This window comes from Bacteroides caecimuris (assembly GCF_001688725.2).
Taxonomy (GTDB): domain Bacteria; phylum Bacteroidota; class Bacteroidia; order Bacteroidales; family Bacteroidaceae; genus Bacteroides; species Bacteroides caecimuris.
Map to the genome: position 1 here is coordinate 4,249,070 of NZ_CP015401.2, position 57,671 is coordinate 4,306,740.

34 protein-coding genes (1 of these 34 cut by a window edge) are annotated in these 57,671 nt (G+C 42.7%); 17 read left to right on the forward strand and 17 right to left on the reverse strand.

The genetic code is table 11. The annotated features are described in order from the left end of the window. Positions 1-102: 102 nt before the first annotated feature. A complete protein-coding gene (locus A4V03_RS18430) occupies positions 103-4,113 on the forward strand; it encodes a hybrid sensor histidine kinase/response regulator transcription factor (RefSeq protein ID WP_065539870.1) in 4,011 nt (1,336 codons plus the stop codon). A 393-nt stretch (positions 4,114-4,506) separates the two neighbouring features. Continuing rightward, a complete protein-coding gene (locus A4V03_RS18435) occupies positions 4,507-5,658 on the forward strand; it encodes an ISAs1 family transposase (protein ID WP_024988584.1) in 1,152 nt (383 codons plus the stop codon). A 226-nt stretch (positions 5,659-5,884) separates the two neighbouring features. Here A4V03_RS18435 and A4V03_RS18440 read toward each other — a convergent pair whose 3' ends face one another. The 10 genes from A4V03_RS18440 to A4V03_RS18485 all read right to left on the reverse strand — a co-directional run bounded on the left by A4V03_RS18440 (position 5,885) and on the right by A4V03_RS18485 (position 23,378). Next, positions 5,885-6,787, reverse strand: coding sequence for a BT_3987 domain-containing protein (locus tag A4V03_RS18440; RefSeq protein ID WP_065539871.1), 903 nt, complete (start codon positions 6,785-6,787; stop codon positions 5,885-5,887). Positions 6,788-6,816: 29 nt separating this feature from the next. Next, positions 6,817-8,613 (reverse strand): RagB/SusD family nutrient uptake outer membrane protein, encoded by a 1,797-nt coding sequence (locus A4V03_RS18445; RefSeq protein WP_065539872.1) that lies wholly within the window; start codon positions 8,611-8,613, stop codon positions 6,817-6,819. Positions 8,614-8,638: 25 nt separating this feature from the next. After that, positions 8,639-11,722 (reverse strand): SusC/RagA family TonB-linked outer membrane protein, encoded by a 3,084-nt coding sequence (locus A4V03_RS18450; protein ID WP_065539873.1) that lies wholly within the window; start codon positions 11,720-11,722, stop codon positions 8,639-8,641. Between the two features lie 22 nt (positions 11,723-11,744). Further along, positions 11,745-13,631: a RagB/SusD family nutrient uptake outer membrane protein gene (locus tag A4V03_RS18455; protein WP_065539874.1), complete on the reverse strand. Its 1,887-nt coding sequence runs from the start codon at positions 13,629-13,631 to the stop codon at positions 11,745-11,747. 20 nt (positions 13,632-13,651) lie between these two features. Further along, positions 13,652-16,840: a SusC/RagA family TonB-linked outer membrane protein gene (locus A4V03_RS18460; RefSeq protein ID WP_065539875.1), complete on the reverse strand. Its 3,189-nt coding sequence runs from the start codon at positions 16,838-16,840 to the stop codon at positions 13,652-13,654. 140 nt (positions 16,841-16,980) lie between these two features. Next, on the reverse strand, positions 16,981-17,967 hold the full coding sequence (locus tag A4V03_RS18465; protein ID WP_065539876.1) for a glycoside hydrolase family 43 protein: 987 nt from the start codon (positions 17,965-17,967) through the stop codon (positions 16,981-16,983). 35 nt (positions 17,968-18,002) lie between these two features. Beyond that, entirely contained in the window at positions 18,003-19,634 is a 1,632-nt protein-coding gene (locus tag A4V03_RS18470; protein WP_065539877.1) for a DUF1735 domain-containing protein, read from the reverse strand. A 19-nt stretch (positions 19,635-19,653) separates the two neighbouring features. After that, positions 19,654-20,058 carry a hypothetical protein gene (locus A4V03_RS18475; RefSeq protein WP_065539878.1) on the reverse strand — a complete coding sequence of 135 codons (405 nt, stop codon included), beginning with the start codon at positions 20,056-20,058 and terminating at the stop codon, positions 19,654-19,656. A 21-nt stretch (positions 20,059-20,079) separates the two neighbouring features. Then, a complete protein-coding gene (locus A4V03_RS18480; protein ID WP_065539879.1) occupies positions 20,080-21,738 on the reverse strand; it encodes a hypothetical protein in 1,659 nt (552 codons plus the stop codon). A 113-nt stretch (positions 21,739-21,851) separates the two neighbouring features. Next, positions 21,852-23,378 carry a sulfatase-like hydrolase/transferase gene (locus A4V03_RS18485; protein WP_065539880.1) on the reverse strand — a complete coding sequence of 509 codons (1,527 nt, stop codon included), beginning with the start codon at positions 23,376-23,378 and terminating at the stop codon, positions 21,852-21,854. Between the two features lie 618 nt (positions 23,379-23,996). Between A4V03_RS18485 and araJ the strand changes: the two genes are divergently transcribed. The 4 genes from araJ (at position 23,997) to lgt (ending at position 28,158) form a co-directional block, all read left to right on the forward strand. After that, positions 23,997-25,139: an MFS transporter AraJ gene (gene araJ, locus A4V03_RS18490; protein WP_024987750.1), complete on the forward strand. Its 1,143-nt coding sequence runs from the start codon at positions 23,997-23,999 to the stop codon at positions 25,137-25,139. Positions 25,140-25,205: 66 nt separating this feature from the next. Beyond that, a complete protein-coding gene (ychF, locus tag A4V03_RS18495) occupies positions 25,206-26,309 on the forward strand; it encodes a redox-regulated ATPase YchF (protein ID WP_065539881.1) in 1,104 nt (367 codons plus the stop codon). 47 nt (positions 26,310-26,356) lie between these two features. Then, positions 26,357-27,274 (forward strand): ketopantoate reductase family protein, encoded by a 918-nt coding sequence (locus tag A4V03_RS18500; protein ID WP_065539882.1) that lies wholly within the window; start codon positions 26,357-26,359, stop codon positions 27,272-27,274. Between the two features lie 17 nt (positions 27,275-27,291). Next, complete coding sequence (gene lgt / locus A4V03_RS18505) at positions 27,292-28,158, forward strand: prolipoprotein diacylglyceryl transferase (RefSeq protein WP_065539883.1); 867 nt, start codon at positions 27,292-27,294, stop codon at positions 28,156-28,158. Positions 28,159-28,300: 142 nt separating this feature from the next. Here lgt and mutS read toward each other — a convergent pair whose 3' ends face one another. Beyond that, on the reverse strand, positions 28,301-30,889 hold the full coding sequence (mutS, locus tag A4V03_RS18510) for a DNA mismatch repair protein MutS (RefSeq protein WP_065540504.1): 2,589 nt from the start codon (positions 30,887-30,889) through the stop codon (positions 28,301-28,303). Positions 30,890-32,131: 1,242 nt separating this feature from the next. Between mutS and A4V03_RS18520 the strand changes: the two genes are divergently transcribed. From A4V03_RS18520 to A4V03_RS18535, 4 genes are read left to right on the forward strand one after another with little or no spacing between them, the layout of a single operon-like run. Beyond that, complete coding sequence (locus A4V03_RS18520; protein ID WP_236588601.1) at positions 32,132-35,371, forward strand: SusC/RagA family TonB-linked outer membrane protein; 3,240 nt, start codon at positions 32,132-32,134, stop codon at positions 35,369-35,371. A gap of 13 nt (positions 35,372-35,384) precedes the next feature. Next, positions 35,385-36,770 (forward strand): RagB/SusD family nutrient uptake outer membrane protein, encoded by a 1,386-nt coding sequence (locus tag A4V03_RS18525; protein WP_065539885.1) that lies wholly within the window; start codon positions 35,385-35,387, stop codon positions 36,768-36,770. Positions 36,771-36,796: 26 nt separating this feature from the next. Continuing rightward, on the forward strand, positions 36,797-37,003 hold the full coding sequence (locus A4V03_RS18530; protein WP_008646870.1) for a hypothetical protein: 207 nt from the start codon (positions 36,797-36,799) through the stop codon (positions 37,001-37,003). Positions 37,004-37,015: 12 nt separating this feature from the next. Beyond that, positions 37,016-38,302, forward strand: a complete 1,287-nt coding sequence (locus A4V03_RS18535; RefSeq protein WP_065539886.1) for a hypothetical protein — start codon at positions 37,016-37,018, stop codon at positions 38,300-38,302. 100 nt (positions 38,303-38,402) lie between these two features. Here A4V03_RS18535 and A4V03_RS18540 read toward each other — a convergent pair whose 3' ends face one another. From A4V03_RS18540 to A4V03_RS18550, 3 genes are all read right to left on the reverse strand, one after another. Next, positions 38,403-40,901: a zinc-dependent metalloprotease gene (locus A4V03_RS18540; RefSeq protein WP_065539887.1), complete on the reverse strand. Its 2,499-nt coding sequence runs from the start codon at positions 40,899-40,901 to the stop codon at positions 38,403-38,405. Then, the gene (locus A4V03_RS18545; RefSeq protein ID WP_065539888.1) at positions 40,898-43,489 is read right to left on the reverse strand and encodes a zinc-dependent metalloprotease; all 2,592 of its coding nucleotides are present in this window, start codon (positions 43,487-43,489) and stop codon (positions 40,898-40,900) included. The genes A4V03_RS18540 and A4V03_RS18545 overlap by 4 nt, the downstream gene beginning before the upstream one ends. Positions 43,490-43,622: 133 nt before the next feature. Further along, the gene (locus A4V03_RS18550) at positions 43,623-44,018 is read right to left on the reverse strand and encodes a hypothetical protein (RefSeq protein ID WP_065539889.1); all 396 of its coding nucleotides are present in this window, start codon (positions 44,016-44,018) and stop codon (positions 43,623-43,625) included. A 14-nt stretch (positions 44,019-44,032) separates the two neighbouring features. On the opposite strand from A4V03_RS18550, the gene A4V03_RS18555 reads away from it, so the two are divergent. Then, positions 44,033-44,290, forward strand: a complete 258-nt coding sequence (locus tag A4V03_RS18555; RefSeq protein WP_065539890.1) for a hypothetical protein — start codon at positions 44,033-44,035, stop codon at positions 44,288-44,290. A gap of 73 nt (positions 44,291-44,363) precedes the next feature. Here A4V03_RS18555 and A4V03_RS18560 read toward each other — a convergent pair whose 3' ends face one another. Further along, positions 44,364-45,239: a DMT family transporter gene (locus A4V03_RS18560; protein ID WP_065539891.1), complete on the reverse strand. Its 876-nt coding sequence runs from the start codon at positions 45,237-45,239 to the stop codon at positions 44,364-44,366. Positions 45,240-45,369: 130 nt separating this feature from the next. Between A4V03_RS18560 and A4V03_RS18565 the strand changes: the two genes are divergently transcribed. Beyond that, complete coding sequence (locus A4V03_RS18565) at positions 45,370-47,121, forward strand: AAA family ATPase (RefSeq protein ID WP_065539892.1); 1,752 nt, start codon at positions 45,370-45,372, stop codon at positions 47,119-47,121. A gap of 154 nt (positions 47,122-47,275) precedes the next feature. Here the strand turns inward: A4V03_RS18565 and A4V03_RS18570 are convergent, their stop codons facing one another. Further along, positions 47,276-49,846, reverse strand: coding sequence for a family 78 glycoside hydrolase catalytic domain (locus A4V03_RS18570; protein WP_065539893.1), 2,571 nt, complete (start codon positions 49,844-49,846; stop codon positions 47,276-47,278). A gap of 631 nt (positions 49,847-50,477) precedes the next feature. Between A4V03_RS18570 and leuS the strand changes: the two genes are divergently transcribed. The 4 genes from leuS to A4V03_RS18590 all read left to right on the forward strand — a co-directional run bounded on the left by leuS (position 50,478) and on the right by A4V03_RS18590 (position 55,868). After that, positions 50,478-53,312: a leucine--tRNA ligase gene (gene leuS / locus A4V03_RS18575; RefSeq protein ID WP_065539894.1), complete on the forward strand. Its 2,835-nt coding sequence runs from the start codon at positions 50,478-50,480 to the stop codon at positions 53,310-53,312. 130 nt (positions 53,313-53,442) lie between these two features. Further along, positions 53,443-54,360 (forward strand): YitT family protein, encoded by a 918-nt coding sequence (locus A4V03_RS18580; protein ID WP_065539895.1) that lies wholly within the window; start codon positions 53,443-53,445, stop codon positions 54,358-54,360. A 50-nt stretch (positions 54,361-54,410) separates the two neighbouring features. Continuing rightward, a complete protein-coding gene (locus A4V03_RS18585) occupies positions 54,411-54,992 on the forward strand; it encodes a non-canonical purine NTP diphosphatase (protein ID WP_065540505.1) in 582 nt (193 codons plus the stop codon). Between the two features lie 33 nt (positions 54,993-55,025). Further along, a complete protein-coding gene (locus A4V03_RS18590) occupies positions 55,026-55,868 on the forward strand; it encodes an OmpA family protein (protein WP_065539896.1) in 843 nt (280 codons plus the stop codon). 192 nt (positions 55,869-56,060) lie between these two features. On the opposite strand, the gene nadA is transcribed toward A4V03_RS18590, so the two are convergent. Beyond that, a complete protein-coding gene (gene nadA, locus A4V03_RS18595) occupies positions 56,061-56,999 on the reverse strand; it encodes a quinolinate synthase NadA (RefSeq protein ID WP_065539897.1) in 939 nt (312 codons plus the stop codon). Between the two features lie 501 nt (positions 57,000-57,500). Between nadA and A4V03_RS18605 the strand changes: the two genes are divergently transcribed. Next, on the forward strand, positions 57,501-57,671 hold the start of the coding sequence (locus A4V03_RS18605; RefSeq protein WP_024987760.1) for an RNA methyltransferase. 360 nt of this gene lie beyond the right edge of the window; 171 of the gene's 531 nt are visible here — the first part of the coding sequence; it begins with the start codon at positions 57,501-57,503; the stop codon falls past the right edge of the window.

Here is a 57,671-nt window from a genome sequence, read left to right on the forward strand (position 1 = left end):
AGCGGCAAACTGAACATAAGTGCTGCCCGTTTGAACAATTCTACGACTGTTCAAAACAAAAAAAGACGTATCTTTAGGTCGTGAAAATCAATCAGAAAAGCCATGAGAACCACCTTACTTAAATTCGTACTCTTATTTAGTCTCGTGCTCTTAAATATTAGCTTGTCGACGGGACAAATTCAATATAATAACATACGCTTCAAACAGCTAAGTATAGCTGAAGGACTCCCGCATAATACGATCAATGCAATCACCCAGGACAACCACGGGTTCATCTGGTTTGGTACACGCAACGGATTGTGCCGATATGACGGTTATAATATCAACCTATTCGCACATAATGAGGCCGACAGCACCTCACTCCGCCACAATTTCATCACACGCTTATATAACGATTCGCTCCGTAACATTCTATGGATCTCTACCGATCAGGGCATCTGCAGCTATAACTACGAGACAGAAGATTTCAGCCGTTACCAGATTAAAGGGAACACTAAGGATGATGTTTGTTTCCTGAACACCAGCGATGGTATGCTTCTGGCAGCTTGTAGCAACGGACTCTATCGCTACAATGAACAAGACAGCTTGTTCGTCCCTTTTCTTCCCGATAAAGAAAAACCTCATGTGAGATACTTTGCGGAGGACGGAGACAAAACCTTATGGATAGATACCAACAAAGGACTGATGCGATACAGTCTGGAAAAGAAACAGTTCGTTTCCCTCCCGACTCTCATCCAGCCTTTTACACAGCAATGCAACAATGCCGTCCTGATCTCGTCCAACCAGCTTTTATTTAATACTAACAACGATTTTTTCGTCTATCATATACAGAGCAATACCCTGTGTAATCTCTCGAAAGATCTTGAGGTGAAAGACTTCCGGTGTGCGGCAACCGACCATACGGGGAATATATGGGTAGGCACGGAGTATGGCATCTTTGTCTTCAACAAACTCTATCAACTGATTGCACATTACGAACAATCGGAACGGGATTTAAGTGCACTGAACGATTCTCCCATTTACAGCCTTTATCAGGACAAGGCTCATAATATGTGGGTGGGAACCTATTTCGGAGGAGTCAATTATTATATATTCGGTTCCGACCAGTTTCAGATATATCCATACGGAGCCAGTTTCAATCATTTGAGCGGAAAGGCTGTCCGCCAGATTATCAATGCTCCGGACAACGGTCTGTACATCGCCACCGAAGATGGCGGATTGAACTACCTGAACAATAAGAAAGAAATCACCCGTGCCGAACGGCTGCACAAGCAGATGCAAATCTACGCCAAGAACATACATTCCTTATGGCTCGACAAAGATAACAGTCTGTGGCTCGGACTATTCCTGAAAGGAACTCTTCACTATATACCGCATCTAAACCGCACGGTGGACTATAATCTACTGTCGGATGAAGTTTCTTCCGGCTTCTGCATCATCGAAGACAAGAACGATCATATCTGGTACGGAGGCCCTTCCGGCTTATTCCTGATCGACAAGAAGAAAGCGAACTCCCGCCCGGAGAAGATTTCATCTCTCCGTGTCTTTAACCTGATACAGTTTAATGACAGTATACTTTGGGCAGGAACCCGAAAAGGCAGTATATTTCAGATCAATACCCATACACTGAAAGTAACCTCGCTCCCCATCCTGCCGCATACCGATCTCTACATCACCTATATCTACCCCGATTCACATCAACGGATATGGATAGGTACAGACAACAACGGGCTTTATGTATCGGACCGCAACGGTAGCATTATCGCCTTTTACAGTAAAGAACAGTTGGGATCCAACGCCATCAAAGGTATCATTGAAGATGAGATGAGTAATGTTTGGGTAGGTACCGGAAACGGACTTTGTTGTATCAATTCCCAAACAGGAAGCATTGACCGATATACCACGGCCGACGGATTGCCCATCAACCAGTTCAACTACTCCTCCGCCTGCAAGAAGCCTGACGGAGAATTGTATTTCGGAACTATCAACGGTATGATTTCTTTCTACCCGGAACAGGTACGCTCCGTCAATCCCCGTTTCAACATTGCACTGACTTCCATTTGGAGCAACAGCGAATATATGTCGCCCAACAATGAGAAAGCATTCATCCCTTCCTCTATCTCCGAACTGACAGAGATCACCCTGACGCACGAACAAGCCCAATCCCTGCGTCTCGAATACTCCGGCCTGAATTATCAATATACTGACAACACTCAATATGCGATGAAAATGGAAGGTATCGACAAGGACTGGCAGTTTGTAGGCAACCAGCATCAGGTACGCTTCTCCAATCTGCCTTCAGGAAGATATATCTTAAAGATCAAAGCCAGCAAAGATGGTATCCACTGGGACGAAACGGGCCAAAAGGACCTTGCTATCAGAGTCCTTCCTCCCTGGTGGCTCTCGCCGGAAGCATATTTAGTTTATGCATTACTCTTCCTATTAATCATTTACGCCGCATACAGATATACCAAAACGCGTATCATCCTGCTCATGCGACTGAAAACGGAGCATGAACAACGCGTCAACATAGAGAATATGAATCAACAGAAGATCAATTTCTTCACTTACATCTCCCATGACCTGAAAACACCGCTGACTCTGATTCTATCGCCTCTGCAACGATTGATCCAGCAGCCACAAATCAGCAACAACGATAAAGAGAAACTGGAAGTCATCTACCGAAACGCCAACCGGATGAATTATCTGATTAATGAACTATTGACGTTCAGTAAAATCGAGATGAAACAGATGCGTATCAGCGTCCGGAAGGGAGACATCATGCACTTTCTGGAAGAACTGTCGCACATCTTCGACATCGTAGCCGGGGAACGGGAAATTGACTTCATCGTCAATCTGGAAGACACCGAAGAGGAAGTCTGGTTCTCGCCTTCCAAGCTGGAACGGATTCTTTATAACCTGCTCTCAAACGCATTTAAATATACCCAGCCCGGCGGATACGTCAAGTTGCGTGCCAAACTAATAAAAGAAGAGAAAGAAACATTTGTGCAAATCTCCGTCAAAGACAATGGCAGGGGGATTCCTAAAGAAGCTCAAGAACAAATATTTGAAAGTTATTACCAGGTTGAGAAGCGCGACCATCGCGAGGGATTCGGACTGGGATTATCGCTTACGCGTTCGCTCATACACATGCACAAAGGTGAAATCCGGGTAGAAAGCGAAATCAACAAAGGTTCGGACTTTATCGTTACCCTGAATGTATCGGAGGATGCTTACAACCCCGATGAACGCTCGTCCGAGAACATCACGACCGAAGAAATACAGAAATATAACCAGCGAATCAAGGAAACCATCGAACTCATTCCCGAAAAGCTGACCAACAAAGAAAAAGATCCTGCCCGGGAATCTATTATGATTGTAGAGGACAATAAAGAAATGAATGATTACCTCGCCAGTATATTCAGCGAGAAATATGATATTATACGGGCGTATAACGGTGCGGAAGCCTGCAAGAAGATAGCCAAACAGCTGCCCAACCTCATTATATCAGATTTAATGATGCCGGTGATGGACGGATTGGAATTTACGGAACGTGTCAAACAAAACGTAACGACCAGCCATATCCCCGTTATCCTCCTGACTGCAAAGACTGATGAAAACGACCATACGGAAGGTTATCTGCGGGGAGCCGATGCGTATATCACTAAACCTTTTAACGCCAAGAATCTGGAACTGCTGGTACAGAATATCCAAAAGAGCCGGAAACAGAGCATTGAACACTTCAAACAGGCAGAAGAACTGAACATCAAGCAAATAACCAACAACCCGCGGGATGAAATATTCATGAAAGAACTGATGGAACTGATTATGGCGAACCTCAGCAAGGAAGACTTCGGAGTAACGGAAATCACAGCCCATCTCCGCATCAGCCGCAGCCTGTTGCACATGAAGCTGAAATCACTCACTGGATGCTCCATCACTCAATTCATACGGACCATCAAGATGAAAGAGGCTAAAATTCATTTACTGAATGGTATGAATGTCTCCGAAGCATCATTTGCCGTCGGCATATCAGATCCGAACTACTTTACAAAGTGTTTCAAGAAAGAATTTAATATCACTCCGACAGAGTTTCTCAAGCAGTTGAAATAGAAAGCAAAAACAACTGCTTCAGAAATTCAACCTACCCTTAGACAACGTGTCAACTATTAATAGAAAAGTTCTTTTGCTCCCTTTGCAAAGATCTCTTCTCTTCATAGTAAAGTTGTCTTTGCCCTATTTCAAACTATAAACGCAAGTTCCGTTTATATAATTGCAAGCTTTGTTTTTATAATTGCAGGTTGCATTTATAAAAACAAAGCTTGCAATTATAGTTTGGAACGAAGGAAGCAGGGCAGACGCATTATATTTTGTCTATCAATTAGTCAACTATTATCTATATTTCATTTTTATTATTTGTCTTATTATTAATCTATTAATATTTTGTATATTAATTATTTATTTGTATTTTTGTTGTATTGAATTTAAACAAAAATAAACCCTAAAATGAGCTTAATTAGTCTTTGTAAACAACTTGAAGATCCTCGTATTGACCGAAAAAAAGAACACTCTTTGGAAGTCATCGTTTATATAGCCTTGTGTGCTGTAATCTGTGGAAGTGAAAGCTGGAATGAAATAGAACGGTTCGGTATTTGTAAGTTTGACTTCTTTAAACGTCGTTTTCCTGATTTAGTAAAGATCCCAAGTCATGACACTTTCAATCGTTTTTTCAGTTTACTCAAACCCGGTTATTTTGAATTGGTCTTTCGTGATTGGGTATCTGAGCTTTGTGGTAAGTATGAAGGGGTTGTTGCTATAGACGGTAAAATGCTTCGTGGAGCAAGTAAGTGCAGCAAAGACAATCCCTTTGGCAAAAAAGGATTCAAGCTTCATATGGTTAGTGCCTGGGCTGTTTCCAATGGAATCAGTATGGGTCAGGTAAAAGTAGATGATAAAAGCAATGAAATCACCGCTATTCCTTCTCTTATAAAATCTCTGGATTTGCAGGATTGCATAGTGACAATTGATGCTATTGCATGCCAAACAGATATTGCCGAAGTAATAATAGAAAATAATGCAGACTATATTCTGGCATTAAAGGCCAATCAAAAAAACAGGTTAATGGATGTGGAACGCTGGCTAGACGAGATGGATGGTGTTGATATTGATCGGCCGGTATACCGTTCACACTATGGAAAATATGTCACAGAGGAGGTTTCTCATGGGAGAATTGAGACTCGTGAATGTCTGGTTTATAGCCCGGGAAAGATTATGGAATCAATGCTGAAAGATAAATTTGAGGGGGTCAAGTCCATCGTAAGAATTAGTACCGAAAGACTGGAGGTAGCCACTAAAAAACTTTCCGTAGAAAAAAGATATTACATTACTTCACTAGGGCTAAAACCGAAAGAAATTTCAGAGGCTATAAGATCGCATTGGGATATAGAAAACAGGCTACATTGGCAGTTAGACGTATCGTTTAGAGAAGACGCAGGAAGGAAAGTAGGTAATGCTGCGCAAAATTTTTCTTTAATTAATAAGATAGCCCTTTATATCATCAAACAAGATGAAACAAAGGGCAGTGTAGCAGCCAAAAGAAAAAACGCAGGATGGAATGATGAATATTTGTTCAAACTATTAAATAAGATAAAAATATAATGCGTTTGCCCTGACGAAGGAAGAGAAAGTTATCTAACCGGAGAAAGGAAGTTTGGTCTATAGCAAAAGGAAATTATCTATTAATAGTCAACAGGTCAAGTAGGTATATCTTGTAAATCAACTACGCCCAACAGAAAAAGATATCGCCGGTAATTAATCTGCAACATTCACTGATGCAGCTAATTACCGGCGAGCAATAGAAATCTATAATCGACTAATACCTATTCTACCATTCCTGGAAGCGTAAATCGGCTTCCGGATTCTGACGTCGGATCAGTTCCTCGTCAACCTGATAAGTGATGCCACCTTTCGTGTACTTATAAGAAAGCGTAAACTTAGGCTGTTTCCCTACAAACTCCAATGATTCGGCTGCAGGATCTAATGTGGCAGATGCATCTGTGATAGCGACGCTTCCTCCGGCTTCAATATTGACGCTTCCATCCGGATTGACTGTCAGATTCACCGATTCATTGTTTTCCAATGTGTTTCCGAAACCCGGTCTGCGTACTTTGTTTCTACCTAACGAAACAAAGTCGCGGGTCATATTCTGACTCAAATCCTTGTTACTGTATTCAGTAACCTGTTGGGTGGACAAATTGGTAACTTTTCCTTTCACAAAGTAGGTACCATGATACTGGCTGACAAATTTGACAACCACAATACTGTAATCCTTCAAATTGCCATTCACATCAGTACTTATTTCATCCTGATTATGATCGACCAACCGGAAAGGGATTGCATAGTGCTTGTTCAAGGCAGCATTGTCATTATAGAAAGCATCGGAGAAAGTCACTTTCACATCTGCTATTGCCAAATTCGGATTGCTGATCGTCATCTTGTTCGGATTAGCCAACTGATAATAGTTTTCCGGCATCAGTGTCAAGCCCGTACCCTCCAGTAAAGACGGATCGATCTCAAACGTAGCCCAATCATCGGTATGCACCTCTCTTTTACCGCCAATAGCCACTCCCACCTTTATCGACATATCTGTGTCGGCTACCAGTGTCCGCAAAGGTTTTTGCGAAGCAAAGTACACAGAACTCTTATCGTAGTCCTTTTCATAATCGTCATAACAAGCAGTCATCAGAACGCTTATCAGCCCTATCCATAATATATTTAGTCTTTTCATTGTAAATAAGTATTTATATCAACAGCACGTTATTCCCAACCCTGATTATTCATTAGATTCTTATTCTTTTCCAGCTCTGCATACGGTAGCGGCATGAAATAGTTTTTCACTTCATATTTCCGTTGTTCCACTTTCTGTACTTTGAAGCTGAATGTACCATCTTCCTTGCGGGTAACGGCAACACCCTCCACCTCTTCGTTCAACGGCAATACCCAACGACGCATATCAAAATAACGATGATTCTCGAAAGTAAATTCCAAGCGACGTTCGTTCTGAATCAGCTTTCTGAACGAGTCCTTACTTTGAGCCATTTCATCCAGATAAAGATCAAAATTGATACCCCCGGCTTGCGAACGGATTGTTTTCAATATTTCGTATGCAGAATACAGGCATCCTTCGGCTTTCACCGTCGGGTTGCCCCAAGCCTCATTGGCAGCTTCGGCAAAGTTAAGAAGAACTTCCGATTTTCGTAACAAAGGATTGTAATGAACCGAGTTTAAGGTCTGAATCGGATTCAGCATAGCCGATTTCTTGGAAACGAATTTAGCCAGATAATAACCCGTACGTGTAGCATTCTCACTAAACGAAGGAGAATCTTTTCCACCCTCGGACATATCCAACGGCTGGCCGGAATCGCCAAATGTAGCACTATGATAGTAGACATTCAGTGCAAAGCGATTATCCAGTACGGCATAAAGCTGCGTCAGATCGAAATCTGGATCAGACAGATCGACACCGGAACGAACATCGGTTGCCGGATAACCATTCTTCGCATAAAAAGCCTTTACCAGATTATGAGAAGGAGTGGCACGGGCACTTCCGTAGTAGAATGGCGGGAAATGAAGGCCTTCCAGTAGATTACTATTAAAATATTTGCGGAAAGCATAATCGGAACTTTCGGTCTGCACATCGGCAATGGAGGAAGCCGTAACAGGAACATAAGTTCCGAAACCTTCCATGCCCAGAATCTTATTGATCTCTTTGGCCACCGCTTCCCATTTTGCCTGGTAAACCGTAGGGTTCAGTATTTCGAATTGTCCCATGCCGGTAATCTTCGTCACGTCATCATCCTGCATGGCAGGGCTTGCGCTATATAAAAGCGCACGACTTTTCAGAACAGCTGCCGCCGCTTTCGTGGCACGGCCGATTTGTGTATTACCAAACTCCAGGTCATCTCCCTGATACACATTCGGTAATAACTCGATGGCATTATCCAAATCGTTGACGATAAAATCGACTGTTGCCTGATAAGTAGGACGAAGAAATTCACCATTCTGCGCGGCCTCATCCTGCGAAATAAAATGATCTGCCAACGGAATACCCAACGCTTTTCCATTCTTCGCCTTTCCGCCGTACATCTTCAATAGCTCAAAATGCCACCATGCACGCAAGAAATACGATTCACCTTCCAAACGCAGCTTGATTTGCTTGTCCACTTCCGGGTCGGTGCGGTTGTACTGCACCTGGTCGGTCAAGCCGTTTTCGAGGAAAGAGTTTACATAGTTCAACATGTTGTACGCATTACTCCAGTTCCCGATCGGGTTGTTAAACGCCGTCATCCCACCCATATTTAATTTATAGACAGAAGAGCTGCGCAGATTAGTCACTGCATTATCGGTAGCACAATCCAGAAAGTTATTGTCAAAACAATCCGGACGGTTGGCTATGCCATTATAAGCTTTATATAGTACGCCTTGAGCAAGTTCCGGCACTCTCCAGGTATCAGAGTCTCCGATCTGCCATGTCACCTTTGTATCCAATGTGTCGTCACAAGCACAAAAGAGAAACAGACCTGCTAAAACGCAACTTCCTAATATATGTTTCATATTGCCATCTATTAATTGTTCAAAATTAAAATACAAAAGAGACTCCGCCTGTAAAAGTACGTGTCACCGGGTAGTTTGTCACACCGGCATTCAGCAGTTCAGGATCCAAATCTTTCACGGAAGAAAGCACAAACAAGTTTGCACCACGAGCGAAAACCTTCATCTTCTTCACTACCGAACTTGGGGAGAACTGATTGAACGTGTAGCTCAATTCAACATTCTTCATACGGAAGAAGCTTGTATTCTTCAACCAGAAAGAAGAATTGCGGAAGTTGTTCTCACCGGCAGTAGTTGTCAGGCGCGGATAACTTCCGGTCGGATTGTTTGCCGGATGATAACGGTCTAATGCCAGTTTGGAGTATTTACCTTCTCCATTATTCCAGTAATAAGCATTCGTTGCCCAAGTGTGAACGCCCAGTTCGGAATATCCCTGAAGATACAATCCCCAGCCTTTGTAGCTTACATTGAAATCGATGCCCAATGTAGTACGTGGGAATGAGTTTCCGAGTTCCTTTACGTCACGACCGTCAATGATCTTATCACCGTTCAGGTCTTTGTAGGCGATGTCGCCTTCCTGATAATCGGCAAACGTCTGGGTTGCATGTCCGTTGATGACTACATCTTTGCCAAATAATCCTTCAGCAACCAGTTCCATCATAGCATCGGTAGAACGCCCCACTGTGTAGCGGTATTCTTCACCATGTTTCACCTGGTTCCATTTCAATACTTTATTCTTAGACCATACGAAATTGGCTCCTACCGAATAAGCCCAGTCGTTGATGCGGTCGCTCCAGGTGAACATTCCTTCTATACCATGATTCAAGACGGAGCCCATGTTATCCTGGTAGGTAAAGTTGCCAGTATAATCCCCGTAAGAGGCATCGACAGAACCAATGATGTCCGTATGTTTCTCACGGAAATAGTTCATCTCGGTATATAAGCGGTTGTTCAGGAACAGGCCTTCCACACCGATGTTCCATTCTGCTGCCTTTTCCCATTTCAGGTTCGGATTACCCGCACGGACAAAAGTGGAATAGTAAGCCGTAGCACCGTTGTTCGTTGTTCCGAACCGGAAGCTGCCGTCTTGCGACCAGGCACGTTCATACAATAAATGTTCCGTGCTTCTATCATAGCCCAATATACCGGCACTGGTTTTCAGTTTCAGGAAGTTCACGTATTCATTGTCTTTCAGGAAATCTTCATTGCTTAGAATCCAGGCAAGGCCGCCTGCTGCCGAGAAGAAGTATTTATCTCCCGATTTGAAACGGTTGCTTCCCATCAATGCCATATCCGCTTCCACAGCATAGCGGTGGTCATACATATAGTTCAAACGCAATGCGTAGTTTGCATTGATGATGTCCTGGGTCACTCCCTGATTCGTTGTTTTCGAGTACATATAAGTCAGCCGTGCCGATACATCATGCTTTTGGTTGAATGTATTCTCGTATGCGGCAAAGGCATTCCAACCCAATGTCTGTTGTAAGGTAGTCGACTTCCGACTCTGTGAAGTGGCTACATCTGTTTTCTTCATCTGGGTGTACATGATCTGTTCCTCACCGGCAAAGTCACGATATGTTTTGATGGCATACGTCGGATAGACTTTGCTCAAAGAGAGTTGCAGGTAATCATAGTTGTCGAAAGAAAGGAAAGCACCGGCTTTCAAGCCTTTTGTCAGCATATCAAGATCGAATTTCAAACCGATATTGGTCTGGCTGCGTGTATAACGCTCATCCGTATATCCTCCGTACATCGTTTCTGCGTATGCATTCATCGGACGCAGCAGACTTGCGCCAAACAAAGGAATCCCGTCCGAGCTGGCCAGTCCGGTTTCTTCCGGTGACATAGTCAGCGGGTATTCATTCGGACGATGCGTAGACAGGGCCGTAAATACCTGACCACAGTCCAATTGCCCCCATTTACGCATTTCCATACGTCCGGCAACATCTGCGGATATAGTCAGGAAATCCGTTACATTGAAGTCGAGGTTTCCGCGAAGAGTCAGGCGGTGCAATTGCGGAGTATAGGTGACGTCTTCAAATCCGCTACCTCCTACATATCCGGCAATCAGGGCATAACGCACTCTGTCGGTACCTCCCGTCATATCGAACGATACTTTCCGATAGTTGGCATTTTTGTTCAATAACTGATCGTACAAATCGACGTTCGGATACAATAGATCATTGGCTCCTTTGGAGTTTTTATATCCTTCCAGTTGTTTCTGATTATAGTAAGGAGTCAGTCCATCGTTTGCACGCGCTTCATTATACAGATTAGCATACTGATAAGAATTCAGGAAATCAGGAGTACGCGTCATCTGTACCACCCCTGCTTCGGCGGTTGCGTTATAAATGCGGCGGTTGGCCTTTCCTCTGCGGGTAGTCACCCAAAGTACGCCATTCGCAGCACGTGCCCCATAAAGAATCTTGGCAGTGGCATCTTTCAGCAACTCGATACGTTCGATTTCTTCAGGAATCAAATCCGCTGCCGGACGTTCCACACCATCGATGATAACGATAGCTGTATTCTCCGACATGCCATGCTGGCCACGGATAAATAAATCAGGCGTATTGTTTCCCAATCCGCTGACTGTGGAGCGAACTTGCAGACCTAACATTTTACCTTGCAGCATATTAGTCAGCGTCAAATCAGGGAAGGTTCCAAACTGTCCGTTCTCCAGTACGCTCGTTGCGCCTACTTCATTCCCTTTATACGTCTTGCCACCATCGGCTCTATTCACCAGCGATTCTTCGGTCAGAAACAGAGGCTCTTTCTTCAGGACAATCCTTTCAGGAACGATATTGCTGCCTGTCAGCTTATACACTTTATCTTCATATCCCAAAGCCTCCACCATGACGGTTGCGTCATTCTCGACCTTCGTCTGAAAACGTCCCTTTGCATCTGTATAGAGAACGACTGCACCTTCTCCACAAATGATAGAAACATTCTTCAACGGGCTACCTTTCTCGTCGGTAACAATAGAAACTACTTCCACCAAAGGCTTCTTCGCCGACTTTCTCTTTGATTTATTCTGTGCGAAAGTCAGGCTAGAGCCAACGATAAGGACAAATATGAGCCCTATCAGTCTTATATATCTAATCTTGTTTCTCATATACTTTTCTTTATTTTAGGTATCACCATCCGGGGTTCTGTTGAAGATTATCCAAAGCCGCCACTTCATCCATCGGCAGCGGATACCAATAATTACGCTTGTTAAACGTCCGCACGGCTGTCCTCACCGGAACATACTCGTAAGTAAAGTCGGTCAACTTATAAGTGCAGGCTTTTTCCACTTTCAACTGGTCGGCCGTATAAGAATGATTGATCGGGGTTGCTTTGACACCCATGATCGGATATTCACCCTTAAACAGATCTTCAGCAATCATCCAACGGCGGATATCATACCAGCGGTGTCCTTCGAACATCAATTCCACACCACGTTCCCGACGATAAGCTTCTCTAAAGTCAACTCCATCCGGCAATTCACCGATTCCGGCTCTTACGCGGATTTTATTCAAAGCCTGGCGGGCCGACATCGTACAACCCGTAACGACTGCATCCGGATCACCTGTCGCTTCGTATGAAGCCTCTGCCATATCCAGATAAACTTGGGAAACACGAATGTACACAGCCACCAAACGATATAATTGGAAACCAGCTTCGCCAAACAAAGGTACACTTGCTTCCGGCCAGATGAACTTCTTACACATATATCCGGTCTGTTGAGAGCCTCTCGTAAACTGATTGGTAGAAATGAAGTTCTCGGAGTAGCCGCCCGAATAAGTAGTCAGATAATAAGGAACACCCTGTAAATTCTTTCCCCATTGCTCACCGGGCACGAGGATATTATTCGTGAAGCGAGGATCTCTATCCGAGTAAGGATTGGTAGTCTTTACCGCATCATAACCGGAACGCGGATCAGTGATCGGATAGTAGTTGCCGTCAGCTCCCTTACGTTCGTACATATCTACCGCATTTTGTGTCGGAGCATTATAAGGAGTACCCTCGGCACCGGTTTTATTATCATATGGTTGTGTCAGCCATTGCGCTCTGACGAAAGCAGACCAGTTGCCATGATGCCAACGCAGGAACCATAAGTATTCCGGCTGTGCGAATTGATTGGAATTAGGCATTAATTGAATACTACGATATTCGTCGTGATTCATCAAGCGATAATATTCGTGGCTTTCAATAGCGTTGATCGCCTTTTGCGCACTACGGGCAGCTTCGGCAGCCATCTCTTTTCCATATCCTTTGTTTTCAATAGAATTCAAGTCGTTCTGCATCAAAGGGCTGGCAGCATAAAGCTGTGTCATCGCTTTTAATGCCATGGCGCTTACTCTGTCAGGCCGTCCATGTTCCTCGTCAGGCCAGCTTATAGGTAAATATTCAATGGCTTTATCCAAGTCTGTCTGCATCCAAGCATTGGATTCCTGATAAGTTTTACGGGGAAAGTCAAAGTCGTCCGATGCTCCCCAAAGCTGGTCAAAGATGGGCATTCCGCCATATCGTTTGATAATCTCAAAATAGAAGTAGGCACGCAGGAAATGAGCCTGTCCCAACAGTTTTCTCCTTTGATCGTCTGTGATGGATTTCACTTGATCTACTCCGCTAATTACACGGTTCACGATACGAAGTCCGGTATAAGCACGAGAAATAGCACTTTTGAAATTCTTCCCATCACTTTTACTTCCTATTTCGAAACGTGTACCGGCATTCTCCAGCCAGTTACCTGCATTGACAAACTTCGACGGATCATCATCGCGAACGGATGCATATTCATCCGATAAATTACCTACCGTTACGCATGTATTCGAATAAGAGTTGATACCATGTGTAAAGATTAATATATCATCATTTTGAAAGATGCGGTCCATGAACCCTAACAAACTGCTATAATCTTTATAAACATCATCTTCGGAAAGTCCGTCATCGGGAGAGCGGTCCAGATAGTCCTCACAACTTCCTACAAACAAACCCAACAGAATGATCCATATCCAATTCAACTTATGTTTTCTCATATCAGTAAATTTAAAGTGTCTCATAATCCTAATCTAAAACCAATGTTATAACGTCTCACCATCGGATAAACATTCTGTCCCGAATGTTCGGGGTCACGGCGGGAATCACCTTTTGAGAACGTCAACAGATTGCTGCCATTAACATATACTTGCAGTTTTGTCAGACGTAAAGGCTGCAACCAACGTTTCGGAATCTGATAATTCACTTCCAGGTTCTTCAAACGAAGATAAGCATGGTTGGTATATGTGTATGTACTGGCCACCGAATTATAACTTCTCTGAACATGAATACTGGGGCGAACCGGACCGCTTTGAATCGGAGCATCGGCTGTCCATGTATTCAACGTATTCGGTTGAGCCTTGATATTACCTTCCGGGAAGTCCCATAAATAGGAAGGAATTGCTTCTTTATAAACATCCATAGCACTGTACCACAACATATTAAATCCGATTCCTTTGTAAGAACCTCCCAATGTAAATCCGAGGGTAGTGGTCGGATAGTTCAGGTTTTTCATCGGAACCATATCCTTGGCATCAATCATACCGTCTCCATTATAATCGATGTAGTACAAGTCTCCCGGAATCAGCGTGTTGTGTGTACCATTGGCAATAGTGGACTGCGCCGAGTTATAAATATCATCCAATGACTGGAAGTTTCCCGTTGCCAAGTATTTGTTCACATATCCGATTGACTTTCCGGCTTTTTTCAAATATTCGCTCTGATTCTTCGGGTCATCAATAAAGACAACACGGTTCTCACTGGCTGCAAAATTAAACTTCGCGTAATAATTAAACTTTCCGATACGGTCGTTCCAGGCAATATCCAATTCAAGACCGTGATTTTTAGTCTTACCCAGATTCACCTGCGGAAAAGCAATACCACTATCGGCCCATGACGGAATCGTATTACGTGCCATCAAAATGTTATTACGCTTTTCATCGAACAAGTCCACAGTAAAGTTTAGTTTACCCCACAAACCTATTTCGATACCGATATTCTGCTTAATAGATTCTTCCCAGGTAGCATCGGGGTCGGCCAGTTTCCCTTCTTTGTACAAAGGTCCCCAATTACTGGTCTGATATTTACCAAACTGCGCATTGGCAGATAGTTGCTCAAACTTCTGAATATAGTTGAAACGGGTAGCACCTTTATCATTACCAACTACTCCATACGAATAGCGCACTTTCAGGTTGGTCAGTACACCTTTGGTCAATTTCTTCACCCATGGTTCTTCACTGATGCGCCAACCGATAGAAGCGGACGGAAAGAAACCGAAACGGCGTCCCGGAGCAAATTTTTCCGAACCAGTGTAGGCACCGTTAAATTCAGCAAGATAACGCTCTTTGAAGTTGTAAGTGACACGGCCTACCCAGTCTTCTTCGTAAGCCGGGAAGCTCATCACACCCGAATTAGCAGTATTGGTTGATTCGTTCATCTTACGGTTAAATACAAATAAGGCACTTACATCGTGATCGCCAAACTGACGACTATAATTCAATGCTAATTCGTAATAAAGTTTACGTCCGTAAGCCTTGAAACCGTCATAAACACCACCAACAGGCAAATCTCCGAGAGCATTTTCATCCGGATAGCGTTTCTCGGTATAATTATAAGTAATTGTTCCGTCAGCATTATAAATAGGATTGGCGTAATCATACACACGATTAATACGAATATGCGTACGCTGGGCAACCAAATCGTCCTTACCTAAAATCTTACCCGGCATGATCTGGGTAGTCCATGAAGAAGAAGTAGTGTAAGACAATGATGCTTTCAATGACAGTCCCTTTGTAATAAAATCCAGCTTCTGATTCAAGATTACATCGTAGAAACCTTGATGTTGCTTAATATTACGACTACCTCCTTCATTCATCAGACAGGCTATATTTTGATCGGAGCTTAACCCGTCTCCCCATATTCCATTACTATATTTAATCGGAAATTCATTACTTGGAGCCGTAAAGAACGTTTTAAAAAAGCGTTCATCCGGAGAATCGACATTCTCATAATAAGACGGTTGGTTCTGATACCCCATCTTACCCGCCACATTAAATGACAATTTGGTGGTACTTGTTATATTGAAGTCGAAATTACTACGCCAGTTATAACGACGATAAGAGAAGGAAGGATCGAAATCCTCTTGTTTGGTAGTATTAAAAATATCTCCGTCATGCAAATAACCCAAAGATACGAAATAACTCATTTTCTTCGTACCACCGCGTACATTAAGATTATAAGCCTGTTCATAACCTACATTCTTTACCAGTTCTTTCCACCAGTCCACTTCGGGAAAGACATCGTTATACGGACCGTAATTTCCGGTAGCATACGCATTTTCCCATGCGGTAATGGTAGATTCGGGCATCATTGCTCCCCAGTTACCATCATTAGCCTGTGCCCTGTTATACTGTTTCATAGAGGTCACATAGTCAGACCATTCAGGAGCAGCAGAAGGTTGTTTAAAACCGAAGTTAGCTGTGAATGATATTTCCGGCTTCTGTTCGAGTCCGCGTTTGGTTGTCAGCAAGATCACACCGTTCGCACCTTTCACACCGTAAACCGCAGTTGCCGAAGCGTCTTTCAGTACGGAAATAGATTCGATTTCATTCACATCTACATCGTTGAAGTCACGTTCGATACCATCCACCAATACCAGTGGCTCCGCTTCTCCCCAGGTAGACTTACCACGAATCAATAAAGAAGCCTTATCAGCTCCCGGCTTTGAAGTGGAATTGATGGCAACCACACCCGGCATCTGACCTTGCAAAGCTTCGGAAACGGAGTTCACGCTACCTATCTTTAATAAATCATCTCCTTTTGCAGTAGCAATGGAACCGACACTGGATACCTTTTTCTGTACACCGTATCCAACCACTACCACTTCTTCCAGTGTCTCCGTATCTTCTCCTAAAGAGATTACTCCTAAAGTCGTTTTATTCTTTAAATCCAGTTCCAGAGTTTTATACCCCACATAAGAAATGACAAGTATGTCTCCTTTCGATGCCTTCACAGTAAAATTACCGTCAAAATCAGTAATCGTACCGCTTCCCGTACCTTTCACGCGAACACTGACGCCAATCATCGGTTCACCAGATACTGCATCCTTCACTTGTCCCTTCCAATAATCCTGTTGTGCCTGCACGTCCAGCGCACAAAACAAAAAGCAACAAAGACATAAGAAAGAAAAATAAAGTCTGTCTCTTCTCATAAACATTATTTTTAACTGTTAACAAATTCTTTATCTCAAGACACAAATTAAGCGGGAAAATCTTCAAATGAAAAGGAAGATTATCCTCAAAACCCGTACAAATGTGCAAAATAGATTTCTCTACTACATTTCTGAACAAATCATTTCCACATTGGCTTTATGACGTGCTCTTTGTCTACGGTGATGTTGTATATGCCATCGTTTCCTTTCTTCAGGATGAGCGGAACAATACGTGTTTTACGAGGGGACACGGTGGAATCTGAACGATGAACGTGGTAAACATAGTAATATTTTCCATCCAGCCCTTTAAATACATCTCCATGTCCTGATCCGTTTTCTCCTACGAGGCTGCGATGAATGATCGGACTGTTCGGATGTTTCTTCCACGGACCGAAAGGGGAAGAAGCAGTAGCATAGCCTACCGAATAGTCGATATTCATAAAATGATTGGCAGAATAGAAGAGGTAATATACCCCGTCCCACTTCATAACAGTCGGTCCTTCCATCACCGGTGCAGACTTATAGTTCGGAGTCTTTTCCCAAGGCTCCGTACAGTCCAGACATTGTTTCAATGTTTCCGGTTTGATACTTCCTTTCTTTATGTCAAACTCGGCTACCCAAAGGTAATTTCCTTTATTAAAGCGGACATGATATAGGTAGTATTTCCCATCATCATCCTTAAATAGGAAAGAGTCTATATTCTTAGCAGAAGCGTCTATCGGCTTGACTTCCTTCTGACGAAAAGGTCCGAATACCGATTTTGAGGAAGCAATTACTGTTTGCTCATTAGCAGTATAAGTGAAATAATAAGTTCTTTTATCCTTAAAGTATTGAGGTGCCCAGAAGCCTTTTTCACCATACGTTCGATCTCCTTTCCGCAGAATCAGTTGCAGGGAACTGCCATCAGGCACCGTCCAATGCTCCAGATCGGTCGATTCGAGGATAGCAAAGCCCTGTGGTTCCTGATTGCGTGTGCCGGTGAGGTAATACTTGCCGTTTTCCACAAAGATAGTGGGATCGGCATACATAATTTCTTTCCAATCATCAGCATGCAATTGGAAGGCAGACATAAATGTCACTCCTAGAACAAGTGTTACCCGTGATAAGATTTTATTAAATGTATTCATCAGTCTGTATCTTATTAATTGTTATACCATTTTTATCAATTCAGCTCCCATGCCAGGCGAGGTTGCTCACCGTTAAGATTCCATATAGAGGCATCCCAGTCGAGAGCACGAATGGCTTCCATCAGGTTATTGATGGTAGTCAAGCCGTTATAACGATCTACCGTAGTAATTGCACCTACGTTTACACTAGCTTGGTCAGGCAGTGCGGGATTACCAGAGAAAACACATTCCATAGCCGGGTTAGCGTAACAGGAATAAGCCACATTCTGACTGTACCGTCCACATACCTTACCCGATTTGGGGGCAGCTTGAGAGAATAAATATGTGTTCCATGCTACACAGTGATGAACAGTAATGCCGGACCCTGTTGTGTTATTGGCGTTACCCATGATACCTCCCACCTGATTTTGTGCAGATACATCACAGTCGCTCCAGCAGTAGGATATGGCAGAAGTAGTAGAAGCACCGGAAATAGGTTGTACCCATCCGGCAATACCACCGCCCGGATTAGCCACAACCATAGGAACTGCTTTCATCACTCCATGAGAATAACAATGAGAAATAGTACTTCCAAGCAACCGGCTGGCAATACCGCCGACGCACGACTGGGTAGTAATATCACCCACATGATAGCATTGTTCTATAGAAGCTCCTTCACGCACCTCACCGCAGATACCACCTGCCGACCACAATGCAGTAATCTTCGTTTCCGAACCACATTGATAAATCTTGCTGTCTGCCCCGTGAAGTCGCCCACAGATGCCGCCCGCTTGACCGTCATCCCATGCAGCATTGCCCGAAGTCAAACTGATAGTACCCGATACCCGAACGTTCTCCACTATACCCGCACCGGAAACATTACCTGCCTGACCAGCGACAATACCCGTAAGTTTTTTATTGGCAGTGACTTGTGCATTTGTAAAAGTAACATTGGCACATCGCCCTGTCAACATACCGAAGAAACCCTGATAACCGGATGAAGAAGATGTTATTTTCAGATTACTAATGGCGTGTCCACAACCATCAAAGTCCACCGGCTTGGCTGCAGTGGCTTCCACAGGAGTCCAGTCCATGCCTTGCAGATCGATATCTGCACCCAGACGTACATAGGTAATCTGCCCCTCCTTGAGGTATTCACCGAGCTTGGCCAAATCCTTGGCCGCAGTGATGATATACGGATTACCGATACCACCCTGCTTTTGTTGCAGATAGAAGGTCATAGTACTCTTCTCTTCGTTGACGGCAAGATTTTCGGATTTCAGTTTCAGACCGAGCACATATTTCTTGGTGTTGTCCAATGTAGTAAGATCGTGGAAACGCAGACCGACAGTGTGCAACACATCGTCACCCTTGAAATCGAGACTATTGACATCAAGGTCATAGTTAGCCGCAGGCAATAGTGTGTATTCCTCGCCAAATGAGTGAGCATCAACTACTGCAAATTCCACTTTCGCTTCCTTTTCACAATGGCTCTTTTCTACCATAATGGTATATTCATATTCCGGCTCATCCAGATACAACTCATACTTACCTGTTTGATAAAGTGACAAGGTTATATCCGAATAGGTAACTTCAGCCTTTTCCGGCTGTGTCAGATCCATGACTTCTCCACATGAAATCAACGAAAACGCCATTAACGACAGGGCGATAGGAATATATCTTTTCATAATTCAATTCTTTTAATGATTAAAAAGCAGGAACAATCACACCCACATTGTCTCCTGACAACCAAACTTTATCTCCATCTATACGAACTACCTCCATCTCCATCCCTTCTTTGAGGAAAGAAACTCCTTGGAATGAGAATTCAGCCTTTATCTTTTGACCCACAGCCGTGGGCTTCCCGTCAAACTTCACATGAATGTATTTGCTTTGATCCGAATTTTGCAGGCGATAAGTCAACCGTTTAGGATTAATTGCAGCCTGAAGTTGTTCCTGTTCTGTAAAAGTACAAATTCCATCCAAACTATAAAACCCAACTTCGGTATATCCTGCTATATTCTTCTTATCAACCCCGTTTTCGGCATATTCCGTCTCCGCACAAGAGGTGAAAACCAACAAACATACCAACACTACATATATTACTTTCATAAGCGAATAGATTTAAGATAATTACTTTCTAACAGTTGTCGACAATATTTCCACCGACCCATCCTTATAAGTCACTTCGGCGGTAAGTATTTGTCCGTTCAGATTCTTATTCACTATATTGATTTCCTGTCCATCCAGCTTTACTTTATAAGATGAGACATCAGCCGGCAAATTTAATAGTTGTACTAACATATATTCATCCACTTGTTGATATTTCAACAAAGGAAACTTTCCTGTTACAGACTTGGTCTTAACATCATCCTTCCACAACACGGCATCATCCGATTTCAGCAATGCTACATGGTAGGCAGTTCCGGGAACAAGATTTTCAACCAATGTATAGTCATTCTCCGAATCAAGCGACCGACGTGCTACCTCTGTTCCATTTTCATCTGTTACTAACAATATACCTGTTTTATCGGCTCCATTTCCCCAACGAATGAACAATTCCCGTTGTCCTCCGACAAGGCTGGAAACTGCCAATCCATCCCGGGCAGCGATGAAATCGGGATACAGCAATGGATTGGGATTGTAGAATCCGTCTGCATCCAGTCCTAAATAACGGGAAAAATAAATTCCTCCAAGTTCCCACATTTCAGTCTTCGCATCGTAAACAGCTCTCGCTCCACCGGGAACCACACTAAAACGTCCGGTAATGACATACGTATCATATTTCTTGAATACCTCATAAAAAGTTTTATACCAATTCTTCGGATACCAGGAATAACTCTCAAAAAGGCTCTTGAACTCGGTTGCACTGACTGGTGTACCGGTGTTAGCTTTTTCGGCTATCAGATTAAGGTATTCGTAAATTTTCATCCCGGCCGTATAACCATGCTTGGTTCCCCATTCTCCCAGTGCGTCGGCTACATGAGGATTTAAAGCACGTACCATAGAGAACTCCGTGCAAATCAATTTCTTTGTTACATCATATTTATCGCGGATAATACGGAAATCATCTTCCGCCTGGTTGATTTTCAATGCGTGAACGTGTAAGTCGAGCCCTACAACATTAGGATTGTTATTAACCACAGAGACTACCGCAGGTACCGTTTCGCTCTTCGGCAATTCGGATACACGGTTCAATGCCCCGGCATAAATATCAAAAGTCCATCCATTAGCCTGTTTCCAGGTAGTCAGCCGATTGGCAAACTCATTCAGAAATGCCCGATAATCCTCACCGTCCGCATGACAGAGATCGGTGTCCAATGCATTCTCCCATTCCGGTTCGTTACCCATGACAAGTATTTCAATATTCTTCGCCATATCATAGGTTTTCAGTAATACTTCCGTTGCCTGAAATATGTACTCCATCTCCTTAGTTCCTACTTTGGGAACCGTGTCGGTATATAATTCAAAAGGTATTTTCAGGCTCAATATAAATTTCACACGGTCGCCCAAGGCTTTCTTGGCCTGAATAAATTTCAGTGTAGGAATATGTGTCTTGATGGCATTTTCTTTCACGCCTACAATCTTCCCGTTTTCATTTTGAAGAAACAGATTGGGGATATTGACAAATCCTCTCACCCAAGTCACTTTCGACTGTTTCAACATCTCTATTTCCGTAATCGGGTAATCTATATTTTCATTATAGTTCGCCCCCAAATCCTGCGCCTTTGTTCCCATCGAACATAAGAACAGCAATACAAACATTAAAAAAGCTTTCATTTTCATATACATACTTCAAGGTTAATTGTCCGACATCGAACAGAACAAAGGTAGAGAAATAAACTCCGGTAGAATAGAACGATTGTTTTATCAACGGGATTTATGTTCAGAATAAACATTTGACCTTATTTTAATGGTTCTTCTTCTACTTCACTGCGATAATAACCGTCCACTTCAGCAAAGAAATTCTGCTTCAGGGAGTCCAGAAGTTCGGGCTGTTGTGCCGCCATATTCTGGTGTTGAGTCCGGTCGGCTTTTACATTGAACAAACCGTATTCATCCAGATTACCCAATTCATTTCCGGTCAGGTTTCGTTCAGAACCTTTATAAGGAGGCATCATAATCCAGTCGCCCGAACGATAAGCCATACGCCCTTGCGCTTCCAGCACTACATCCTTGCGGGCAATCTGTTCTTTTCCAAAGAAAGCATCCAGATAGTTCCGACTATCCAAACCTTCCGGTAAATCGGCATGTATCATCGAACCCAGAGAAGCGAGAATATCTACCTGACAAACCAGTGCATCGGATACGACCGGCTGAATCTTTCCTTTCCAATAAACAAACAGAGGAATATGCGTACCACCGTCGAACAAACTATATTTACCTCCGCGCAGACCTCCTGCAGGAAGATGATCGCCTGCCAGTTCGGGAGCACCGTCTTTGTAACCGTCATTCAGAACCGGCCCGTTATCGCTGGAGAAGATAATCAGTGTCTTTTCCAACAAGCCTTCTTCCTTCAAGTGGGCAAGCAGTTCGCCGACACACCAGTCTGCCTCAACGATGGCATCGCCACGAGGCCCCATCGTTGTTTTGCCTACAAATCGCTGGTGGGGAGCACGAGGTACGTGAGGTTCGTGCAAGCCATAATACAGGAAGAAAGGAGCATTTTTGTGTTCAGTCACAAAGTTCTTTACCTTATCTACAAAATAGTCGGCCATATCCTCGTCTTTCCAACGGGCTTTCTGACCGCCTTTCATATATCCGATACGGGGAATTCCGTTTACTATAGAGTTATTGTGTCCGTGTGCCCACTGCATTTTCAGCATCTCCGGATGAGAAATGGCAGTCGGTTCGCCTTCAAAATTATGCTCGTAACTTACTTCGATGGGGTCAGCCGGATCGAGTCCTACTACATCACCGTTTTCCACGTAAACGGTCGGGACACGGTCATTGGTTGCTGCAATTAGGCAAGAGTAGTCGAAACCGATTTCTTTGGCACCCGGTTTGACGGTTTCGTTCCAGTTGACATTGCCGTCTCCCATCCCCAAATGCCACTTTCCGATAGCTCCGGTCACATAACCGCATTGCTGCATCATCTTCGGCAAGGTAAACTGATTTTCATTAATGATAAGAGGAGCATCTCCCGGCAGGATTTTTGCATCCTTATTTTTCCACGGATACATTCCGGTCATCAAAGCGTAACGGCTGGGAGTGGAAGTTGCCGAAGTGGCATATCCGTTCGTGAAACAAACTCCGCCATGAGCCAGACTGTCGATATTCGGAGTATGAATCGTAGTAGAGCCGTAAGCGCTGACATCACCAAATCCCAGATCATCGGCAAGAATCACAATCACATTCGGCTTTTCTTCTACGTGCTGTGAGGTACAACCTACTAAAGACAACGTAGGAACTAGATAGATTATCTTTTTCATAATATTATGTAGTTAATAACGATGCAAATTTAGCCACCACTTATTTATTTATGTAGAACAAATGTTTAATAATGGGGAGAAATGTCCATCCTACAACTATTTCAAAGAAACAAGGAATGAAAATGCATGTGATGAATTGGAAGCATCCGTAGCAGTAAAGATGGTATTGGAATATAATAAGCAGGCAAAACGGAATTCGAAATAATAGCCAGTTAGAAAGTTGCAAACTAGAAAATAAACTGCATAAATAAACGCATGAGCATACAAAGAACAGTCTAATATTACATAAAGCCAAACAAAATATGCATCTTTCTCTAGTTGGATTATACCATCAAATAAAAAGATCTCCTTAGAATGTGTTTTTCCCATATATTGTGAGAAAGTATTCCCCCATTTTGAGAGAATATTTTCTCACAAAATGAGGGAAAAACACAACTTGCCATATTCATCTCCCGATTATTATCTGACCATATACCAACATTATCTAAATTGATTTAAATCAAAATCGTCCGGTCTGAACTCACCCTGAAAGATTTTGTTCTACTTTTGCAGCCAAAACAAATAAGCGGCAAATAATAGTAAGGTAAAAAGGTAACAGGTATTAAGGTTAAGTTTTGTATGAAGAAGAGTCTTATTGCATTGGCGTTCGGCACACTGGGATTAGGTATTGCCGAATTTGTAATGATGGGAATTTTGCCCGATGTGGCAAAAGATTTAGGTATTAGTATTCCTACCGCAGGGCATTTCATTTCTGCTTATGCATTAGGCGTCTGTGTCGGTGCACCTGTATTGACATTGGCTCGCAAATATCCGCTAAAACATATTCTGTTAGTATTAGTTACCTTAATTATGATAGGTAATATCTGTGCGGCTATGGCTCCCAATTACTGGGTGTTGCTCGCTGCCCGTTTTATCTCCGGCTTGCCTCATGGTGCATACTTCGGAGTAGGCTCTATTGTTGCAGAGAAACTGGCCGACAAGGGTAAAGGTTCGGAAGCCGTCTCCATCATGATTGCAGGAATGACCATTGCCAATCTGTTCGGCGTACCTTTGGGCACTTCCTTAAGTACCATGCTTTCCTGGCGTGCCACTTTCCTGCTGGTCGGTATCTGGGGAATTGTTATCCTATATTATATCTGGCGATGGGTTCCTCATGTAGAGGGTCTGAAGGATACCGGCTTTAAAGGACAATTCCGCTTTCTTAAAACTCCGGCTCCGTGGCTGATTCTCGGTGCTACGGCATTAGGTAATGGCGGTGTATTCTGCTGGTATAGCTACATCAATCCGATGCTTACCAATGTGTCCGGCTTCTCCGCAGAAAGCATTACGCCTTTAATGATCCTTGCCGGCTTCGGTATGGTAGTGGGAAACCTGATTAGCGGACGTCTCTCCGACCGCTACACCCCCGGAAAAGTAGGGACTGCCGCACAAGCACTTATCTGTATTATGTTATTGCTCATCTTCTTCCTTTCTCCCTATAAATGGGCAGCAGCCCTGTTGATGTGCCTTTGTACGGCAGGACTGTTCGCAGTATCCAGTCCGGAGCAGGTATTAATTATCCGCGTATCAAAGGGAGGAGAAATGCTGGGAGCAGCCTGCGTGCAGGTTGCATTCAATCTCGGAAATGCCATCGGTGCTTATGCAGGCGGACTGGCTGTTAGCGGTGGCTACCGTTATCCGGCTCTGGCGGGTGTGCCATTTGCTCTCATTGGATTTACTTTATTCCTGATTTTCTATAAGAAATACCAAGCAAAATATTAAAACTCTGCCAAAATGCCTATCTTTGCAGCCAGATTATCGATAACTAAATAAAAACGAAATAGATAAATGGCATTGCAATGTGGTATTGTCGGACTACCGAACGTGGGTAAGTCGACACTTTTCAACTGTTTGTCGAACGCGAAAGCACAGGCGGCAAATTTCCCTTTCTGTACAATTGAACCCAATGTAGGTGTAATCACCGTTCCCGACGAACGTCTGAACGCACTGGCAGAATTGGTGCATCCCCAACGAATTGTCCCTACAACTGTAGAAATCGTAGATATCGCCGGACTGGTGAAAGGCGCAAGCAAAGGCGAAGGACTGGGAAACAAGTTCCTTGCCAATATCCGTGAAACAGACGCAATTATCCACGTACTCCGTTGCTTCGACGACGACAACGTGACACACGTAGACGGAAGCGTAAATCCCGTCCGCGACAAAGAAATCATCGACTACGAACTTCAACTGAAAGACCTGGAAACCATCGAAAGCCGTATCCAGAAAGTGCAGAAACAGGCACAGACAGGTGGTGACAAAGCTGCAAAACAAGCTTACGATGTGTTGGTTCAATATAAAGACGCACTGGAACAGGGAAAATCTGCACGTACCGTTACTTTCGAAACCAAAGACGAACAGAAGATTGCCCGTGAACTGTTCCTGCTGACCAGCAAACCGGTAATGTACGTTTGTAACGTTGATGAAGCAAGTGCGGTAAACGGCAACAAATACGTAGATATGGTACGCGAGGCCGTAAAAGACGAGAATGCTCAAATCCTGATTGTCGCAGCCAAAACAGAAGCCGACATCGCCGAACTGGAAACGTACGAAGACCGTCAGATGTTCCTTGCCGAAGTAGGCTTGGAAGAATCGGGCGTAGCACGTCTTATCAAATCGGCTTATAGACTCCTGAACCTCGAAACTTACTTCACAGCCGGCGTACAGGAAGTACGTGCCTGGACTTACGAAAAGGGATGGAAGGCTCCGCAATGTGCCGGAGTGATCCACACCGATTTTGAAAAAGGCTTTATCCGTGCCGAAGTTATCAAATACGACGATTATATCAAATACGGTTCGGAAGCAGCCGTGAAAGAAGCCGGAAAACTGGGTGTGGAAGGAAAAGAATATATCGTGCAGGATGGCGACATCATGCATTTCCGTTTCAACGTGTGATTATCGGCAATCACCGACGACTTATTAATTACTAATTCGCTAACAATATGAAATATCTCATTGCAGGAACGGGAGGTGTAGGCGGCAGTATCGCAGGATTCTTGTCGCTGGCAGGCAAAGATGTAACTTGTATTGCCCGTGGAGCTCATTTGCAATCAATTCAAACGAACGGTTTGACACTGAAGTCGGATTTGAAGGGCGAACATACACTCCGGATTCCGGCAACTACCGCTGAAGAATTCAATGGAAAAGCAGATGTGATATTTGTATGCGTAAAAGGTTATTCGGTCGATTCTATTGTAGAACTGATAAAAAGGGCAGCACACAAAGACACGGTTGTCATCCCTATCCTGAATGTGTACGGCACAGGGCCACGCATACAAAAGTTAGTACCGGAAGTCACTGTCCTCGACGGATGCATCTATATCGTAGGTTTCGTATCCGGCACAGGAGAAATCACTCAAATGGGAAAGATATTCCGGCTGGTATATGGTGCTCACCACGGCACAGTTGTGAAACCCGGATTGCTGGAAGCTATCCGCCAAGACTTGCAGGAAGCAGGCATAAAAGTGGAATTGTCACCGGACATCAACCGGGATACGTTCATCAAATGGTCGTTTATCTCCGCAATGGCTGTGACGGGTGCTTACTACGACGTTCCGATGGGAGAAGTGCAAAAACCGGGAAAGATACGGGATACATTTATCGGACTTTCCACGGAAAGCGCTGCCTTAGGCAAGAAACTGGGCGTCGAATTTCCCGAAGACCCCGTCAGCTACAACCTGAAAGTGATTGACAAGCTCGCCCCCGAAAGTACCGCTTCTATGCAGAAAGACCTGGCACGCGGACACGATTCGGAAATACAGGGGTTGCTCTTCGACATGATTGCAGCAGCCGAGGAACAAGGAATAGACATACCGACCTACCGGATGGTAGCGGAGAAATTCAAAGAATCTAATCATTAACATTAATCCAATATAGAATGAATACCATGCTATTATCCATCCACTGGAACCCGAATCCCGAACTATTCAACCTGTTCGGCATTTCTATCCGTTATTACGGATTACTGTGGGCAGTAGGAATATTCTTTGCTTATATGGTTGTTCACTACCAGTACCGGGATAAAAAGATAGAAGAAAAAAAGTTTGACCCGCTTTTCTTTTATTGTTTTTTTGGTATTCTGATCGGCGCGCGCCTGGGACACTGCTTGTTCTATGCCCCGGGATATTACCTGTCTCATTTTTGGGAAATGATTCTTCCCATCAAATTCATGCCGGACGGAAACTGGAAATTCACCGGATATGAAGGACTTGCCAGCCACGGCGGTACATTAGGATTGATCATCGCCCTTTGGCTGTATTGCCGTAAGACGAAACTTCATTATATGGACGTGTTGGATATGATTGCCGTAGCTACTCCAATCACCGCCTGTTTCATCCGCCTTGCCAACCTGATGAACTCCGAAATCATCGGCAAACCATCCGATGTGCCCTGGGCATTCGTTTTCGAACGTGTGAAAGAATATGGAGCAAACGGTGAAATACTTCCGGCAATCCCTCGCCATCCGGGACAACTCTACGAAGCCATCGCTTATCTTATCCTGTTCTTCATCATGATTTACCTGTATAAGAATTACAGCAAGAAACTGCACCGCGGCTTCTTCTTCGGGTTTTGCCTGACTTATATCTTCACCTTCCGCTTTTTCATCGAATTCCTGAAAGAAAACCAGGAGGATTTTGAAAACAGCATGATGTTCAATATGGGGCAATGGTTAAGCGTTCCGTTTATCATCATAGGCGTCTATTTCATGTTCTTCTATGATAAGAAGAAAAAGAAAATAGGCTAAATCAAAGAAAGGAATTGTCTGAAAAGTCGTCAGTAACTCTAATTTCTCTCCTTCCTGAAGGAGGAGAATTATAATAGAACCGACTTTTCAGACAGGCTCTTGTAAAAAAGACATATCCTAAGGCATTATATACATTTTCAGTTTATTTCCCCCTGACTATCTTCTTTATATCATTCAGTTTATTCAGCGCTTCAATAGGAGTAAGATTATTCACATCAAGATTCAATATCTCATCGCGAATCTGACAGAGAATCGGATCGTCCAACTGGAAGAAGCTTAACTGCATACCTCCACGATTTTCGCCCACTTCTGCCAGCGGTGTACCTGCTATGCCCTGTTGGCGATTATCAGATTCAAGCTGTTTCAATATCTCATTCGCACGTTTCACAATGCTTTTCGGCATACCTGCCATCTTTGCCACATGAATACCGAAAGAGTGTTCACTACCACCACGTTCCAGCTTACGAAGGAAGATTACTTTATTATCAACTTCTTTCACCGATACATTATAATTCTTAATGCGCTTGAAAGATTTCTCCATCTCATTCAATTCATGATAATGCGTAGCAAATAATGTACGTGCTTTTGCTTTCGGATGTTCGTGGATATACTCTACAATTGCCCAGGCAATGGAAATACCATCATAAGTGGAAGTACCACGACCCAATTCGTCAAATAATACCAGGCTCCGGGAAGAAATATTGTTGAGGATATCAGCCGCTTCATTCATTTCTACCATGAATGTAGATTCGCCGACTGATATATTATCGCTCGCTCCTACACGGGTAAATATCTTATCTACCAAACCGATATGCGCACTTTCCGCAGGAACAAACGAGCCGATTTGAGCCAATAGCGTAATCAATGCCGTTTGGCGCAAGAGTGCCGACTTACCTGCCATGTTGGGACCGGTTATAATAATAATCTGCTGTGTATCGCTGTCCAGCATTACATCATTGGCAATATACTTCTCGCCTATCGGAAGTTGTTTTTCTATTACCGGGTGACGTCCCTGACGAATATCCAATACGTCATTATCCTCAATAATCGGACGGATATAACGATTCTCACGCGCCACATTGGCAAATGACAGCAGACAGTCCAGACGTGCAATCTGATTCGCATTAATCTGTATCTGTGGAATAAACTCCATCAATGACTGTACCAAATCCGTATATAGCTGCGTTTCCAGCACCAGAATCTTATCCTCCGCTCCCAAAATCTTTTCTTCATATTCCTTTAGTTCCTGCGTGATATAACGTTCTGCGTTGACTAACGTCTGTTTACGAATCCACTCTTTCGGAACTTTATCTTTATGGACATTACGGACTTCGATATAATAGCCGAATACGTTATTATAAGCCACTTTCAAACTCGGAATACCTGTCTCCTCGCTCTCCCGTTGCTGTATCTTTAGCAGATAATCTTTTCCTGAATAGGAGATTTGCCGCAATTCATCCAACTCTGCGTTCACACCATCTTGAATCACTCCACCTTTATTTATCAGTAAAGGAGGATCATTTTTAATCTCTTTGGCAATCCGGTCACGAATAGAAATACAAAGATTCAGTAGTTCGCCAATGCGATTCAAGCTCGCATTATCAGCTTCCATACATGCTTGTTTTATCGGCTCAATTGCTTGCAAGGCAACTTTCAGCTGAACGACTTCACGGGGCGACACACGTCCTACAGCCACTTTGGAAATAATACGCTCCAGATCACCTATCAGATGCAACTGTTCTTCAATCAGTTCCTTAAAATCAGGCTGACGGAAGAAATATTCCACTACATTCAAGCGTTCATTGATCGGTTTCTTATCCTTTAAGGGAAAAACCATCCAGCGTTTCAACAGACGCGCTCCCATCGGGCTGATGGTCCGGTCGATGACATTGAGCAGGCTACTTCCGCCATCATTCATATTACCAATCAGCTCAAGGCTACGCACCGTGAACTTATCCAGACGGACGTATTTATCTTCTTCAATACGTGCCAATGAAGTGATGTGACCAATCTGCGTATGCTGCGTCATTGTCAGATACTGCAAGATAGCGCCGGAAGCAATGATACCGTTTTTCAAGTGCTCCACTCCGAAGCCTTTCAGATTCTTCGTTTCAAAGTGTTTCAGCAGTTTCTCCCGGGCAGTTGTTTCTGTAAATACCCAGTCGTCCAGCTCGAATGTGAAGAACTTATTACCGAAATTACCTTCAAACATCAGGCGTTTGCCACGTTCAAAAAGAATTTCTTTAGGGGCAAAGTTATTCAACAGTTTGTCTATATAATCAAAAGGACCCTCTGCGGTAAGGAATTCACCGGTAGAAATGTCGAGAAAGGCAACTCCACAGGAAGCTTTTCCGAAATGAACGGCAGCCAGGAAGTTATTCTCTTTATAGTTCAGTACATTATCATTGATAGAAACACCGGGAGTAACCAATTCGGTAATGCCGCGCTTCACCAGCTTCTTCGTCATTTTCGGGTCTTCGAGCTGGTCGCAGATAGCGACACGTTTTCCTGCGCGAACCAGTTTCGGAAGATAGGTATCAAGGGCATGATGAGGAAAACCTGCCATCTCGATAGTTTTTCCTTTCCCATTGGCACGTTTTGTCAGTGTGATTCCTAAGATTTCGGCTGCAACGATGGCATCCGTAGAATATGTTTCATAAAAGTCACCGCAACGAAACAGCATCACTGCATCCGGATGTTTTGCCTTCAAATCCAGAAACTGTTTCATCATCGGGGTGAGGACGATCTCTTCTTCGTTCACGGGTGTCTCCTTTTCTTTTTTGTTGAGTATATAATGAATTATCCTTGCAAAGATAGCGGATTTTCGGCAGAGAATCAACGGTCTGTTCCGATTCAATTTTCAAAATAAATGCTGCATATCTTGAAAAAAGGAGCGTTTATTTCTTAACAAGTAGGAGAAAACTATTAAAACATGTTATAAAACATGCTATTTTTCTTGGATAATTTGCTAATTTCCCAATAGTCCGTATCTTTGTACTGTGTTTTTCATAGTATTAGATTTAAGGTTAACAAAGGTTGGAGCAAGGCGTTGCTCCTTTTTTTATGCCCGTACGCTTCGTCCCTATTTGATATAAACCAGCAGAACTCTCTCTTTTCAATCATCAGATTATTTTGTCGCAATCTGAAATCCTAGAGATTCGGTTCAGAGCAGCCCCACCTTTAAAAATAGATTCATTCCTGTTTCAGAAAGGAATGAAACAAATTCTTTTATAAATGCCATATTTTAATGTAAATATTATTACAGTAATAGATGCAATATAAACAAATGGTATTACAAAAAAAATGTCAATAAAACTCCTATGCATTTCTGATAGATAACACTGTTTTGTAAAGCACTGTTATACAGTCGGTTACTATTCGTGGCTTTCCTTTAAAACCAACGACCCGTTTCTCACCGAGAAACAACCTGTTCGACACCGAGAAACGAATTAACTGATAAAGTCCTAAACTTATAATTAAGGAAATTGTTAGTCTCTTTTATTTTTGACACTTCTATCGTAGGAATGCATATGTTGAAATATATTTCAATGATAATCTTATCATGTCCAAAATATAATGATATGGAATAAATTTATAACCATACATGAAACGAACCGTTTTGGGTATAGCAATTATGCCCCAAAATTGTCAAATTAAGCCACTTCTTTCTTGCCTTCTACAACATATCAAACTCCCCAATATGCAGTATAATGCAAAAAGCCAGTCGTAACATACCATGAACCAATTTTCTATACTTTTATAAAAATATAATAAACATCGAATGATATTCACTCAAACAAAAGCACACATTTTAAATACAAATATTATCATTTTTCTTGTTTATATCAGCTAATAATAATACATTTGCATATATTCAAACCAATATAATACAATTATGAATAAAATTACCATTTTTTCATTAACATTACTTTTCGCTCTAATTTTACCTTTATTTGCAAATGCACAGGTAACAGTGAAAGGTATTGTAACTGACGAAAGTGGGGTACCATTAGTAGGCGTATCCGTCCGCTATAAGGAGCTCCCCCAAGTCGGTGTTACCACAGATATTGATGGTAAGTTTTCCATCAAAGAGATGAAAGAAGGCAAGACACTTGTTTTTTCTTACATTGGCATGAAAAATGTAGAGCACTTATTGAAAGGAGCAACACCTTTTATCAAAATTAAAATGGAATCTGCAACAAGTGAACTGGATCAAGTTGTCGTTACAGGTTATACCCAAACTACTTTTAAGAAAATGACTGGTTCTGTCGGAATTATCTCGGCCGACCAGTTGAAAGACCAAGCCCAACCAACGGTAGACGCCCTCATGCAAGGTAAAATAGCAGGTGTGGCTGTATCAGCCATATCCGGACAACCTGGTAGTACACAAAAAATACGAATCAGAGGTACCAATACAATCACCGGAGATGGTGAACCACTATGGGTTATCGATGGAGTTCCCATGCAAAGTGGAAGTACCGATATGCCTACCAGTGCTGAAATAAAATCCGGTCAATTTGACGACTTGTTCATGAATGGTGTCGCCGGCATCAATCCCAGCGACATAGAAAGTATTACTATTTTGAAAGATGCTTCGGCCGCTGCTATTTATGGTTCGCGAGCAGCCGGTGGAGTAATTGTTGTCACTACCAAAAAAGGCAAATCAGGAAAAGTCCAAATAAACTATTCAGGCAATGTATCAGTCACTTTACCACCCCAACGGAACTACTCTCTGATGAATTCACAAGAGAAGCTTGCCTATGAACAGGGATTATGGGATGAATTCTCTGCTCCGGGATTTGAAGCCGGGGCAAATGACTATCCGGTGGTAGGAGTAGTAGGCATCATTCGTGCTGGTAGGGGAAAGTTTACCGGATGGAGCAAAGAACAACAAGATACGTATATCGAAGAATTAGGTAAAACGAATACCGATTGGTACGATGAACTGTTTCGCAACAGTGTTTCTACCACCCACAACTTGTCCATTAATGGTGGTGGAGACAAATACACCTATTATACTTCACTAGCATATACCCGCAACGCCGGTTTATTGAAAAATAATGATTACGACCGTTATAACCTGACAGCTAATCTATCAATGCACCCCAGCCAGAAAGTCAAGATTGACTTTGGGGCATCCATGTCTTATCAATATTCAAAGTCCCCGGCACTGAATAGTCTCGATCCTTTCCAATATGCTTATTTTGCCAATCCATACGAAAGTCCGTATAACGAAGACGGCAGTTACCGGGCAGATGAAACATATTATGCACTAGGAGAATATAACAATAAAAAGACTAGTTCCAAGATTATACCTGATTGTGGATTTAATGTACTTCGCGAAATGGACGAAACTTCTTCACGCACTAAGAATATAAAAACAATGGTTCGTGCAGGAATTGATTACAGCATTATCAACCATTTGCGTTTTGTGGGCCTGGCTTCATATACTTATTCCACCAACCGTCTAAAGGAAATATATGGTAAAAACACAAAAGCAGCTTTAGACAACCGTCTTTCTATCGATAACAATACTAATAAGGAATATGCTTCTATCTTGCAACGCAATGTAGATAATGAGAGCTATATGGTCCGCGGGCATTTTACTTATGATGATTCTTTCGGAGACCACTCTGTCTCCCTTATTGCCGGTGCCGAATTCCGCGGAAGTAAATCAGACGGTTTGTACAGTAAACGATATGGTTACGACGAAATCACCGGAAATGCCATAACCCCACTTCCTGATGACCCGACAGGAGTAGGCTACGAGAAACTAAAAGCCTATCTCGCCGCTATTGATGGCTCGAACGGAGAAACATGGAGTGAACAACGCTTTGTCTCTTTCTATGCATCTGCTGATTATTACTACAAAAACAAATATGTACTGAATGTCTCTTTCCGTACTGACGGTAGTTCTAATTTTGGTAGTGACAAACAATTTAATCCTAACTGGGCAGCCGGTGCAGCATGGAATGTTAGCGAAGAAGATTTCATGGCTCCGCTAAAACCTGCACTGAACAGATTAACACTCCGTATAGCAACCGGATTTACAGGTAACATCAACCGCAGTGTCAGCCCGCAAATGATTATCAGTTACTACGATGACTACCGGAATATTTCCAACAATATTTATCATATAGGAAAAGTAGTTAGTCCACCGAATCCCAATCTACGTTGGGAAAAGACGCAAGACGTGAAAGTGGCTCTTGATTTCGGTATGTTTAACGACCGCTTGACAGGTATAGTGGAAGGATACTACCGGAAAAGTAAAGACATTGTAACAGGTGTGCAAGTTCTAAGCAGCACAGGATTCACTCAACAGAAATACAATACTGCCAATATTGATAACAAAGGTATCGAAGCTACCCTGAATGGAATTCCTGTTAAAACAAAAGATTTCAATCTGTCTCTTTCTGCCAACATAGCTTATAACAAGAATAAAGTGACCAAATATAAAGCTTCCTATAGCAGCATGGGATATAATAATTTATGGGAGGGTTACCCTGTAGACGCCATCTATAGTGGGAGATACACCGGTATTGACCCCGAAACAGGATTATATACATACCAGCTGCGCCCCGATGCTGAAATACGCACAGCCACTGACTTGAATAAGCCCGATAATTACCGGTATTATCTAGGCACAAGTGAAGCTCCCGTAACCGGAGGATTTAATGTAACCGCCGAATATAAAGGTATTCGCCTTAGCGTAAACGGAACTTTTGCCACAGGAGCCAAAAATTTTGAATTCATCAAGTCGCCAACTTCAGCTAGCACCGTAAGCGGTAATGGGGTATTTAATTACACAGAACGCGAACAAGTCTTCCAAAATGATTTGTTCGCACAACATCTGAATGTTCCGAAAGCAGCAGCCGACCGTTGGACGCCCAATAATACAAATGGCACTTATCCGCGCGTATGGAATCCGTTCGGTGAGGTTTACGGATTTGGCTATTATAACCCTATGCACAAAGAAATCACGCATGGAGCTTTCCTTACCAACTTATCTTATGCCAGAATTAAGAGCATCATTTTAGGATATACGCTACCTAAGAAGTTAATAAGTAGTTCGGCTCTCTCCAATGTAGATTTCTCTTTGTCACTGAACAACTTCTTCACATTCACCAGCTATTCAGGCATGGATCCTGAAACCCCCGGTGCTACTTATCCGATAAGCCGTTCTGTGATGTTTAGCGTAAATGTTGGATTTTAAATAACAATAAACGATGAAAAATAAACTATTCATATCTATCTATTGTGGTCTGATGATATTGTTGGCTTCCTGCAACAATTACTTAGACGTAAAGCCCAAAGGAAAGATAATTCCTGAAACAGCTGAAGATTTTTCGACCATTATCCATTATTGGTTGGATCAGATAGAAAAAGGAAGAGATGACGTTATCATTCCCAATCCAGAAGTAATGACAACTTTAGAGATGTTTGCCGATGACTTGAATGCAACGCTTGCCAGCAATTTCGGCTATACGAGCATTTATGTGGGAAGTGCCATTAACAAAAATCAGGCCACTTACAAAACACTCTACTCTGTTATCAAAGACTGTAATATGGTTATCGGCAACATGGATGATACGGAATCCGATTTAGCTAGAACCCTATTGGGGACAGCCTGGAGCATTCGTTCTATTTGCTATTATAACCTTATGCAGCGCTACTGTGAGCCATACCAGCCGGAGACGGCAAAAGAGACTCTCGGACTTCCACTTGTCGACGATTTTGATATGGAAGCAAAGCCTGCACGCGCCAATCTGAAAGAAACTGCTGAATTTATAGAAGAAGGATTCCGAAAAGCCCTCTCATATAATGTGTCTAATGAAGACTTTATCTTTACTTCATCCGTGACAAAAGCCTACTTCGCACGTTTCTTCTTTTGGACACAGAACTGGAGTAATGCTATTACCTATGCCAAAGAAGTATTGGAAAAATACCCGATGCTGGAAGCTGACGAATATGTAGAAGCCATTAACCAGAAACAAGCAAAAGCACACAATGTCATTATCCGTTCATTCACCATGGATGATGATATAGGAACCATGAGTTACGCAACTGCACAAGCCGATATAAAATCAAGACCTGTCGACAGAAATTTGGTTGATTTATTTGCGGCCACCGACAATGACGTACGTCGCAGATGCAACTATGATTCCAAACGGATTGTCAATAAAATCATCACCACCAAGTTTCGTAGTGAAGAACTTTGCCTGATTATAGCCGAAGCCCACGCACATCTGAATCAGGAAACAGACGCACTAGGTTATCTTAACCAGCTTCGTTCCAAACGAATCACTCAAGATTATATAGCCTACACGATTGACAATCTCCCAGAAGTTTTCCAACAAAATATAAAAACCGACGCCACTGGGATCCCTTTGACAAAATTGATGTCAGCCATCCTCTGTGAACGCCGTAAAGAATTGTTTGTTGAAGGCGACCGCTGGTTTGAATTAAAACGCAACGGACGTCCGGAATTTTGGGTCGCTGCCAAAGGAAAGAAATTTATCACAGAAAAGTATCTGTATACTTTTCCTATTCCCAAAGCAGACATCAGATTATTTCCTGATTTGCTCATTCAAAATCCAGGCTACATAGAATAATTTATCCATAAAAAACAGAAACAGTCATGAAAAAGATACTATATATCCTATGTTTCATTCTTACAGGTTCTTCCGCTTTCTTGGTTTCATGTGATAAACCGGAAGAACTGACCCCAAAAGTAGATAATACATCAGAAGATTATTTACTTCCCACCGGAAATATCCTGAATGCACAAGACCGTGAAGAAGTACAAGCATTATGGGATGAATACAACAATGCCATTAACCAATAAAAAAGGATTAAAATGAAAACAAAAATCAGAATAACAGGCTCCTTCCTGCTAATGATTATACTAATCATAGTGTCGGCAGCTTGCAGTGATGACGACTCATCGGGTGCAAAGTTATCTTTTAGTCGCTCCATATACATATTACCTTCTAACGGTAGCCTGGAAGTGGAATTGAGAGCTTCTGTAGCACCTGAAACAGACTTAAGCATTCCTGTCATCATTGAAGGTACTGCCATATTGGATGAAGACTATGAAATTTCTGCTAACGGGTTCATGATAAAAGCCGGAGAAACAAGTGCCACTTTAACCATTACTCCCAAAAACAACCTGACTGCCAACCGTGAAATCCGCCTTTCCATCAACCCGGTTTCCGGATATACGCTCGGTGACAAGAAAATAGCGATTATCCCCGTTGAAGTGAAAGAGCACATTATGTATACTTTCAAGCCTGTTATCTATCGTCTGTTAAGTGAAATAGACATTAGAATCGAAGTGGAAGGAGAAAATAGCGGCAGCAGTTTCAGGGCAACAACAGACATCGTGTTGCCGATAGAAATAGACCCGTCCAGTACAGCTATATTGAACGAAGATTTTGAACTTGAAAACGGAATAACTTCCGTCACCATTCCAAAAGGATCTTACTACACACGTTTTAAGATAAAAATAAAAGAAGGAGCAGAAGATTATACAGGAAAAAACGCTATCCTTAAACTAGGTACACCAGTTGACAACTCCGAACTCTACTATCCGGGCTCATTTGTATCCTATAATATAAAACTGGATCAGTTAAAGTTTACTGACATGCTGGGCAAATGGAAACCTGTGGAGATTAAAGATAAAGACAACTATGTATATGTTGGCATGCCTGACGAAGACTGGATAAATAGTCTGCCGGAAAACAATGGAGCTAATGACTACCTGGAATTTGTACATCAAGAAGATGGCACAGATAAAATAATCCCATATCTAACGGGAGATTTAAAGGACTTCTTTTGCAACCCTCAAGGCCACACTGTTGTTTTCGACCATATAGAGAAAGGTATCTATAACTGGATAGCTGATGAGGAATATGACGCTCCTTATTTCACCACCTCTCAAGTGAATCGTTGTTTCTCAAAGAGAAAAACAGAGCTCGGAAATGCATTTATAGGATTGGATAAGATAGATGATAATAATATTATCATTTACTTTCACGATTTTATACCAACTGATTTCTTCAGCTCAACGTTTGAAGAGTACGGTCATTATTTCGATGCGAGTTTCTTTGGTATAACCTACGCATTCACAAGGGTAGTAGAATAAACAAAACAGAAGAAAAACCTCATTAAAAGTATAAGCCAATTAATTCATCTTATCACGAATTAATTGGCTTTTTTATATCTAATCATTTTATAGATTATATCTATTTCCGCAGTGCCTTCTCAATCGTAAACAACCGGTAATCATACTCCTCTTGCATTTCCCGGTTAGGTGCTACTGATTTCGCTCTCGTAAACTCACTTTTCAAATCCAACAGACAGCCATACCAGAATGGAGCCCGTTCAGGAGCAGAAGAATAAGGAATGCTCTCAATAGCCGTCATACCCCGGTAAGGACAAACAGTCTGAATAGTCAGTTTAGAAGAAGCATTAGCTGTCTCATCTTTCCCTTTCGGCACATTTACATTCGACCAAGAAATGACAAAACTCAGCAATTGTCCCTGTAAGAAACGTTTCCAGTCGTCAGGCTCCTTTCCTACCCTTGCTTCCTTAAAAAGATGATTCTTTAAATCTTCGACAGCCTGCTGTTGCGTATAAGGGTCATCTGATTTACTTTCGCTAAGCCAAAGGTTATTGAGCTGTATTAATAGCAAATTGGCAAAAAACTTCTGTGAATAGTCAGCAGCGCTACCTGTCAGCGCACAATGATTCAACAGTTCCCGATTGTCCAACCAGTTCATTTGACTGATAGCTTCCATCATCCACTGGTACGAACGACGTTGCAACTCTTTGGATACCGGTTGATAAGAAGGGTAACTATCCCCTTGATAACTGTCATTCAAATAGATTCCACCAACTTGCTGCAATACATGCTTCACATATTCATCCGCCTGATTGATAATTTCTCCATATAGTGAGGCTCGTTTTTCATAGTTGAAATCTTCCTTGTCCAACCATCGGTTTGCATTCGCCACTACTTTACCCAAATTCTCAAAAGCAATGGTTGCCGCACGAATAGCATCATTTCCCAAATCCATCTCCATTCCGCGAGGATCATAATAAGCTTTCCTGCTCTGCGGACGTTTAAAAAGCAATAATGGGTTCTGATTCCGTTCAGAAACCAGCTTCCGCAAATCCGGCAATTCTTCCTGCGGTGTTTTCTTATTCATGGACTGATAAAGATAACGAATCGCCCAATGGTCATATTCTCCCAGCACTTGTTGCGTCAAAGGTATATCAGCACTATAATTATCAACCGAAAGTAAATAGTTCATCGGCAACTTATCCATGACTGACGCAGATAGCCCATGTTTTTTTACAAACTCTTTCGACTGAAGCGAATCTACCGGATAAGCAATAGATCCTGCCATATTATCCGTCAATCCCAGACAATGCCCCCAATGCCTCAACAATAACGAAGTCAATGCTTCTTCCACCAAATCTTCATCCGGCATCAACGTGCGGGCTTTCTCGTTAAAGGAAGCTGTCTGTAAGAAATAATTCAGCTGAATTTTCGAAGCTAAATTATGAGGGATATAAATATTGGCACTTATTATTTCTCCTGTCAACGGATCACTCCAATAATTATCCGTAATCTGACCGGAAGGTGAAACGACATACCGGATACAAGACTTAGTAATACTGTTGGCATCAAATCCTATATCTTTAGGGTAAGGTTTCACATCTAACGCATTAGAAAAACCTATTTTCTGAAAGCTTTTGTTCCATATCTCAGCGCTACGATACACACACTTCTGCCATTTTTCAGGCAACAGCGTATCCACATAGAAAACAACAGGTTTATCAGCAGCCAGGTTCCAGCGATTCACCCAATACTGTATGTTGCTACCTTGCTCCTTATCCGAAAAATTCACCTTGCCGCTCCATAAAGTTCCGATACGAGGATCAGCCAAACGAGGGCAATAATCCCCATCTTCCGGTAATAACATAAAAGTACGCTTCACAACTGCGCTGAAAGGAATATTCTCTGCTATCGGAAAAATACCGAATAATGACATCGCTAATTCATAGCTCATATAGCATGAAATAGATACATTATCTGGATAAGAAGCTATTCCAGATATCATTGATTGTTTCTGTTTGAAAGAGGCTTTACGCTTCACCCAGCCTCCCATTGTATTGTATGCTTTCGGATCAATCGGATTCATATATTTATCATCCTGGAAAACATAAGATGTAACGTCAATCACCAAAGCACTGTCCGGAGAATAAGCCTTTATAGAAAACTGATTTAAAATGACATCACTGAAACTTTTTTTCAGCGCATCTCCGATACGGGAATTTTGTTCTGTCACCGGACGGTCCGCTATCTGATATAACCTAACTAAAGAATCGGACCGGCAGAATTTCACTTGCAAAGGTGCAGCAGGGCAAAAGCCAACAGATGATTCCTGCGGGTTACTTAGTTTATCGACTACACCTCCCATCAGCAAACGTTTACCCAACACATCTCTGGGTATTTCCATATATACTTTATTGTCTACCCAATAAAGATTCATCAGTCCTTTAGTTTCGACGCTATTCGGTTTATCCTTCAACAGTTTTTCGTATGCGCTTTTGGGTTTAACCTGCTCTATTTTCCCTTTTTTCTTTTTTTTGGCAACAGCCTCCAAAGGAGAAAAGACAAACACACCAAATACTGATAAAAAGAGCAAAAAGATATATTTATTCTTCATAATCATCTGTTTAATGCATTATTCATTTGATGAAGCAATAACTGATAATGAAGCCGCGTATCTTTATCAGCATGTTGCTTCCGGCTGTTTAATAAATTACGTATGCGCAGGAAATAACCATAACACATACTATCCTGGTTTTGGGGAATAAAATACTCTGCCATTGGTTCGTCAAATCCAGCCACTGGATTAAACATACGCCCCAGATCGGACGCACAACAACATCCTTTATGCCCTACACCTGTTTTATGATGAAAAGCAGCTAACTGCCCCCATGCATCTTCTTCACTTTTCAATGATTTAGTATCTTTACTCAATCGGATTCCGGCAGTCGAAGCCAGGTGTTTGATAAACAAATTCTGCAGTTTCATTTGAGTAGCACTTAATTTACGTCCTTGTATAGTAGGATTCCATATATATGTATAAATATCATTCATACATTCATCAACATCATATCCTTCTCCTTTACCGGCTTTTAATGCCGAAAATTCTACCCGGGCAGGAGCTTTCATCAATAATTTCATCATTACATCCCGCAAAGCATCCGATGGTTTCCCTACCATAGGCAGTACCTTCAGGACATTTTCATCATCCAGCCAATCCAAGGTCGCCAATTGCTCCAAAAAGTAATTCATTGCCTCTTTCTGCTTCTCTTTAGGTTCAACCTGCAAGGCTTCCACCTTATCACCAACCAATTTTTCATGCAAATAGATTCCTCCTATATTATGATATACATGCAACATATAAGTCAGATATTGCATGATTATACCATCGTAAATATCCGACCGATGTGTATAATCCACATCTTCTTCTCCTAGCCATTGATTCAGATTAGCCAGAATGTATTTCAGATTTTTCACTCCATATCGGGTTGCTTTCACAGCATCATCACCCAAATCTTCCGTTTGAGAACGAGGGTCGAGTATATCCGACTGCTGCTTGCCATACCGATATACAGGATTATCTGATAAATCCGTAATCCATTTCGAAGTGATGGCATATTCCTCTTCCGGAGTTTTAGCTTCCGGCACAGGTGTATAATTCCAGCGAATCAGATAATCGTCATACAAACCAAAATATGGCGGCATCATACGTACTCCCCGTTCCATATCACCAGGTTGTGCCACATAATTAAAACGCGCGTAATCCATAATGGAAGTGGTAGTACCATGCTTCTGCGTAAATGAAGGAGAACGGAGCGAATCTACGGGAATTACGGAAGAAGCACTCATATTATGCATAAATCCCAAACAATGACCCACTTCGTGAGAAACGACATAACGTAAAGCATCGTCCATCACCTCTCTCGGAATTACTTTATGACGTACACGCTTATCGGCTTGAGCAGTTTGAACAAACAGCCAATTATTCAACAATTTTATGACGTTATGGTACAGATATACCGAAGCATTCAATATTTCCCCACTACGAGGGTCAACCCACGATGGTCCCATTGCATTCTCAATCCCTATCGGAGCATAACGAATACATGAATATTTCAAATTATCCGGATCAAATTCCGGATCGTCTTTCGGAAATTCTTTAGCCTGGATAGCTTGTGTAAAACCGATTTTTTCAAATGGCTCATTCCATTGATTGACAGCTTCAAATATAGATGCTTTCCAACTTTCAGGAAAACAACTGTCTACGTAGAATACAATCGGTTTAATAGGAGTCACTTTCTTTCCTTCAATATAACCTCTCAAATCTGAAGGTTCCAAACGCCAACGATTGGCATAATAGATAGAACGGGTTGTCTGTTTAGCAGCTGAATATTCATTTTTCATTGTAGGAAAAATGCCAATTCTGCTATCCATCAATCGGGGACGATAAGGAATCGTATCCAATAATATAATCGAACGGGTTACCTTTGCGGTCAGAGGCTCGTCTTTTATGTCTTTCCCTTTGCCCCCAGTCAACGAATAAATATAATTCAAGCAACTACGGACTGATATGTTATCTTCAAAAGCCTTAAAACTATCAATAAATGATTTGTTACTTTGAAATGAGGTCAAACGTTTACGTCCCCCTGATGTATTCACGCTATATTTATCGAACGGGGACATTAATTTATTGTCACTTACAAAGAAATCGGTAACATCAAAAACAACTGCCGTACTGTCGTTATTATAAGCCGAAATATCAAATACTTGCAGAATGGCATTCATATTACTCATCTCAATAGCTGCCTTCAATCGGTGACCATTGTCATCACCCACATTATTGGTCTGCACTGCCGACAAGCAGACTTTATTATTCAATTTCTCAAAACGAAAATGAAGAGGTTCGGTAGGTTTCGAACCAATAATAGCATTCTTATTATCACTAATTTCTGTTACTGTAGAACCTAGTAACATATCACGCTGCAACATTGATAAAGGAAGTTCAAAATAAACTTTCTCCTTTACTTTATGTACAGTGATAAAACCTTCTGCTTTTGAATGATTAGATGAGAACAGTTTATCATAAGCAGTTTTTTCTTTCTCAACAGACTCCTTCTTTTTTGACTTTTTGCGTTTAAAAGAAATAGCATTTGCTGATACACTCCCTCCTAGTATAGAAAACACCAAAAGAGCCACCCAAATTCTTTTCATTTTGATAATAGTGTTAATTCATATTCTGTAATAGGATACAAATTTAAGAATTATAAAGAATTAACTCCAATAAAATCGACTTTTTCCTCCAGAAAAACTACACAATATTTTTTGTAATACATCGACCTATAAGTTACACTTCACTTATAAACTGCTCAAAACTATATTTAAAATCCTCATTCAATATTAGCTTATACTCCTTGGTGAATTGATCAAATGCAGTATATGCCATTCCCATGCGCTTCAAATCCACTAAAGCACGGCACTTAACGCGAACAGACTCTTCATCTAACGAATCAAATCGCAGAATACAATTTGAGATTTGTATTCTCAAGTTATCATTTCCTACAAATTGCTTGCTATCTCTTAACCGGCTCAGAAGATCAATCATTGAATCGGAATAATCTGCTTTAAAACTATCTACCCAATCAAATTGCATGTTAGGAAGCAATTGACCAAATGAAGCCAGACTCAATAATTTTTCCAGATCTTCCTTATAGACCACATCTAAAGGCGCCATCTTTTGCATCGAATGTCATCTTAATGATAGGTGACGGCATGGGACTGGCACATATCTGTTCAGGAACATTAGTGATTATTTCAGCTAATCATGAAACCGGAGCATTAGCTTTACGTGATGGAAACATAAAAGAAGGCAAAATGAAAGCAATGTTTGTATCTAAAGGACATACACCAATCATGGTTCCACTGTTTGCATACGGTCCACAATCCAAACTTTTTGGCGGTGTTCAGGAAAACAGCGATGTAAGCAATAAGATTTTCCAATTACTCGCTAAATAAGATAAAAAACAGATCTGTCATTCAAACTGAAATAAGAAAGAGTTTCTTCTTTGTATATAGAAGAAACTCTTTCTTATTTCTTTTCTGCCTGATAGACTCCAAAAATAATGCAACCCGCTCCCAATAATGTAATCCATGTGATTTGTTCGTGAAGAATGATTACGGATGCCACCATTGTTACCAACGGATTGAGATAGATATAATTGGAGGCTCTAACGGTTCCCAACTGTTTCAATACCACATTCCAGAGGACATAACAAACCAAGGATGCCAGGACGGCCAAAAATAAGAGATTGGATAATACAACCGGTTTTAAAAGTACATTGAAATCCGGTTGCAGCGGATGAAGAAGAAAGGCGGGAAGTATGGTCAATACTCCATAAAAGAATATTTTGCGGGTGATAAATACAGTGGGGTAACGCCCTGTCATTTTCTTTATCACCAAACTATAAAATGCCCACGACAGGGCGGCAAGTAAAGTGAGCAAATCCCCTACCGGAGATAATTTGAGCACGAAACTACCGTTGAAGACCACCAGTCCCACCCCGATTAAAGCTAATATGGAACCATAAATCAAACCTTTAGTGGCTTTTTCACTCTTATAAAAGAGAAGGGAGAGAATGGTAGTAAGCAAGGGAGCTGTGCAAATGATGAAAGCGACATTGGATGCTTGCGTAATTCCCAAAGCTGTATTCTCTGTAAAGAAATAGAGCGAGCCACCGAAAAGACCTCCTGCCATCAACCAAAGTTCGTCTTTCCAGTTACTCGTAAACAGACGTTTGGGGGAAATCACCCAAATGCCCAGATAAGCAATAAGAAAACGATAGAAGAATATCTCCTGAGGGGTCAGCCCGTGATTAATCAATACTTTGGTTGATATGAAAGTCAACCCCCAGATAGCAACTACAAGTATCGCAATCAGATGGTAAAATCCATGTTTCAGTTCCATAATGATAGTGATGTTTTTTAATAGAATGCAAAGATAATGAGAAGTTATGGAATGTTTGTTTGGAGAAGTAACAAAAAGCCCGTACCTTTGTTTATGTTCAAAGAAAGCTCCTAAAATTAAGGTATAAGTTATGGAAAAATATATAGCACCGGACAGGAAACGTATCCCATACGGCATGATGAACTTTGCAGTAATCCGCCGCGACGACTGTTATTATGTGGACAAAACCCGGTTTATACCCATGATAGAAGAGGCGGACAAGTTTTTCTTCTTTATTCGTCCGCGCCGTTTCGGCAAAAGCCTCACAATAAATATGTTGCAGCACTATTATGATATACTTGCCAAGGATAAGTTCGAAGCGCTGTTTGGCGACCTTTACATCGGAAAGCACCCTACGCGCGACCGAAACAGCTATCTAGTGCTGTATCTTAACTTCTCCGGCATAGTAGGCGAACTGCACAACTACCGCAAGGGACTGGACGCGCATTGCCAAACAATGTTCGACTACTTCTGTGACATTTACGCCGACTATCTCCCCAAAGGCATCAAGGAAGAACTCGACAAAAAAGAAGGAGCTGTCGAACAATTTGAATACCTGTTCACAGAATGTAATAAGACCAACCAACGTATTTACCTCTTTATTGACGAATACGACCATTTCACCAATGCCATCCTATCGGACATAGAAAGCCTGCACCGCTATACGGACGAAACACATGGCGAAGGTTATCTGCGCGCCTTCTTCAATAAAATCAAAGCCGGAACCTACTCCAGCATCGAGCGGTGTTTCATCACCGGCGTAAGCCCTGTGACAATGGACGACCTCACAAGCGGTTTCAATATCGGAACCAACTACTCGCTCACACCGGAATTCAACGAGATGATAGGTTTCACGGAAGAAGAGGTGCGCCAAATGCTCACTTACTATTCCACCACCAGTCCGTTCAACCACAGTGTGGACGAACTGATAGAAATAATGAAACCCTGGTATGACAACTACTGCTTTGCGGAAGAATGTTATGGCGAAACCACTATGTATAACTCCAATATGGTGCTATACTTCGTCAAGAATTATATCCAACGGGGCAAAGCCCCCCGGGATATGGTAGAAGACAATATCCGTATCGACTACGAAAAATTACGTATGCTCATCCGGAAGGACAAAGAGTTTGCCCATGATGCCTCCATCATACAAACATTGGTGAGCGAAGGTTACGTCACCGGAGAACTGAAAAAAGGTTTCCCTGCCGTCAATATCACCAACCCCGACAACTTTGTGAGCCTGCTCTACTATTTCGGTATGCTCACCATTAGCGGCACGTATGAAGGAAGGACCAAACTCACCATCCCCAACCAGGTAGTCCGCGAACAAATATACACCTATCTGCTGAGTACCTACAACGAAGCCGAACTTAATTTCAGCAGTTACGAAAAGAACGAACTTGCCAGCGGTCTTGCCTACCGAGGCGACTGGAAAGCCTATTTCGGTTATATTGCCGACTGCCTGAAACGCTACACTTCCCAGCGCGACAAACAGAAAGGCGAATTTTTTGTCCACGGCTTCACGCTTGCCATGACGGCACAAAACCGTTTCTACCGTCCTATTTCCGAACAGGACACACAGGCAGGCTATGTCGACATTTTCCTTTGTCCGCTACTGGATATCTACTCTGACATGAAGCACAGTTACATTGTGGAATTGAAATATGCCAAGTATAAAGATCCCGAAAGCCGCGTGGAAGAACTACGACAGGAAGCTATTGCCCAAGCCAACCGCTATGCTGACACTGATACGGTGAAAAGAGCAGTCGGCACTACACAGCTTCATAAGATAGTGGTGGTATACAAAGGAATGGATATGCCGGTATGTGAAGAGATTTAAAACAAAAAGAAACTCTCATTACAAGAGCACATTATACAAAAAAACAGATAGGCTAACAAGTCTTTTTTTAACGATTTCACCTCTGTCAGAACTTAAGTTTAATTCTGACAGAGGTGATTCTTTATTTTCCGAAGCTTATGAAAGTTTGTTCAAACTATTTGGTCACCTTGTAAGTTCCACTTCCATATACTTTTGACTTCGTCTCTCCGGGAAGGGTTACGGTAGCGGTAACACCCTTAGGAATGGTAAATTTCCAAACCCAAGTGTTGCCTTCGTATTTCCAGGAACTCTTGATGAGTCCGGCAGCAGAACGGTATTCGGCAGCCATGTGTCCTAACCGCTTGTCTGGAATAGGCTTCATAATGATATGTTTGAAGCCGGGGCTGGCTGGATCGGCTGCGATACCGGCAACGGTTTCCCAAATCCATTCACATACGCACCCGTAGGCATAATGATTGAAGCTGTTCATGCCACGTGGTCCCATTCCCTTGTCTAGCATATAGCTGTTCCATCGTTCCCAGATGGTGGTGGCTCCGTTGTCTATAGAGTACAGCCAGCTCGGGTTCTTACGTTGGAAGAGAAGTTCATAGGCAATGTCTTCCATGCCATTCTCCGTGAGGGTGGGCATAAGGATGGATGTGCCTAGGAATCCGGTCTGCAAGCAAAGGTCATGTTGTGCGAAGTTTTCGCGCAGGCGGTTTATCATATTTGTTTTGGCTTCGCCTTCCACAAGCTGGTTCTTTAGAGCGAACAATGCAGGTGTCTGCATGGTGTTGAGGATAGCGGTTTTGAAGGTACCGTCTTCATTGAGGAAGTTCTCTTTGATGTACGCCTTTGCCGCATCAGCCATTTGCTGGTACTTGGCGGCATTGCGACCAGTGGCGACAGCCATATCCCGCATCATGAAAGCATCTATCACCCAATAGGAAGCGCTTAAATAGTTCCAGTAACTAATAGCCTCGGGAAGCGGACCTTGAGGAGAGAAAGCCAGTCCGCTACAGCTCTCCAGCGGTTCGTAGCTCAACCAGTCGGCCCATTGATAGTTGCCGTTCTCGCTGCGGAGGGTCTCGTGGTTATATTTGGTATCGTTGATGTGGTTCATAAACAGATCCATGGCGTTCCAGTTTTCTTCGATGATTTGCGTGTCACCAAATTGCTTCCATACCGTCCAGGGCACGATGATTCCGGCATCGGCCCAACCCAAACGCATTTTCTCATCGCCATATTGTGCTAAGGGAGCCACTCCGGGGAATCCGCCCAAACTGTTCTGTGTATCGCGCATGTCACGCATCCACTTGTGGAAGAACTTCATGGTGTTGGCAAAGAATGTACCGGTTTCGGCAAACACTTGTGTGTCTGCTGTCCAACCCAGGCGCTCATCGCGCTGCGGACAGTCGGTGGGTATGGACAGATAGTTGGATAGCTGCCCCCAATAAGTGTTGGAGATGAGTTTGTTCACAAGGTCGTTGCCTGTGGTGATAGTGCCAGTCTCCAGCTCCTTTGCGATGGAAGTAACGGGGATGGACTTCAACGACTTGATGGCGACATTCCCGGTGGCAGTTATGGAGACGTAGCGGTAGCCGAAGAAAGTACAATGAGGATGATAAGCCACATAATTATCTCCGCCAGCAAAGGTGTAATCCAAACGGATACCAGTGTGGGGGATGCGCAGGTTTTCGCGATGGCAGCTTCCTTCCGGACCGTCCATGCCACGAATCCTGGCACCGTTGCCGTCATTGAGCAACTCTGCGGGAAGGCAGGTCAGCACAGTTCCCTCGGCGGCTTTGAATACGAAAGAGGGTACGGCGGCACTGTTTTGTCCGAAGTCTACCACCAGCGTCTCTCCCGGACGTACGGTCATCTCCTTACCCAGTGCGAACTCACGGTCGATGATCACTTTACCGAACTCATTTTCCTTCGCTCCTTCTATATTCTTCCAAACGTATGCTCTGACAGGAGCGAGGGCGAGATCTGTACGCAGATAAACTTCCGCTCCGTCCGAAGGCAGGATGTCGCCGGTGAATTCGGTATTCTCTTCGGGTGTAGAGAGTTTGTCCGCACATTCGTAACCCATCGGTTGGCGTGCATCGTACTCTTCTCCGTCAAAGATGCCGGCATGTTTCACCGGGCCGGCAATTCCAGCTTTCCAGTTTTCGAGGTCGGTACCGTAGCGTTTCTTGGTTCCGTCAGAAAAAGTCAGTTCCAACACACCGCGAAAAGCACATTTCTTACCTATCATGCCGTCGTGTCCTCCGGGAGTTACAATTTTATCTCCCCACCATCCTGGTGTTACCTGCACGGATAATATATTCTCGGCATTTGACTTGGTACGGATGACGTCTGTGATATCATAAGTAAAAGAACGTTTGGTCTTGGCGTGATGTGTGAAGCCTGGTTTCAAAAATTCCCTGCCTACGGTTTTTCCATTCACATACAACTCGTAAACTCCCAGTCCGGCAGTCATCCATTTGGCGGAGATGACTTTCTGTTCGTTTTTCACGGTGGATACGAACCAACTCGCACCGTCGGCTGCGCGACCGTTGTTGTGTCCTTTCGCCACGGGGGCGTCTGTTGCAGAAATCCATTTGGAGCCGTTCCAGGCCGATGCTTCCAACGCATCTGTACGTTTTCCGACTTCGGTGGCGTTTATCGGTCCGCCATTCGAGAAAAACGCAAGAATCATGACCGGAACAAGATTCGTAAAATAATGAAGATTCATTTTCATACTTATATATAATTTGAGATTAAAGATTAACTTGGAAATATTCTTCTAGTTTACAGAACTCACACAACAAAATTACAAAATTATTATGATATGACAGACAATTTCTACATTTTTACTCAACGATCATTCATTTCTGCTCTTTCTGAAACAGACTCATAAGTCCGGGCCGATTGAACAGACGACACAAGGGCTTTTTATGTGGAATGATCGATAATCGGGCAATTGAAGGAAAGAAATCATGCGGATAAAGTTATATCGAATTCACGCCAATGAATATCAGAACTATTCTCACAGTGATAAGAATTAATTCTCATCGCTATGAGTATTTTTTCTCATTACATTGAGAATAATTTCTCATAATGATGAGAAAATTTTCTCATAAGAATAAAATGCTTTGAGAAAAATATCAATGTAAGTAATTGAATGAATGCGATTTAAAATTAAGATATCCGGGATTCTTCAATCCCATTCTTTGAAGACTGAATATGAGACAATATGTACTCTACAAACAAACTGACAACCCTCCGAGGAATACCCCTCTAAATATTAGGTAGTTCGGTACAAAACACGTAATTTTGTGCCTAGAATTAGAAATAACAGTATAAATCACTATCAATAAAACTTTATCACTATGGAGTACAATTTCAGAGAAATTGAAAAGAAGTGGCAGAAAAGGTGGGTGGACGAGAAGACCTACCAAGTTACGGAAGACGAATCGAAGCAAAAATTTTATGTACTAAACATGTTTCCCTACCCATCAGGAGCCGGTCTACACGTAGGTCACCCGCTGGGATACATTGCTTCGGATATTTACGCCCGTTACAAACGACTGCAAGGCTTCAATGTACTCAACCCGATGGGATATGACGCTTACGGTCTGCCGGCAGAACAGTATGCCATCCAGACCGGACAGCATCCTGCCATCACTACCGTCAACAATATCAACCGCTACCGCGAGCAGTTGGACAAAATAGGTTTCTCTTTCGACTGGAACCGTGAAATCCGCACTTGCGACCCTGAATATTATCATTGGACCCAATGGGCCTTCCAAAAAATGTTCAACAGCTATTATTGCAACGACGAACAGAAAGCCCGCCCTATCGAAGAACTGGAAAAAGCCTTCGCCATCTACGGAAACAAAGGGCTCAATGCTGCTTGTAGCGAAGATATCAGCTTCACCGCCGAAGAGTGGAACGCCAAAAGCGAAAAAGAAAAGCAGGAAATCCTGATGAACTATCGTATCGCTTATCTGGGCGAAACGATGGTAAACTGGTGTGCCGAATTAGGAACTGTACTGGCTAATGACGAGGTAGTAGACGGAGTCAGCGAACGTGGCGGTTATCCTGTTGTCCAAAAGAAAATGCGCCAATGGTGTCTGCGTGTATCCGCTTACGCACAACGTTTGCTTGACGGATTAGACACTATTGACTGGACAGATTCTTTGAAAGAAACCCAAAGAAACTGGATCGGACGTTCGGAAGGTGCTGAAGTGCAATTCAAAGTAAAAGACAGTGACCTCGAATTCACCATTTTCACCACTCGTGCAGATACCATGTTCGGTGTTACCTTTATGGTATTGGCTCCTGAAAGTGAATTGGTGGCACAATTAACGACTCCTGAACAAAAAGCAGAAGTAGACGCTTACCTCGACCGTACCAAAAAACGTACGGAACGCGAACGTATTGCCGACCGTAGTGTGACTGGTGTGTTCAGTGGTTCGTATGCCATCAATCCGTTCACAGGTGAAGCAGTGCCCGTATGGATCAGCGATTACGTATTGGCCGGATACGGAACAGGAGCTATTATGGCTGTACCTGCTCACGATAGCCGCGACTATGCATTTGCCAAACATTTCGGATTGGAAATCCGTCCGTTGGTAGAAGGTTGTGATGTAAGCGAAGAAAGTTTCGATGCAAAAGAAGGAATCGTTTGCAATTCTCCGCGTCCGGATGCCACTCCTTACTGTGATCTTTCTCTGAACGGACTGACCATCAAGGAAGCGATAGAAACAACCAAGAAATATGTAAAAGAACACAATCTGGGTCGTGTGAAAGTGAACTACCGCCTGCGCGACGCTATTTTCTCTCGCCAACGTTACTGGGGTGAACCGTTCCCTGTTTACTACAAAGACGGAATGCCTTATATGATTGACGAAGCCAGCCTGCCGCTGGAACTGCCGGAAGTCGCTAAATTCCTGCCTACCGAAACAGGTGAGCCTCCATTGGGACATGCAACTAAATGGGCTTGGGATACAGTAAACAAATGTGTCGTAGAAAATGAAAAGATTGACCATGCAACCGTCTTCCCGCTGGAACTGAACACCATGCCGGGATTCGCCGGTTCTTCGGCTTATTATCTCCGCTACATGGACCCGTATAATCATCAGGCATTAGTTGATCCGAAAATTGACCAGTATTGGAAAAATGTAGACCTATACGTAGGTGGTACCGAACATGCAACAGGGCACTTGATTTATTCTCGTTTTTGGAATAAATTCCTGTATGACATGGGTGTGTCTGTAATGGAAGAACCCTTCCAAAAGTTAGTAAACCAAGGAATGATTCAAGGTCGCAGCAACTTTGTATACCGTATCAAAAATACCAATACTTTCGTTTCATTGAACCTGAAAGATCAGTACGAAGTTACTCCTATCCATGTAGACGTAAATATCGTATCCAATGACGTTTTAGATTTGGAAGCATTCAAAGCATGGCGTCCTGAATATAAAACAGCCGAATTTATCCTTGAAGACGGAAAATACGTTTGCGGATGGGCAGTTGAAAAGATGAGTAAATCTATGTTCAACGTGGTTAATCCGGATATGATTGTTGAAAAATACGGTGCAGATACTCTTCGTATGTACGAAATGTTCCTCGGCCCGGTAGAACAGTCCAAACCGTGGGATACAAACGGAATCGACGGTGTACACCGTTTTATCCGTAAATTCTGGTCGTTGTTCTACAGCCGCACAGACGAATATCTGGTAACGGACGAACCGGCAACGAAAGAAGAATTGAAGAGCCTGCATAAATTAATCAAGAAGGTGACTGGTGATATTGAACAGTTCTCTTACAATACATCTATCAGCGCATTCATGATTTGTGTAAACGAACTCTTCAACCTGAAATGCAGCAAGAAAGAGATTCTGGAACAACTCGTTATCACTCTCGCTCCTTTCGCTCCTCATGTCTGCGAAGAGTTGTGGGATGTATTGGGACACGAGACTTCCGTATGCGACGCCCAATGGCCTGCATACAACGAAGAATATCTGAAAGAAGATACTATCAACTATACCATCTCCTTCAACGGAAAGGCACGTTTCAATATGGAATTTGCAGCAGATGAAGCTTCGGACGCTATCCAAGCGGCAGTACTAGCCGACGAACGTTCGCAGAAGTGGATTGATGGCAAGACTCCGAAAAAGATCATTGTCGTTCCGAAAAAGATTGTAAACGTTGTAATTTAAAGAAACAGTTTCAAGTATTAAGTTTTAGGTATTAACTTGGCGGATATATTTGGAAAACGACTATGGATAATACTTAAAACTTAATACTTGAACTTAATACTTGAAACTTAATACTTGAAACTTAAAATCCATGCATAAACTAACAAAAGCGGAAGTAATGAGAGAAGTGAAAGATTATATCTACATCACTCTCGGATTGATAAGCTATTCTTTGGGATGGGCAGCATTCCTTTTACCCTATCAGATAACTACCGGAGGAACTACCGGTATCAGCGCTATCATTTACTATTCTACCGGATTTCCCATCCAATGGTCATATTTCGTCATCAATGCGATACTGATGACGTTTGCTTTCCGAATATTGGGTCCACGGTTCAGCATCAAAACGACATACGCCATCTTCAGCCTTACTTTCCTGCTTTGGTTATTCCAACTGTTGGTCAACAATTACGTTGTGGCGCCGGACATGACTCCCGAAGGTCAACCGTTGCTACTCGGACCGGGACAGGACTTCATGGCGTGCATCATCGGTGCAGTCATGTGTGGCATAGGACTGGGTATTGTATTCAACTATAACGGAAGTACCGGCGGAACGGATATCATCGCTGCCATCGTCAACAAATATAAAGATGTGACCCTCGGACGAATGATTATGATTTGTGATATCTTTATCATCAGCTCCTGCTACTTTATATTCCACGACTGGCGCCGGGTTATTTTCGGCTTCGTCACGCTGTTTATCATCGGCATCGTGCTCGACTGGATTATCAACAGCGCCCGGCAATCGGTTCAGTTTCTCATCTTCTCCAAGAAATATGATGAAATAGCCGACAGCATCATCAAAGATGCCGACCGTGGGGTGACGGTGCTCGACGGAACGGGATGGTACAGCAAGAAAGACGTAAAAGTACTTGTCGTATTGGCGAAAAAACGCCAGTCGCTCGACATCTTCCGTTTGGTAAAACGCATTGATCCGAATGCTTTTATCTCTCAAAGTTCCGTTATCGGTGTGTATGGCGAAGGATTCGATAAGCTGAAAGTGAAATAATAATCGGTTGATAAGTAGTGAACAACCTTGTTAAAACAAAAAATAAGATGATGAAACGCAAACTTGTATTTGCTACCAATAATGCTCATAAACTGGAAGAAGTGGCCGCTATCCTGGGAGATCAAGTGGAATTACTAAGTCTCAATGATATCGGTTGCCAAACGGATATTCCAGAAACAGCTGAAACACTGGAAGGAAATGCGCTGTTAAAATCTTCCTATATCTATAAAAACTATCATCTGGATTGTTTTGCCGATGATACGGGATTGGAAGTGGAAGCCTTGAACGGAGCTCCCGGAGTCTATTCCGCCCGCTATGCAGGAGGTGAAGGACACGACGCCCAGGCTAATATGCTCAAACTTCTTCACGAACTGGACGGAAAAGAAAATCGTAAAGCACAATTCCGCACCGCTATTTCGTTGATACTGGACGGAAAGGAGTATCTCTTTGAAGGAGTGATAAAAGGCGAAATAATCAAAGAAAAACGCGGTGACTCAGGATTTGGCTACGATCCTGTATTCATGCCTGAAGGTTACGACCGGACTTTTGCCGAATTGGGAAATGATATCAAAAACCAAATCAGCCATCGCGCACTGGCTATACAGAAACTTTGTGAGTTTCTGCAAAGCTGATTATACATACCCACTTAAAAAATATAAAACACAATGAAGAAAATTACTTTATTTGCTCTACTTACGCTTCTATTCTGTACTTCGTGTGTAACAAAAAAGAAGTTCATGCTTGCAGAGATGGCAGCCACCGCAAGCAAAGACAGTCTGCAAGCGTTGTTGAATAACTCTCGCGAAGTTGGTAACCAGCTATCGGCACAAGTCAAAGACCTCTTGCGTGATACAACCAAGATGGGGAACAGTATCCGCCAGTATCAGAGTATGTTGAATGTCAACATGACTGAACAGGAAAAACTGAATGCACTGTTGAACCAGAAAAAGAATGAACTGAACGAAAGAGAACGCACCATCAACGAACTGCAACAGATGATTAATGCTCAAAACGAGAAAGTACAGAAACTGTTGAGCAGCGTAAAAGATGCGCTATTAGGATTCAGCAGTGATGAACTGACCGTTCGCGAGAAAGACGGAAAAGTATATGTGGCAATGTCGGACAAGTTGCTGTTCCAGTCGGGAAGTGCCCGTTTGGACAAACGTGGTGAAGAAGCGCTTGGCAAACTGGCCGAAGTATTGAACAAACAGACGGACATCGACGTATTCATCGAAGGACATACGGATAACAAGCCTATCAATACGGTACAGTTTAAGGATAACTGGGATTTGAGTGTGATCCGTGCCACTTCTGTAGTTCGTATTCTCATCAAGAATTACAATGTAAATCCTTTGCAGATTCAGCCTAGCGGCCGCGGTGAATATATGCCTGTTGATGACAACGAAACAGTAGAAGGCAGAAGTAAGAATCGCCGTACGGAGATTATTATGGCTCCGAAGTTGGATAAGTTGTTCCAGATGCTTCAAAGTTCGGAAGAAGCAAAATAAAAACAATCTTATTTGATATAAAACTCGAGCGTCTTCATTTTAATGTGGAGACGCTCGAGTTCTATTATAACGTCAGTTCGATGTAACTTCGTCCGTATGGTTGCCCCTCCTTCGGGAAGACGGAGAATAGAAATAGTACAAATTATTAACCGAATACTTTTAATTCAATAACAGAAACTACTTTAAAGCTGATTATAATCCCAACTTAGCCGAAATCTCCAACATCCGCTGAATCGGCTTCACTGCCTTCTCCGCCACCTCCGGATCTACCGTAATTTCCGGTGACTCATTCTTCAGACACTCATACAGCTTCTCCAACGTATTCAGCCGCATGAAGCTACACTCATTGCATCCGCACGTACTATCGTTCGGAGGAGCAGGGATAAACGTCGTCTGCGGACACTTCTTCTGCATCTCATGCAGGATACCCGATTCGGTGGCCACGATATAGGTGTTTTCGGGATGGTTCACGGCATACTTCAACAATGCAGCCGTAGACCCTACCACATCCGCCAGCTTCAAAACCGTACTCTTACATTCGGGATGTGCCAAGACCAACGCTTCCGGATGCTGCGTCTTCAATTCCACAATCTTTTCAACAGAGAATTGTTCATGCACATGACAAGCTCCGTTCCAAAGCAACATATTACGGTTCGTAACTGAGTTGATATAATTTCCGAGATTCCGGTCCGGACCAAAGATTATTTTCTCATCTTTGGGGAAGCTTTCCACAATCTGCCGTGCATTGGTGGAAGTCACCACCACATCCGTCACTGCTTTCACGGCAGCTGTCGTGTTGACGTACGAAATAACGGTGTATCCCGGGTGTTCTTTGACAAACTGTGCAAACTGATCTGCCGGACAACTGTCTGCCAACGAACAACCTGCCGCCATGTCGGGCACCAACACTTTCTTGTCCGGACAAAGCACCTTTGCCGTTTCCCCCATAAAGTGAACGCCACACATCACAATAATGTCCGCTTCCGTCTTGGCTGCCCATTGAGCCAATGCCAAACTGTCGCCAACATAATCGGCGATGTCTTGTATTTCTCCCTTCTGGTAGTAGTGTCCCAGAATGATTGCATTCTTTTCTTTCTTCAGCTCGTTAATAGCCTTTATGAGTTCATTCATAATAATATTCTTATTTCTTTCCTTTTAAAAAAAATCCTTTGTTAGTGATGATAGCCTGTTAATAGTGTTAGCAAATAAATACGGTTTTTCTTGCCGGATAAGTTATTAGTCCATACTTCTGCTTTATGAGTCGGTTATGAACTGATGTAAAGGGCAAGATGTCCTATCCTACTTGCTTCATTATCAATGAAAGCATCATTAAATGCCGTCAAATGGAAGTTTGCTATTAACTCCCTGTTGATAAAGTGCAAAGTTAAAAACTTTATGGATATAAACAGGCAGATAAGTGCTGAAAAATATGTTTATGTCTGTGTAGAAAGTTTTGGGTTAGTTTTTTGGAATGTTCATAACGAAGGCCTCTTATACCTTCTTTTGAATAATGCAAGAATTATTTTTCAAAATCTTTGCCGATAGTTTTGACAGGTTTTAAACCGTTATCAACACCTTGTTAACTGAAAAGAATTACCTTTGTGGACGAGAACATAATAAAAGAAAAGACGTATGCGTAAACTGAAAATAACAGAGCTGAACCGTATCAGTGCCGAAGAGTTTAAACAGGTTGAAAAACTGCCTCTGGTGGTAGTGTTGGATGATATTCGTAGTTTGCACAATATAGGTTCTGTGTTCCGTACTTCGGATGCTTTCCGTATTGAATGTATCTATCTGTGTGGC

Excerpts from the sequence above, each read along its gene's own strand:
- A4V03_RS18590 (WP_065539896.1), top strand. The coding sequence starts at position 55,026 with ATGAAGAAAATTACTTTATTTGCTCTACTTACGCTTCTATTCTGTACT.
- A4V03_RS18475 (WP_065539878.1), bottom strand. The coding sequence starts at position 20,058 with ATGAAAGTAATATATGTAGTGTTGGTATGTTTGTTGGTTTTCACCTCT.
- A4V03_RS18450 (WP_065539873.1), bottom strand. The coding sequence starts at position 11,722 with ATGAGAAACAAGATTAGATATATAAGACTGATAGGGCTCATATTTGTC.
- lgt (WP_065539883.1), top strand. The coding sequence starts at position 27,292 with ATGAATACCATGCTATTATCCATCCACTGGAACCCGAATCCCGAACTA.
- A4V03_RS18525 (WP_065539885.1), top strand. The coding sequence starts at position 35,385 with ATGAAAAATAAACTATTCATATCTATCTATTGTGGTCTGATGATATTG.
- A4V03_RS18445 (WP_065539872.1), bottom strand. The coding sequence starts at position 8,613 with ATGAAACATATATTAGGAAGTTGCGTTTTAGCAGGTCTGTTTCTCTTT.
- A4V03_RS18435 (WP_024988584.1), top strand. The coding sequence starts at position 4,507 with ATGAGCTTAATTAGTCTTTGTAAACAACTTGAAGATCCTCGTATTGAC.
- leuS (WP_065539894.1), top strand. The coding sequence starts at position 50,478 with ATGGAGTACAATTTCAGAGAAATTGAAAAGAAGTGGCAGAAAAGGTGG.
- A4V03_RS18470 (WP_065539877.1), bottom strand. The coding sequence starts at position 19,634 with ATGAAAAGATATATTCCTATCGCCCTGTCGTTAATGGCGTTTTCGTTG.
- A4V03_RS18570 (WP_065539893.1), bottom strand. The coding sequence starts at position 49,846 with ATGAAAATGAATCTTCATTATTTTACGAATCTTGTTCCGGTCATGATT.
- araJ (WP_024987750.1), top strand. The coding sequence starts at position 23,997 with ATGAAGAAGAGTCTTATTGCATTGGCGTTCGGCACACTGGGATTAGGT.
- A4V03_RS18455 (WP_065539874.1), bottom strand. The coding sequence starts at position 13,631 with ATGAGAAAACATAAGTTGAATTGGATATGGATCATTCTGTTGGGTTTG.
- A4V03_RS18580 (WP_065539895.1), top strand. The coding sequence starts at position 53,443 with ATGCATAAACTAACAAAAGCGGAAGTAATGAGAGAAGTGAAAGATTAT.
- A4V03_RS18460 (WP_065539875.1), bottom strand. The coding sequence starts at position 16,840 with ATGAGAAGAGACAGACTTTATTTTTCTTTCTTATGTCTTTGTTGCTTT.
- A4V03_RS18555 (WP_065539890.1), top strand. The coding sequence starts at position 44,033 with ATGATAGGTGACGGCATGGGACTGGCACATATCTGTTCAGGAACATTA.
- A4V03_RS18485 (WP_065539880.1), bottom strand. The coding sequence starts at position 23,378 with ATGAAAAAGATAATCTATCTAGTTCCTACGTTGTCTTTAGTAGGTTGT.
- A4V03_RS18585 (WP_065540505.1), top strand. The coding sequence starts at position 54,411 with ATGAAACGCAAACTTGTATTTGCTACCAATAATGCTCATAAACTGGAA.
- ychF (WP_065539881.1), top strand. The coding sequence starts at position 25,206 with ATGGCATTGCAATGTGGTATTGTCGGACTACCGAACGTGGGTAAGTCG.
- A4V03_RS18565 (WP_065539892.1), top strand. The coding sequence starts at position 45,370 with ATGGAAAAATATATAGCACCGGACAGGAAACGTATCCCATACGGCATG.
- nadA (WP_065539897.1), bottom strand. The coding sequence starts at position 56,999 with ATGAATGAACTCATAAAGGCTATTAACGAGCTGAAGAAAGAAAAGAAT.
- mutS (WP_065540504.1), bottom strand. The coding sequence starts at position 30,889 with ATGATGAAACAGTTTCTGGATTTGAAGGCAAAACATCCGGATGCAGTG.
- A4V03_RS18500 (WP_065539882.1), top strand. The coding sequence starts at position 26,357 with ATGAAATATCTCATTGCAGGAACGGGAGGTGTAGGCGGCAGTATCGCA.
- A4V03_RS18440 (WP_065539871.1), bottom strand. The coding sequence starts at position 6,787 with ATGAAAAGACTAAATATATTATGGATAGGGCTGATAAGCGTTCTGATG.
- A4V03_RS18530 (WP_008646870.1), top strand. The coding sequence starts at position 36,797 with ATGAAAAAGATACTATATATCCTATGTTTCATTCTTACAGGTTCTTCC.
- A4V03_RS18540 (WP_065539887.1), bottom strand. The coding sequence starts at position 40,901 with ATGATTATGAAGAATAAATATATCTTTTTGCTCTTTTTATCAGTATTT.
- A4V03_RS18545 (WP_065539888.1), bottom strand. The coding sequence starts at position 43,489 with ATGAAAAGAATTTGGGTGGCTCTTTTGGTGTTTTCTATACTAGGAGGG.
- A4V03_RS18560 (WP_065539891.1), bottom strand. The coding sequence starts at position 45,239 with ATGGAACTGAAACATGGATTTTACCATCTGATTGCGATACTTGTAGTT.
- A4V03_RS18535 (WP_065539886.1), top strand. The coding sequence starts at position 37,016 with ATGAAAACAAAAATCAGAATAACAGGCTCCTTCCTGCTAATGATTATA.
- A4V03_RS18430 (WP_065539870.1), top strand. The coding sequence starts at position 103 with ATGAGAACCACCTTACTTAAATTCGTACTCTTATTTAGTCTCGTGCTC.
- A4V03_RS18550 (WP_065539889.1), bottom strand. The coding sequence starts at position 44,018 with ATGCAAAAGATGGCGCCTTTAGATGTGGTCTATAAGGAAGATCTGGAA.
- A4V03_RS18480 (WP_065539879.1), bottom strand. The coding sequence starts at position 21,738 with ATGTATATGAAAATGAAAGCTTTTTTAATGTTTGTATTGCTGTTCTTA.
- A4V03_RS18465 (WP_065539876.1), bottom strand. The coding sequence starts at position 17,967 with ATGAATACATTTAATAAAATCTTATCACGGGTAACACTTGTTCTAGGA.